General features: G+C 60.5%; 55 protein-coding genes and 2 tRNA genes (1 of these 57 running past the window's edge). 4 read left to right on the forward strand and 53 right to left on the reverse strand.

Features of this window, described 5'->3' with window-relative positions; all coding sequences use genetic code 11:
• Positions 1-226: 226 nt before the first annotated feature.
• The 25 genes from AAAX59_RS03080 to ileS form a co-directional block, all read right to left on the reverse strand.
• Positions 227-1,855, reverse strand: coding sequence for a DNA repair protein RecN (locus AAAX59_RS03080; protein ID WP_349070506.1), 1,629 nt, complete (start codon positions 1,853-1,855; stop codon positions 227-229).
• A complete protein-coding gene (locus tag AAAX59_RS03085) occupies positions 1,845-2,705 on the reverse strand; it encodes an NAD(+)/NADH kinase (protein WP_349070508.1) in 861 nt (286 codons plus the stop codon). Before AAAX59_RS03085 ends, AAAX59_RS03080 begins: the two co-directional genes overlap by 11 nt.
• Entirely contained in the window at positions 2,702-3,505 is an 804-nt protein-coding gene (locus tag AAAX59_RS03090) for a TlyA family RNA methyltransferase (protein WP_349070595.1), read from the reverse strand. Before AAAX59_RS03090 ends, AAAX59_RS03085 begins: the two co-directional genes overlap by 4 nt.
• Before the next feature lie 35 nt (positions 3,506-3,540).
• Positions 3,541-3,780: an exodeoxyribonuclease VII small subunit gene (locus AAAX59_RS03095; RefSeq protein WP_006233978.1), complete on the reverse strand. Its 240-nt coding sequence runs from the start codon at positions 3,778-3,780 to the stop codon at positions 3,541-3,543.
• 2 nt (positions 3,781-3,782) lie between these two features.
• The gene (gene nusB, locus AAAX59_RS03100; protein ID WP_349070510.1) at positions 3,783-4,367 is read right to left on the reverse strand and encodes a transcription antitermination factor NusB; all 585 of its coding nucleotides are present in this window, start codon (positions 4,365-4,367) and stop codon (positions 3,783-3,785) included.
• 3 nt (positions 4,368-4,370) lie between these two features.
• Positions 4,371-4,733 carry an Asp23/Gls24 family envelope stress response protein gene (locus tag AAAX59_RS03105; RefSeq protein ID WP_006233982.1) on the reverse strand — a complete coding sequence of 121 codons (363 nt, stop codon included), beginning with the start codon at positions 4,731-4,733 and terminating at the stop codon, positions 4,371-4,373.
• A 24-nt stretch (positions 4,734-4,757) separates the two neighbouring features.
• Positions 4,758-5,321 carry an elongation factor P gene (efp, locus tag AAAX59_RS03110; protein WP_006233983.1) on the reverse strand — a complete coding sequence of 188 codons (564 nt, stop codon included), beginning with the start codon at positions 5,319-5,321 and terminating at the stop codon, positions 4,758-4,760.
• A 160-nt stretch (positions 5,322-5,481) separates the two neighbouring features.
• Positions 5,482-6,612, reverse strand: a complete 1,131-nt coding sequence (locus AAAX59_RS03115; protein ID WP_055309495.1) for a Xaa-Pro peptidase family protein — start codon at positions 6,610-6,612, stop codon at positions 5,482-5,484.
• A gap of 132 nt (positions 6,613-6,744) precedes the next feature.
• Positions 6,745-7,854 (reverse strand): hypothetical protein, encoded by a 1,110-nt coding sequence (locus AAAX59_RS03120; protein ID WP_349070511.1) that lies wholly within the window; start codon positions 7,852-7,854, stop codon positions 6,745-6,747.
• Positions 7,851-8,384 (reverse strand): shikimate kinase, encoded by a 534-nt coding sequence (locus tag AAAX59_RS03125; RefSeq protein WP_349070513.1) that lies wholly within the window; start codon positions 8,382-8,384, stop codon positions 7,851-7,853. The genes AAAX59_RS03120 and AAAX59_RS03125 overlap by 4 nt, the downstream gene beginning before the upstream one ends.
• A gap of 8 nt (positions 8,385-8,392) precedes the next feature.
• Positions 8,393-8,890 (reverse strand): YqeG family HAD IIIA-type phosphatase, encoded by a 498-nt coding sequence (locus tag AAAX59_RS03130; protein WP_118098527.1) that lies wholly within the window; start codon positions 8,888-8,890, stop codon positions 8,393-8,395.
• A 1-nt stretch (position 8,891) separates the two neighbouring features.
• Positions 8,892-10,325: an endolytic transglycosylase MltG gene (gene mltG, locus AAAX59_RS03135; protein WP_349070514.1), complete on the reverse strand. Its 1,434-nt coding sequence runs from the start codon at positions 10,323-10,325 to the stop codon at positions 8,892-8,894.
• Positions 10,318-10,746: a Holliday junction resolvase RuvX gene (gene ruvX, locus AAAX59_RS03140; RefSeq protein WP_349070516.1), complete on the reverse strand. Its 429-nt coding sequence runs from the start codon at positions 10,744-10,746 to the stop codon at positions 10,318-10,320. The genes mltG and ruvX overlap by 8 nt, the downstream gene beginning before the upstream one ends.
• Positions 10,747-10,763: 17 nt before the next feature.
• The gene (gene alaS, locus AAAX59_RS03145; RefSeq protein ID WP_349070518.1) at positions 10,764-13,421 is read right to left on the reverse strand and encodes an alanine--tRNA ligase; all 2,658 of its coding nucleotides are present in this window, start codon (positions 13,419-13,421) and stop codon (positions 10,764-10,766) included.
• Positions 13,422-13,573: 152 nt separating this feature from the next.
• On the reverse strand, positions 13,574-14,983 hold the full coding sequence (locus tag AAAX59_RS03150; RefSeq protein ID WP_349070519.1) for an AI-2E family transporter: 1,410 nt from the start codon (positions 14,981-14,983) through the stop codon (positions 13,574-13,576).
• A complete protein-coding gene (locus AAAX59_RS03155; RefSeq protein ID WP_022094589.1) occupies positions 14,980-15,771 on the reverse strand; it encodes an RNA polymerase sigma factor SigF in 792 nt (263 codons plus the stop codon). Before AAAX59_RS03155 ends, AAAX59_RS03150 begins: the two co-directional genes overlap by 4 nt.
• 1 nt (position 15,772) lies before the next feature.
• On the reverse strand, positions 15,773-16,150 hold the full coding sequence (locus AAAX59_RS03160; protein WP_349070522.1) for an ATP-binding protein: 378 nt from the start codon (positions 16,148-16,150) through the stop codon (positions 15,773-15,775).
• Complete coding sequence (locus tag AAAX59_RS03165; RefSeq protein ID WP_349070525.1) at positions 16,143-16,730, reverse strand: hypothetical protein; 588 nt, start codon at positions 16,728-16,730, stop codon at positions 16,143-16,145. Before AAAX59_RS03165 ends, AAAX59_RS03160 begins: the two co-directional genes overlap by 8 nt.
• A 100-nt stretch (positions 16,731-16,830) precedes the next feature.
• On the reverse strand, positions 16,831-18,180 hold the full coding sequence (locus AAAX59_RS03170) for a replication-associated recombination protein A (RefSeq protein ID WP_349070528.1): 1,350 nt from the start codon (positions 18,178-18,180) through the stop codon (positions 16,831-16,833).
• 60 nt (positions 18,181-18,240) lie between these two features.
• The gene (locus AAAX59_RS03175; protein ID WP_349070530.1) at positions 18,241-19,488 is read right to left on the reverse strand and encodes an HD domain-containing protein; all 1,248 of its coding nucleotides are present in this window, start codon (positions 19,486-19,488) and stop codon (positions 18,241-18,243) included.
• A gap of 31 nt (positions 19,489-19,519) precedes the next feature.
• Entirely contained in the window at positions 19,520-19,942 is a 423-nt protein-coding gene (locus AAAX59_RS03180) for a prepilin peptidase (RefSeq protein WP_260698951.1), read from the reverse strand.
• An 81-nt stretch (positions 19,943-20,023) separates the two neighbouring features.
• A complete protein-coding gene (locus AAAX59_RS03185; protein ID WP_260698950.1) occupies positions 20,024-21,319 on the reverse strand; it encodes a glycosyltransferase family 2 protein in 1,296 nt (431 codons plus the stop codon).
• Between the two features lie 82 nt (positions 21,320-21,401).
• On the reverse strand, positions 21,402-22,415 hold the full coding sequence (locus tag AAAX59_RS03190; RefSeq protein ID WP_349070531.1) for an RluA family pseudouridine synthase: 1,014 nt from the start codon (positions 22,413-22,415) through the stop codon (positions 21,402-21,404).
• On the reverse strand, positions 22,415-22,954 hold the full coding sequence (gene lspA / locus AAAX59_RS03195) for a signal peptidase II (RefSeq protein WP_349070534.1): 540 nt from the start codon (positions 22,952-22,954) through the stop codon (positions 22,415-22,417). The genes AAAX59_RS03190 and lspA overlap by 1 nt, the downstream gene beginning before the upstream one ends.
• A gap of 281 nt (positions 22,955-23,235) precedes the next feature.
• Complete coding sequence (gene ileS, locus AAAX59_RS03200) at positions 23,236-26,037, reverse strand: isoleucine--tRNA ligase (RefSeq protein WP_349070535.1); 2,802 nt, start codon at positions 26,035-26,037, stop codon at positions 23,236-23,238.
• 486 nt (positions 26,038-26,523) lie between these two features.
• Between ileS and AAAX59_RS03205 the strand changes: the two genes are divergently transcribed.
• Entirely contained in the window at positions 26,524-27,606 is a 1,083-nt protein-coding gene (locus AAAX59_RS03205; RefSeq protein WP_349070536.1) for an iron-containing alcohol dehydrogenase family protein, read from the forward strand.
• Positions 27,607-27,654: 48 nt separating this feature from the next.
• On the opposite strand, the gene AAAX59_RS03210 is transcribed toward AAAX59_RS03205, so the two are convergent.
• A complete protein-coding gene (locus AAAX59_RS03210) occupies positions 27,655-28,110 on the reverse strand; it encodes a DUF523 domain-containing protein (protein ID WP_138112401.1) in 456 nt (151 codons plus the stop codon).
• 81 nt (positions 28,111-28,191) lie between these two features.
• Positions 28,192-30,084, reverse strand: coding sequence for an ATP-dependent zinc metalloprotease FtsH (gene ftsH / locus AAAX59_RS03215; RefSeq protein WP_171021520.1), 1,893 nt, complete (start codon positions 30,082-30,084; stop codon positions 28,192-28,194).
• Positions 30,085-30,206: 122 nt separating this feature from the next.
• Here ftsH and AAAX59_RS03220 point away from each other — a divergent pair, with 122 nt between their 5' ends.
• Positions 30,207-30,275 carry a cob(I)yrinic acid a,c-diamide adenosyltransferase gene (locus tag AAAX59_RS03220; RefSeq protein WP_148331513.1) on the forward strand — a complete coding sequence of 23 codons (69 nt, stop codon included), beginning with the start codon at positions 30,207-30,209 and terminating at the stop codon, positions 30,273-30,275.
• Between the two features lie 29 nt (positions 30,276-30,304).
• Positions 30,305-30,424, forward strand: a complete 120-nt coding sequence (locus tag AAAX59_RS03225) for a cob(I)yrinic acid a,c-diamide adenosyltransferase (RefSeq protein ID WP_271733428.1) — start codon at positions 30,305-30,307, stop codon at positions 30,422-30,424.
• Between the two features lie 129 nt (positions 30,425-30,553).
• Here AAAX59_RS03225 and AAAX59_RS03230 read toward each other — a convergent pair whose 3' ends face one another.
• From AAAX59_RS03230 to thyA, 4 genes are all read right to left on the reverse strand, one after another.
• Positions 30,554-31,903 carry an MATE family efflux transporter gene (locus AAAX59_RS03230; RefSeq protein WP_349070538.1) on the reverse strand — a complete coding sequence of 450 codons (1,350 nt, stop codon included), beginning with the start codon at positions 31,901-31,903 and terminating at the stop codon, positions 30,554-30,556.
• A 125-nt stretch (positions 31,904-32,028) separates the two neighbouring features.
• A complete protein-coding gene (locus AAAX59_RS03235) occupies positions 32,029-32,943 on the reverse strand; it encodes an RNA methyltransferase (protein ID WP_349070540.1) in 915 nt (304 codons plus the stop codon).
• Positions 32,944-33,051: 108 nt separating this feature from the next.
• On the reverse strand, positions 33,052-33,570 hold the full coding sequence (locus tag AAAX59_RS03240) for a dihydrofolate reductase (RefSeq protein ID WP_349070542.1): 519 nt from the start codon (positions 33,568-33,570) through the stop codon (positions 33,052-33,054).
• Positions 33,571-33,579: 9 nt separating this feature from the next.
• Positions 33,580-34,428, reverse strand: coding sequence for a thymidylate synthase (gene thyA / locus AAAX59_RS03245; RefSeq protein WP_349070545.1), 849 nt, complete (start codon positions 34,426-34,428; stop codon positions 33,580-33,582).
• A 218-nt stretch (positions 34,429-34,646) separates the two neighbouring features.
• On the opposite strand from thyA, the gene AAAX59_RS03250 reads away from it, so the two are divergent.
• Complete coding sequence (locus AAAX59_RS03250; protein WP_349070546.1) at positions 34,647-35,411, forward strand: NifB/NifX family molybdenum-iron cluster-binding protein; 765 nt, start codon at positions 34,647-34,649, stop codon at positions 35,409-35,411.
• A 117-nt stretch (positions 35,412-35,528) separates the two neighbouring features.
• Here the strand turns inward: AAAX59_RS03250 and ffh are convergent, their stop codons facing one another.
• The 22 genes from ffh to rbfA form a co-directional block, all read right to left on the reverse strand.
• Complete coding sequence (gene ffh / locus AAAX59_RS03255) at positions 35,529-37,004, reverse strand: signal recognition particle protein (RefSeq protein ID WP_117637757.1); 1,476 nt, start codon at positions 37,002-37,004, stop codon at positions 35,529-35,531.
• 10 nt (positions 37,005-37,014) lie between these two features.
• On the reverse strand, positions 37,015-37,932 hold the full coding sequence (gene ftsY, locus AAAX59_RS03260; protein WP_055286404.1) for a signal recognition particle-docking protein FtsY: 918 nt from the start codon (positions 37,930-37,932) through the stop codon (positions 37,015-37,017).
• A complete protein-coding gene (gene smc, locus AAAX59_RS03265) occupies positions 37,932-41,468 on the reverse strand; it encodes a chromosome segregation protein SMC (RefSeq protein WP_349070548.1) in 3,537 nt (1,178 codons plus the stop codon). Before smc ends, ftsY begins: the two co-directional genes overlap by 1 nt.
• 10 nt (positions 41,469-41,478) lie before the next feature.
• Positions 41,479-42,204 carry a ribonuclease III gene (gene rnc / locus AAAX59_RS03270; RefSeq protein ID WP_195363930.1) on the reverse strand — a complete coding sequence of 242 codons (726 nt, stop codon included), beginning with the start codon at positions 42,202-42,204 and terminating at the stop codon, positions 41,479-41,481.
• 3 nt (positions 42,205-42,207) lie between these two features.
• Positions 42,208-42,450, reverse strand: coding sequence for an acyl carrier protein (locus tag AAAX59_RS03275; RefSeq protein ID WP_006234023.1), 243 nt, complete (start codon positions 42,448-42,450; stop codon positions 42,208-42,210).
• A 124-nt stretch (positions 42,451-42,574) separates the two neighbouring features.
• A complete protein-coding gene (gene plsX / locus AAAX59_RS03280) occupies positions 42,575-43,594 on the reverse strand; it encodes a phosphate acyltransferase PlsX (protein ID WP_349070549.1) in 1,020 nt (339 codons plus the stop codon).
• An 87-nt stretch (positions 43,595-43,681) separates the two neighbouring features.
• Positions 43,682-43,861 (reverse strand): 50S ribosomal protein L32, encoded by a 180-nt coding sequence (gene rpmF / locus AAAX59_RS03285; protein ID WP_022094017.1) that lies wholly within the window; start codon positions 43,859-43,861, stop codon positions 43,682-43,684.
• 64 nt (positions 43,862-43,925) lie between these two features.
• A complete protein-coding gene (locus AAAX59_RS03290; RefSeq protein WP_128620683.1) occupies positions 43,926-44,480 on the reverse strand; it encodes a DUF177 domain-containing protein in 555 nt (184 codons plus the stop codon).
• Positions 44,480-44,977 (reverse strand): ATPase, encoded by a 498-nt coding sequence (locus tag AAAX59_RS03295; protein ID WP_040358176.1) that lies wholly within the window; start codon positions 44,975-44,977, stop codon positions 44,480-44,482. Before AAAX59_RS03295 ends, AAAX59_RS03290 begins: the two co-directional genes overlap by 1 nt.
• A gap of 68 nt (positions 44,978-45,045) precedes the next feature.
• Positions 45,046-45,543, reverse strand: coding sequence for a pantetheine-phosphate adenylyltransferase (gene coaD, locus AAAX59_RS03300; RefSeq protein WP_055286393.1), 498 nt, complete (start codon positions 45,541-45,543; stop codon positions 45,046-45,048).
• Positions 45,536-46,192, reverse strand: coding sequence for a 16S rRNA (guanine(966)-N(2))-methyltransferase RsmD (gene rsmD, locus AAAX59_RS03305; protein WP_349070551.1), 657 nt, complete (start codon positions 46,190-46,192; stop codon positions 45,536-45,538). Before rsmD ends, coaD begins: the two co-directional genes overlap by 8 nt.
• Positions 46,189-48,366: an ATP-dependent DNA helicase RecG gene (gene recG / locus AAAX59_RS03310; RefSeq protein ID WP_349070553.1), complete on the reverse strand. Its 2,178-nt coding sequence runs from the start codon at positions 48,364-48,366 to the stop codon at positions 46,189-46,191. The genes rsmD and recG overlap by 4 nt, the downstream gene beginning before the upstream one ends.
• Before the next feature lie 10 nt (positions 48,367-48,376).
• Entirely contained in the window at positions 48,377-50,038 is a 1,662-nt protein-coding gene (locus AAAX59_RS03315; RefSeq protein ID WP_349070555.1) for a DAK2 domain-containing protein, read from the reverse strand.
• Between the two features lie 27 nt (positions 50,039-50,065).
• Positions 50,066-50,422: an Asp23/Gls24 family envelope stress response protein gene (locus AAAX59_RS03320; protein WP_022093773.1), complete on the reverse strand. Its 357-nt coding sequence runs from the start codon at positions 50,420-50,422 to the stop codon at positions 50,066-50,068.
• Positions 50,423-50,617: 195 nt separating this feature from the next.
• Positions 50,618-50,692, reverse strand: a tRNA-Asn gene (locus AAAX59_RS03325).
• A gap of 34 nt (positions 50,693-50,726) precedes the next feature.
• Positions 50,727-50,801: transfer RNA gene (locus tag AAAX59_RS03330), tRNA-Asn, on the reverse strand.
• 188 nt (positions 50,802-50,989) lie between these two features.
• Positions 50,990-52,339 (reverse strand): RNA polymerase sigma factor RpoD, encoded by a 1,350-nt coding sequence (rpoD, locus tag AAAX59_RS03335; protein WP_195363137.1) that lies wholly within the window; start codon positions 52,337-52,339, stop codon positions 50,990-50,992.
• A gap of 116 nt (positions 52,340-52,455) precedes the next feature.
• Entirely contained in the window at positions 52,456-54,558 is a 2,103-nt protein-coding gene (gene dnaG / locus AAAX59_RS03340; RefSeq protein ID WP_349070557.1) for a DNA primase, read from the reverse strand.
• Complete coding sequence (gene ribF / locus AAAX59_RS03345) at positions 54,551-55,558, reverse strand: riboflavin biosynthesis protein RibF (protein WP_349070559.1); 1,008 nt, start codon at positions 55,556-55,558, stop codon at positions 54,551-54,553. The genes dnaG and ribF overlap by 8 nt, the downstream gene beginning before the upstream one ends.
• Positions 55,555-56,475: a tRNA pseudouridine(55) synthase TruB gene (gene truB / locus AAAX59_RS03350; RefSeq protein WP_349070562.1), complete on the reverse strand. Its 921-nt coding sequence runs from the start codon at positions 56,473-56,475 to the stop codon at positions 55,555-55,557. Before truB ends, ribF begins: the two co-directional genes overlap by 4 nt.
• Before the next feature lie 27 nt (positions 56,476-56,502).
• Entirely contained in the window at positions 56,503-57,546 is a 1,044-nt protein-coding gene (locus tag AAAX59_RS03355) for a DHH family phosphoesterase (RefSeq protein WP_195919396.1), read from the reverse strand.
• On the reverse strand, positions 57,539-57,671 hold the 3' end of the coding sequence (rbfA, locus tag AAAX59_RS03360) for a 30S ribosome-binding factor RbfA (protein ID WP_006234038.1). The gene runs 278 nt beyond the window's last position; 133 of the gene's 411 nt are visible here — the last part of the coding sequence; its start codon lies beyond the right edge, outside the window; it ends in the stop codon at positions 57,539-57,541. Before rbfA ends, AAAX59_RS03355 begins: the two co-directional genes overlap by 8 nt.

Consider the following 57,671-nt stretch of genomic DNA (forward strand, 5'->3'; position numbering starts at 1 on the left):
TCGGGCACTTGGAACGGGGGAAACGGCGGTCGACGAAACTGGAGAGGAGGTATTACGAGCTCCTGTGCGAATTGGAGAGAACGCTCCCGCAAACTGCCTCTTGACAACTTATAGGAGCGTCGGTTTTCTTTTTGCAATTCTTGGCGTGGTTGCCGATGCCCTACCAAACGTAGTAGATGGACCCGTTTCGTGGCGGCCGGGTTGGACATGCGTGTGGCGGCTCGGCCTAGGCACGCGCCTCCGCAAGCATCTGCTTGGCGTGCGCCAGGCTTGCCTCCGATTGATCGCCGCTCAGCATGCGGGCAATCTCGGCAGTGCGAGCATCCCCAGCCACCTCATCCAGATGCGTCTGGGGAACGTCGCCGGGCTCTTTACTGACCACGTAGTGCTTGTCGGCCATAACCGCAACCTGCGCCAGGTGTGTTACGACGATGACCTGATGCGTGGCGGCAAGATCGGCCAGCACACCAGCAAGAGCGCGGGCCGTGGAGCCGCCGACACCAGCATCGACCTCGTCAAACACCAGCGTATCGACACCGTCCGCGTTACCGAGGACAACCTTACTTGCCAACATGACGCGGCTGAGCTCGCCGCCCGACGCAATGCGGCGCAGGGGACGTGGAGTCAAACCGGCACCGCTGCGGTATAGCAGCTCGTAGCTCGAAGGACCAACGGGCGTCCACTCAGCACGGGGAAGATCACGCGACTCCCAGACGAGCTCGGCGCCGCCCATCTCCAGGCGAGCCATCTGGCGGCAAACCTCGTGGCAGAAGCGCGGGGCCGCCACATTGCGAGCGCGCTTAAGTGCCTTGGCAGCGGCAAACAACTCGTGCTCGGCGCTCCCGAGTGCCTCACGCGCCTTTCTGATCTGTTCATCGCCATCATCGACCAGGGACAGCAGCTCTTGCGAGCGATCGCGCATGGCAAAAACATCGTCCATGGTAGGACCCCACTGACGCAGCAGGCCCTTGAGGTCGGAATACCGCTCACGCATGCGAGCGAGCTCGCGCGGATCGAAGGCGACGCCATCGCGATAGGCACGAAGTTCGTTCGCGCAATCCTCAAGGGAGATACAGGCATCCGAAAGCAAATCGGCAATGTCGCCAAGTTTGCGATCGACGGAAGCCATACGGGAAAGTTCTGCCACGGCGCTGTTCACGGCATCGAGCGCTCCCCCTTCAGAGGCAAGCGATGCATGGGCATCATTAGCTGTGGCAACCAGCACCTCGGCATGTTCGGAGCGCGGCAGCAGTTCCTCGAGTTCCTCATACTCGCCCGGTTTGGGGTCGACCTCGCCGATGCGCTCGAGCGCAAAGCGCGCTTCCTCGACGCGGCTCCCCTGCGCACGCGAGGTCTCTTCGACACGTCGAACCTCCTTAGCGGCAGCTCGCGAAGCCTTAAAGCAGGCGCGATAGTGCTCGAGCGCCTCGAGTGCAGGGCGCCCTGCCCAGGCATCGACCATCGCAACATGATGCGCCGGATCGAGCAAGCGCTGGTGCTCGTGTTGGCCGCACAGATCCATCATCACGCCAACGCGCTCCGAAAGCTCGCGCACACTGGCGATGCGGCCGTCAATCTTCACGCGGCTGCGGCCCTCGGCAGAAAGACTGCGCTGCACGGTGAAGCCCTCCGTGTCGTGCGGGCCGTCAAACAGGCGCGCCTCGACGCTCGCCAGCGCCTCGCCCTCGCGCACCGTAGACGAATCCGCGCGCTCACCCAAAATAAGCTTGAGGGCCGAGAGCAGCGCGGTCTTGCCGGCACCGGTCTCGCCGGTCAGGACAGTCAGGCCGGCACTCGGCAGCAGCGTCGCCTCGCGAATGAGCGCAATGTTAGAAACCTGCAGCTCATCGATCATGACGGACTCCGTAGAATACGCGGCTCACCGAGTTATAGAAGCTCTCGGGGCCGTAATCCAGCAGCAACACATCTCCGGGCCCGCGGCGCACCGCCAAGCTCTCAACGGTGCCATCGCAGGTAATAAACTGTCCATCGATAGCAATCGCTGGAACGCTCGGACGATCATCAGACATAAAGATTTCGACGACATCACTCGGCGAAGTCAAGAAGGCACGGGCCTGAATGGTGTGCGGCGCAATGGGTACGCAGACCATGCCCGTATAGTCGGGGCTCACGATGGGGCCACCGGCACTGAGCGCGTAACCCGTAGAACCAGTCGCCGTGGACACGACCACGCCGTCGCCACGCAGGCGATCGATATGGTGGCCGGACACCGTGATGTCAAACTCGACCATATCGGACAGAGGGCCGCGCGTGAGCGCCATGTCATTGAGGGCGAACGTGCGCACGACATCCTTCGTGCCATCGTCACGCACGGACACGATATCCGCGGCGATGGTAGCGCGACGGCTCACATGCAGCTCGCCGGACAGGGCGTCGCTCACAACCTGCAAAATGTCGCGCTCCTCGGGACTCGCGGCCGTCAAAAAGCCCAGGTGACCATAGGAAAGACCGAGGATAGGAATCTCGCGATGGTTGAGGATGCGGGCAGCGCGCAGCAACGTACCGTCACCGCCGAGCGTAATGACCAGATCGGAGCCGTCAATATCAGGCGTGCTCTGAATCTTCGATCGCTGGTCGGCAGCCCATGCGACCTCATAGCCCTGGCGCGTCAGCCAAAGCTCGAGCATCAGGCCGCTCTCGACCGCCTCTTGCTTGTAGTAATTGGGAACCAGAAAGACCTTCATAGCGTTGCAGCTTTCTCGCTCAAAACCGATACCTGGGATTGCAGCACGTCTTGCGAGCGGTCGCCAGATTCAAATCTCGTGCCGTACAGGAAAAACTCAACGTTGCCCTTGGCACCATGAATGGGCGACACGCACACATCGACCGGGAACAGGCCCTTGGCAGCAAAGAGCTCAACCGCCGCCACGAGCGTATCGCGGCGCACGGCGGGATCGGTCACAATGCCGCCCTCGCCCACCAGCGCCGCCGGAGCTTCAAACTGCGGCTTTACGAGCGTGCAGAATGCACCCGTAGGCGCCAGGCACGCCAGTACCGCATCGATAATGTTCGCGATGCTGGTAAAAGAGACATCACACACAGCCAGGTCGATGGCGCCGGCATAGCCAAGCTCAGGCAGCTGCGTCACGTTTGTGCGCTCATGCAGCGTCACGCGATCGTCCTGACGCAACGACCAATCGAACTGGGCGCGACCCACGTCCACAGAGACAACAGTCGCAGCTCCGCGCTTGAGCAGACAATCGGTAAAGCCGCCGGTAGAGCAGCCCACATCCAGACAGGCAAGGCCCGTCGGATTGATGCCAAACGCATCAAGCGCGCCTTCGAGCTTAAGACCGCCGCGGCCAACATAGGGAATGCGCCCCTTCACATGCAGCGGCAGCCCCGGGATCACCTTAAGGCCCGGCGAACTCAAGCGCTCACCGCCACTCGAGACCAAGCCGGCCATAAGAGTGCGAAGGGCATCCGCGCGATCGGCGCAGATGCCCTGTGAAATCAGTTCGTCATCAAGACGCACGCGTTTCATGAATGCCATCAACCATTCGTATCCGGAGATGCGGCCTAGCTATCCTGGGATTCGTTTGCCGCATCCTCATCGTATTCCTGTTCGAGCTTGTCGGCCTCACGCGGCGTCAGCTCAAACTTGTCGACCATGTCGACCGCACGGGAGCCCAGCTCAATCGCCTCGTCAAACAGATCGAGCGAACGCTCCAAGGACGTATCCTTAGAGCGAACGGTAGCTATGATCTGGTCCAAGCGGTCCGAAATCTCGTCGAAGTTGCGGACGGAACCCTCTGGCATGGCTACTCCTCGACGGTACCGGTCTCGGCCTCGGCGACCTCAGCGTCCTCGTCGAGAACGCCGGCCTCGGCCTGAGCAACCGCAACCTTTGCGGCAGCCTCGGCAGCCTGTACCTCCTCGCGAGCGCGATCCTCGGCCAGCAGCTCCTGGTATAGGTCCTCGCCCGGCAGCTCCTCGCTGCGAGCGATCTTACCCAGCACGCCGTTGACGAACGACGCGGACTGGTCGGTGCCATAGGCCTTGGCAAGCTCAACGGCCTCGTTGATCACGATGGCGTCCGAGACCTCCTCGTCGGTGAGGAAACGCATCTCGTAAACGGCGATACGCAGCAGGTTGCGGTCGGCGCCGGGCATGCGCATAAGATCCCAGTTCTTGGCAACGGAGCGCAGAGCACAGTCGATGCGGTCGATATGCTCGTAGGCACCTCGGCACAGCTCCAGAGCATAGGGATCGAGGGGACCCTTCGAGATCAGGAAATCACCCTCGAGGACGCGCTCGAGCGGGCTGTCCGTGGCCTCGGCCTGGAACAGCAGCTGCAGCGCCTGACTGCGGGCAAGCGTACGCCCGCGATAAACCTTAAGGCTCAAAGGTTACTCCTTGGGGAAAACGAGGCCGTCGATGCAAACGTCAACGCGCTCGACCTCAACGCCAACCTGGGCATCGATGGCGGCGACCACGGCAGCGCGAACGGCCTCGGCGAGTTTCTTGAACGGATAGCCAAAGAACACCACGACGCGCACGGTGAGTGCGAGCTTGTCGCCGACGACCTCGGCCTCGACCGCCGGCTCAGAAGCCGGGGCCTTGGACGAGAGCATCATGGAGACAAGGTTGGTGGCAAGGTCCTTGACGCCAACGGAGGCGATGCCCTCGACATCGGACACGGCGCGCGAGACGATGGCGGTCAGAACATCGGGCGAAATCCCGATGCCGTCAATCTTGATTTCCTGGGGCATGAGTCCTCCTAGAAGAGTTGGTTGCTAGACGCGGGAGACGAACTTGCCGTCGCGGGTGTCAACCTTGATGACCTCGCCCTCGTTGAGGTACATGGGGACCTGGATGACAGCGCCGGTGTCGATCGTGGCCGGCTTGGTGGAACCCTGGACGGTGTCGCCCTTAAAGCCCGGGTCGGTCTGGACGATGGTGGTCTCGATGAACATCGGCGGGGTCACGCCCATGAGCTCATCGTCGGCGAAGAGCAGCTGGCAGATGTCGTTCTCGCGCAGCCACTTGGAGTTCTCGCCCACCATATCCTCGGGAACGGGAACCTGCTCATAGGACTCGTTGTCCATGAAGATGTAGTCGGTGCCATCGTTGTAGAGGTACTGGAACTCACGGGTGGTGAGCATGACGCTCTCGAACTTGGTGCCGGCGTTGCAGGTGTTCTCGACGACGCGGCCGCTCTTGATGTCGCGGGTCTTGTAGCGCACAAACGCGCCGCCCTTGCCCGGCTTGACATGCTGGAACTCGACGATGGTGTAGACCTTGTCCTTGATGCGGAGACCGAGGCCGTTCTTGAAGTCGGCGGTGGAAATGGTAGGCATAGCGACCTTTCTTGTTATGGGCAGAACGCACAAGCGTCCAAATTACATACGACAGAAATTATACACTTGCAGACGGCGCCTGCGGCGAGCGCATAAAAAGAGAACGCGGGGCGTCCGAATCAATCCGGACGCCCCGCCCCAAACTATCTACTGAAGTAAACTAGCAGTCGATAACGTGCAGGTCGTGCGGGGTCTTGGTGAAGGGCTCATAGCCGTTCTCGGTGACCACGCCGTAGTCCTCCAGGCGCACGCCGCCCACGCCGGGCAGGTAGACGCCGGGCTCCATGGTGATAACCGAGCCGACCTCGATGATATTCTTGCTGCGGTTAAAGTTGGGCAGCTCATGGATGTCGATGCCCACGCCGTGACCCAAGCCATGGTTATAGTAATCGCCATAGCCGGCATCGCCGATGATCTTCTTGGAGAGCTTGAAGATGTCGTTGCCCTCAACGCCCGGATGGATGGCGGCGACGCACTCCTCGTGCGTACGGCGCACGAGTGCGTACAGGTCGAGCTGCTCCTGGGTGGGCTCGCCCATCACGACAGTGCGCGTCATGTCGGAGCGGTAATCGCAATAGCCCGCGCCGTAATCCATAAGAACGAAATCGCCCTTCTCGATCACGCGGTCGCTCGGCACGGCATGCGGGTTGGCGGTGTTGGGGCCGCTCGCGACGATGGAACCGAAGGCCAGGCTGTCGGCACCGTTGGCGAACATAAAGTTCTCGAGCTCGTTGCGTACCTGCTTCTCGGTCATACCGGGCTTAATAAAGCCGAGCATGTGCTGGAAGGCGGCATCGGTGATCGACTGCGCATGGCGCATGAGCTCAATCTCCTCGGCGTCCTTGATGGCGCGCATCTTGCGGATATCGTCGTGCATCAGCGGCAGCATACAGGCGACGGAACGGTCCTCCAGGCCGCGCTGAATACCCTGGTAGAAATTAATCTGCATATCGTCCTCGACAGCGCAGACGCGGCATTTGTTGGCCGCGATCTTGCCGGCGACCCAACCGGGGATGGTGCCCTCATCCATGTCGTAGACCCAGGGGCTGCCGGCTGGCGTGTTCTCCTCAAAGCTGTTGAGGTAGCGCGAGTCGGTGTGGAACAGGCACTGGTCGGCCGTAATAAACGCAGCGTGCGGGAACTCGAAGGTGTAGTCGAAGACGCCCTTCACGCCCGTAAGCCAACGAAGGTTGGCCTCGTCGCGCACCACGATGGCGTCGTAGCCACGCTCGACCATCAGGGCACGGACACGCTCGATACGACCGGCAGGACCGGCAGCAAACTCAGACATGCAGATTCCTTTCTTGTTGTCTCAATATAGACGGGACGGGTCTCAACCGAACGACGGAATCGCATGCGATCCGCAACCGATTGAAAACCCGCCCCTCAACATGATACGAAAGACGATGGAAGTCAATAAATCTTAGAGAAGTTCTTTACGAGAAGCCAAGTAGGCGTGAGCATGGCGCTCAAGAACCTCGTCCTCGACGCTCGTTAGGCGAATGGCGCCGAGCGCCGCGGGCAGCGGCAGCATGCTGCGGTTCGAGCGGACAAACTGCTGTCTGCGGAACTCCTCGATATATGCGGCAGGCTCCAAGTCGAAGGCAAGCTCCTCGATGCCAAAGTCCTCCAGGCAGTCATCGAGATCAAACACATAGTCGATATCGAAGTCGCAGGCATCGTGTGCTAGGCGCGCCTCAAAGCGCATGCCCTCGGACAACAGCTGGTAGGCAGGGACCTGCGAAGCGGCATCGCCCAAGCAAGCGCGCAGGGTGCGCTCCCCCGTCTTGCCAAAATCGAGCGCATGGCGAGCGCTCGGGTTCGTGGCCGTCAGCACGTCCTTGCGGGCAGTCTGAGACCATTGAACGGCATTGACGAGTGCGACCTCCTCGCCCGCGAGAATCTCGGGGACGGTCTCAGTAAACTGATTCCAGCGGGACTTGCTGCTCGAAAGCATGGTGCCAACAAGTACCGCATAGCCGAACTTGAGGTCCTCGGGTTCCGCCTCGCGAACAAGGTCGAGATCACACACAACCAAGCCCGGTTCGGGACGGAACGCGATAGCGGGAAGCGCATTGGCCAACGAGGCGACGAGCGGCTTCATGGTCGTCGCGACCGTGAGCATGGCGTCGAAGGTCGTCGGCAGCAGCGCGCACTCGGTTCGGCCACACCACTGGTTGGCGCACCAGCCAACAACCGAACAGGTTGCGGCATCGCCAACAGCGACAACCAGATCGTCGCAGGTAATGCCGTTGGCAGACAAGGCGCCAAAGATAGCATCGGCATCGGCCAGCGTGGCACCAGCAGGCGAAACCTCGAGGACGAGCAGCGACACGGCAAAACCGGCGTCGACCAGCGCATGCTCGACGACCTCACCAAAACGCTCGGATGTGGCGTCGTTCCAAACCACCATCGCGCGCTTAGGCTTGCCCACGGCCGAGGCAAACATGCGCGGCAGCTCATCGAACGCGCCCAATCCGACGCGGACATCGACACTGCGGTTTTGGAAATTGATCAGTTGACGGCGAATCATAGCAGTCCACGCTCCAAAAGCATCTCGGCACAAAGGTAGGAAACGTCCTCGAAGGACTTGTTGCGAATATCAAGGGTAATATCGGCGGCCTGGCGATACAGCGGACGACGATGCTCAAACAGGCGCGCGGCATGCTCGGGCGAACGGAAATCGGGGCGCGTGTCGGACCGACGAATCTGGCGAATCGAATCCTCGAAGTCGCCCTCGAGGTACACGCACGTACCCATTTCGTGCATCAGCTCAATATTCACCGGCGTCTCGACGATACCGCCCCCGCACGAAACCAACAGGCTGCGCTCGCTTTGGAACGAACGGAGCGCCGAGGTCTCGAGCTCGCGAAAACGATCCTCGCCCTCGGTCTCAAAAATCTCGGTTACCGACTTGCCGCAACGGCGCACGACCAGGCGGTCGGTATCGATAAAACGCCGATTGAACATAGTGCCGACGTTGCGCGCAAGCGTCGATTTGCCCGCGCCCAAAAAGCCGATAAAGAAGATATGGTCGCAGCCGTGTTTGATGTGCTGAGACATGGCGAAACCTATTCCTCGCAGGGAAGGTCGCGCAGGGCCCGGCGCTCAAAGATACGGAAGATCTGCGTGTACCACAGGTCCTGGGTTGCCTGCGGCTTAACCAGGATAGTATCGACGCCGGCAAAATTGCCGCTCCACACGTCCGTGTAGAGCTGATCACCGATCAGCACCGCCTCGTCGGCCGTGGCGCCGAGGCGCTTAAGACCCGCCTTGAGGGCAAACGGCGCCGGCTTCATGGCGTGGCTGATGGCCTCGAGTCCCAGCTCGCGTGCAGAGCTCATGACCTGGTCGCGATGCCAGTTGTTGGACACCATGCACAGCTTAAAGCCTTTGGCGCGGGCGGCATCGAGCCAAGCGGAAACCGCGGCGGGAACCTGCTCGGTGTCGCGCGGCACCAGGGTGTTATCGCGATCGAGCAGAATGGCGCGTTTGCCGTCGGCCCACAGGGCATCAAGGTCGATGCGATCGACCGAGGCAACGTATCGTTTGGGGCTAAAAATCCTCATGCTAATTCCAAGACTGTTGATGCTCTTCGTAGGTTTGCGAGAAGTACTCCTCGTCCTGCGTAATGTAGAAATACAGGTCATCGGAGTCGGTCGGCTCAAGCGTGGCCTTGAGTGCCTCGAGCGACGGAGAGCAGATGGGCGTGGGCGGCAGGCCCTTATGCTTATAGGTGTTATACGGGCTATCGCTCTGCAGGTCGTCGGCGGTAACCTCGCCACCGGTGACATACATCATGGTCGCATCGCTGTTGAGATAGCGCAGGCCGTCGAGCTTGCCGGCAAGGCGGTTGTAGAAGACCGAGGCCACGTGCGCACGTTGATCGGCGTTGAGGCCCTCGCGCTCAACGATAGAGGCCAAGTTGACGATGTCGTAGTCGGACATCTCCACACCATAGCGCTCCTTGATCTTGGCTTCGCAGCTCGCAAAGTCAAGCGACTTGTACTCGGTCTTAAACTGATCGAGCATAGCGCGAATCACGTCATCGACCGTCGGCGAATCGCCCAACGAATAAGTCTTGGGGAACAAGAAACCCTCAAGCGAGTCGTTGGCGGCGCCCTTAAGGAAGCTATAGTCGTCCACGTAGTTGGAGGCCTTAGCCTGGTTGAGGAAGTCTTCCTTAGAGATGCCATCGTAGGCCTGGGCCACACGGTCGGCGACTTGATCGACCGTCAGGCCCTCAGGGATAGTTAGCGCATTGGAGCCCGCGTTGGGACCTTCCATGAGCTGCTGAACAACCTTGGTCGCGTCCATGAGTGTGGTGAACAAATAGGTACCAGGCTTGAGCGACATATCGGCGTTGAGCTTTTTCACCGCCGCATAGTAATCCTTGGGATTCTCGACGATATGGTTCTCGGAGAGAATCGAGGCGATCGTATCGCCCGAAGCACCGTCGGGAATGGTTACCGTAACCTGCTGACCAGCCGTGACCTTCGTATCCTCACCGGCAAAGAAGCCCTTGACGGCCGGCACGACAAAGAAAACGATCGCGACAAGCGCAAGCACCGCCACCACAACGCCGATGATCATGGGAACCGGAGAGCTCTTCTTTTGAGCACCGCGACGAGTATGCGTGTTGTAGCTCGAGCGCGTCGCCGGAGCAACGCCATGCGAACCGCGGGCGTGATGAGAATGCGATTGGGGGGCCTGCGTTCGCTGGGTAGGTGCCTGCTGCTTAAAGCGGGTACCGCCTGCAGGCTGGGCCGTACGAGCAGTGGGCTGCTGAGCCGCGTGAGAAGCCGGATGCTGAACCGAACGAGCAGAAGGCTGCTGACCCGTCCGTTGAACAGGTTGGGCCGAACGAGAGAAGGACTGCACCGGGCGCGCGGCAGGCTGAGCTGCGCGCTGCGTCGGCTGTGCCGGACGCTGGCCAGGCTGGGCAGGGCGCGACGCCGGCTGACGTGTACGATTCGGCTGGCGCGGATCGGAAGCACTAGGCATGCGAAACCTCCTCGTTTTTACGATCGAGCCACGTCTGCAAAAAAAGGCTGGCGGCAATCATGTCGATCTTGCCCCTCATCTGCTTTTCGTTGAGGCCCTGCTCGCGCAGGATACGCTTGGCCTCTTGCGAGGACAGACGCTCGTCCTCAAACTCCAGCGGAAGATCGAGCTCGTCGGCAATCTTTTGCGCCACGGCGGCAACGCGCTCGGCTTGGGGGCCGGGCTCACCGGCCATGGTCAGGGGACGTCCGCTTACCAGGATGTCGGGCTCATAGTCTTCGACCAGGTAGCGGAACGTCTTGGCCATACCGGTGACCTCGGCGGCCGGGAGCACCTTGACGGGCATCGCCATCTTGCCATCACGGCTCGAGACGGCGATGCCAATCCTGGTCTCCCCCATGTCCAGCGCAAGCGCGACCACAGTGACTTCTTAGATTCTTAGGCGCCGAGCGCGGTCTTGGCGGCCGCGAGGGCATCGGCGATGCCGGCAGCATTCTTGCCACCGGCCTGGGCCATGTTGGGACGGCCACCACCGCGACCGTCGACCAGACCCGCGATCTGCTTGATCACATTACCGGCGTGGAACCCGGCCTTCACGGCGTCATCGGAGCCGGCAGCGAGCAGGGCCGGAGTGCCCTTCTCAGTCACGCTGGCGACGACACAAGCGACAGGGCCGGCGACCTTCTGGTGCACGGTATCCCATACGTTGCGCAGGTCGGCAGCCTCAAGGCCCTGGAGCTCAGCAACGACGAGCTTGTAGCCACCGAGCTCGACAGCACCCTCGATGGCGCTGGAAATGGCGTCGGAGGAACCACCGGTCAGAGCCTTTTTGAGCTTGCTGGACGTCTCGCGCAGCTCGACCTGCAGGTTCTCCACACGGGCGGGAACCTCGTCGACGCGGCACTTGAGCGCAGCAGCGGCGGCGTCAACGAGTGCCAGGCGGTCGGCCATATAGTCGAGAGCACCCTTAGAGGTCACGGCCTCGATACGGCGGACGTTCGAGCCCGTAGAGGACTCGGAAATAATCTTGAACAGGCCGATCTCGGCGGTGTTGGCAGCGTGCGTGCCACCGCAGAGCTCGCGAGAGAACGGCTGGTCCTCGGCGCCCACGGAGACGACGCGGACGACATCGCCGTACTTCTCTCCAAACAGAGCAACAGCGCCGGCAGCCTTAGCCTCGTCGATGCCCATAACACGGGTCACGACCGGCTTGGAGGCGAAGATCTGCTGGTTGACCAAGTCCTCGACAGCCTTGAGCTGCTCGGAGGAAAGGGCCTCGAAGTGCGTAAAGTCAAAGCGCAGGTGCTCGGGCGTCACCAGCGAGCCGGCCTGGGAGACGTGCTCGCCCAGGACCTGCTTAAGGGCAGCGTCGAGCAGGTGCGTGGCGGTGTGGTTGCGGCGCAGGAAGCCACGGCGCTCGGCGTCGAGAGCGGCGGTCACAGCGGCACCGACAGTCAGCGTACCATCGGCAACGTGCGCGACGTGGGCATACAGGCCGTTGTGGTTCTTGGTGTCGGCAACGGTCAGAACAACGCCCTCGGCGGAAAGCTTGCCGGCATCGCCCTGCTGACCACCCATCTCGGCATAGAACGGGGTGCGGTCGAGCACGACCTCGACATCCTCGCCCGCGGCTGCGGACTCGACGGACTCGCCGTTGCGCACGATGGCGACAACCTTGGCGCCCTCGATCACATCGTTGTCATAGCCGTCGAACTCGGTCGCTGCGACCTTGTCGGAAAGCTCGACCCACACGTCGTTGAAGCTACCCCAGGCGTCGCCCTTGGCGTTAGCGCGGGCGCGGGCCTTCTGGTCCTCCATGCAGGCAGTGAAGCCGTCCATGTCGACGTCGTGGCCAGCGGTGCCGGCGATCTCGACGGTCAGATCGATGGGGAAACCAAAGGTGTCGTGCAGCTTAAAGGCGACATCGCCCGGAAGCACAGCGCCCTCGGCAAGCGCTGCCAGGGCCTCGTCCAGGTACACGCGGCCGTTGTCGAGCGTCGTGGAGAAGCGCTCCTCCTCGGAGGCAACGATACCCTTGACGAGCGCGACGTTCTTGAGCAACTCGGGATAGGCCTCGCCCATTTGAGCGTTGACCTCGTCGATGAACTTGGTCAGGAAGGCGCCCTCGATGCCCAGCAGGCGACCGTGGAACACGGCACGGCGGAGCAGACGGCGAAGGACGTACTCGCGACCCTCGTTGCCGGGAAGGATGCCGTCCGAGATCATAAAGTCGACAGCACGGGAGTGGTCGGCGATGATGCGCAGGGAGCGGCTGGCGCCGGAGTAATCGTCGGCGTCATAGGTCTTACCGCTGATCTCCTCACCGAGCTTGATGAGGTGCTGCATCAGATCGCCGTCGTAGTTAGCAGTCTTGTGCTGCATGATAGCGGCCATGCGCTCCAGGCCCATGCCCGTATCGAGGTTGCGGTGCGGCAGCTCCGGCATGGAGCCGTCCTCCTGGCGGTCGTACTGGGTAAACACGAGGTTCCAGAACTCAAGGAAGCGGTCGCAGTCGCAGCCAGGCTTGCAGTCGGGGCTGCCGCAGCCGACCTCCTCGCCCATGTCAAAGTAGATCTCGGAGCACGGACCGCAGGGACCGGTGGGGCCAGCGGCCCAGAAGTTGTCGTCCTCTCCCAGGCGGGAGATGTGGTCCTCGGCAACGCCCAGAGAACGCCACACGTCGTGGGTCTCGTCGTCCTCGGTAAAGACGGTAAAGTACAGGCGGTCGAGCGGCAGCTTAAACTCCTTGGTGATGAGCTCAAAGGCCCAAGCGCAAGCCTGCTCCTTGGAGACGCCGCCAAAAGAGAAATCGCCAAGCATCTCGAAGAACGACAGGTGACGGCCGTCCTCGCCGATGCAATCGATGTCATTGGTGCGGACGCACTTCTGGCAGGAGATCGCGCCGATCTCCTTCATGGTCTTCTTGCCCTGGTAGTACTCCTTAAACTGGTTCATGCCGGCGTTGGCAAGCAGCAGAGAAGGATCGTCGGGGACGAGGGACGAAGAAGGATAGAGCTTAAGACCGCGCTCCTCAAAGAAGTTGAGGAACTTAGAGCGAATCTCGGCCGTAGTCATTGACGGGTAGTCAGCACTCATAGAGGGAATCTCCTCGGTTTCACATCGAAACAGTTCAAACGTAACGATATTACCATCCAACCGCCCCCGTGCAAAAAAGAGGGCCGGCACAATGCCGGCCCTTCAGCGAAATTGCATGTTAGCGCGTATGAATGTTAACCCGAATTACCCCGCTAGTTGTCGTCATCGTCCAAGGAGCCGTCGATGCCGGTATTGGTATCGTCGTCCGAGTTGGAATCATCCTCTTTGGCAAAGGGGTTCTTGAAGAAGCCCGTGGCATCGGGCTGCAGACCAGAGAGCTTAATCCAGGGATTATCGAGCTCGGGCTTGGGCATGGCCTTGGCCTCGGGCGCAGTCTCGTTGCCGATGAGCTCGGACTCGTAGATGAAAGTGTCGTCGCCGAGCGCGTCGTAGGCGGCGACCGGATTGCCATCGGCATCGCGGTACGGTGTGCCCTTAAACACGGCGCCGTCATAGGCCACAAGCTGGCGGCCGGTCTCATTCTCAAAATAGTACACGAAGATACCCTTGAGGGCCGCACACAGCGGGATGGCAATAATCATGCCGATGGGACCCATGAGTGCCGAGCCAATAACGAGCGCCGTGAGGCTCATGATGGGATGCACCTGCACCGAGCTCTGCATGACCTTAGGCGAAATCACGTTATCGGTGACGTTTTGCGCCACCATCGTCACGATGAGCGTCCATAACGCCAACATGGGACTGAACATGAAGCCGAGAACCGTGGCGATTGCTGCACTCACCCAGGGACCGACGACCGGAACCAAATGCATGATGCCGGTAAAGATAGCCATGAGCGCCGCATACGGATGACCGATGATCATAAAACCGATAAAGGCGAGGAAACCACCGCAGATGGACGTCACGACCATACCGCGCATGTAGCCACCGACAGAGCGAGAAAGGATGGCGACCATAAAGCGGTACGAGGTCTCCTTCTCCTGACCGATGATGGTGCAGACCTCGTGGTGCATGCGAGGGTAGTCGCAGGCCATCCAGTACGCAAGCACCAGACCAAGGAAGATCACGAACAACTGCGAGGCCGTATTAGTGATGAGCGGGAACACACCGCGGCCAAGCTCGGCAGCGATCTGAGACACATACTTCGATGCCACGGCAACTAGCGACGAAAGGTTATCGTCCAAATACTCCTTGAGCGGCGTGTTGTTGAGCGTCTTGGCATGCGAGATCATCTCGTTGAGATCGCCACCTGCAACACGAAGCTGCTCGGGCAGGCGGCTCAGGACTTCCATGATCTGACCAAAGAGAATCGGCGACAAGATGCAAACGACACCGATGAGCACGGCAACAACAACAATAAGCGCGATAAGCGAACCGATGCCGCGATTCACGCCATGGTGCTCGAGCCAATTGGTGATCGGGGACATCACAAAAGCAATGATGGAGCCGACGGCAAGAAACTCAATAACCGGTGCCAGGATGCCCATAAGGTTAAAGATGACAGCAGCAATAACAATGCAGCCGACAACAGCCCAAATGCGCAGCGTCAGAATGCGGGTGTCGCGCAGCACGCGATCGGTTTGTTGGGGGTGCTCACTCATGAACGAATCATCACTCCGTCGGGGTCGATCTTGTCCTGAATCTTCTTAAGCGTGCGGCGCAGCAGACGCGAAACCTGCACCTGAGAAATACCCAGCTTCTTGGCGATCTCGATCTGGGTCATGCCCTTCACAAAGCGCAGCTCGATCACCTCGCGCTCGCGCGGCGAGAAATCGCGGATGGCTTCCTCGATCACCAGGCGGTCATCGGTAAAGTCGAGCTCGTTGTCATCGTCGGCGTAACGGTCGAGAATCGACGGCGCATCGTCGGAATCGGACGCACCAGGAGCCTCGATGGGCACCGAGGTATAGGCCGAAGACGATTCCATAGCCTCGAGGACCTCATCGACAGTCACATCTAGATACTCAGCGATCTCCTCAACCTTGGGCGAACGCTGCAGCTCGTTGGTAAGTTTGTCAGTAGCCTGGTTGACCTTGGCCGAGAGCTCCTGCAGACGACGCGGTACGCGCACGCTCCAGCCCTTGTCGCGGAAATGGCGTTTGATCTCGCCCAGGATAGTGGGTGTCGCAAACGTCGTGAACTCGAGTCCGCGCTCGGGATCAAAACGGTCGATAGCCTTGAGCAAACCCAGATAGCCGACCTGCATGAGGTCGTCGAGCGGCTCGCCGCGATTCTTAAATTTGTTGGCAAGAAACCTTACCAGGTTCATATGGGACATGACGAGCTGCTCGCGGGCGTCCGGATCACCGGTCTCTTTGTAGCGACGAAACAGCTCGCGGGTTTTCTCCTTGTCCCAAGCGGTCTTGCCGCTCCGGGAACGTTCGGTCATATTAGATATCCGCCCTGAGGTCGAGGGAAAGCGTCAGGGGCGCCGCAGTCTTTTCGTAGGAGTCGCACACGCTCGCGAGGATGAGCTCGGCATACACCGCAGCCTGGTCGTCTTCATCGACCGTAGCCTGGTCACCAAAGGTAATAGTCATGCCAACGTGGGTCTCATCGACATCGAATTTGATGGTGATGTCGTCGCAGTCGACCGCGGTGCAACCAAAAATGAAAGCCTCCTCGGCAGCCATGCGGATGTCCTCAATGCGATCGACAGACATAGAGCACAGGGCACCAACGTTGGCTGCCGTCATGCGCACAAGGCGAGCGAGACGCGGGTCACCGGCAACGGTCAGCGTGATAGGGCAGGTTGCTTCGCTACTCATCGCAGGACTCCTCAGAGGTCTCGGCGGGCGTGTAAGTGTAATACTGAGCCGGCTTGGCTACAGTCTTCTGGTCATCATCGTCGCCCGCGGCGGCCTCGTCCTCGCCAATTAGGACGCGATCGGTAGGCCGCTCTGCCTCCGCAGCAGCAGCGGCGAGCTTGCGCTCGGTGTCAGCTGCAGGAGCCTTCACCTTATTGAAGAGCTTCTGCACAGCACCGGCGGCAGAGTCGGTCACGCTCGACACAGCATTGCTGGCCTCGGCCATGCTGCCCGTAACCTCGGAAATGTCGCGAACCACGGCTTCGACCTCTACGAGATTTGAGGTAAGGGCATCAACTGCCGTCTTGCTCGACTTAAGCAGCGGCTCCATCTGGGCAAGCGCCGGCGTAAGCTCATCGACAGCGCCATCGAGCTTTGCCACCACAGGCTGAGCCTCGGCGATGGTGTTGTTGAGGTCGTTCACGGTCTTATCGAGCGAGTCGACAACGGTGCGGGTCTTGCGCAGGGTGAGCGCAAGCTCAACGATAGCCCACACGCCGGCAACGGCGAGCAGCAGCAAGGCGATTTGAATGGGACTCATACAAGCCTCCCAAAGGAATCGAAATACAGACGCTTTTCATGGTACCCCAAAGGGGACCGAACATGCCAAGAGCAGCAACGTGGGACAAAATTATCAGCAGCTACTTCGGCGCATTCCCGCTGCGGTCGCGTTCGCTTTGCTCTACGCGCCATTCTTCCCAACCGCGGCCGGCAGGCTGCCAAAATGCACCGCGTTCTAAGCCTTCGGGCAAATAGCGCTGGTCGACCCAGCCCTCGGGATAATCGTGCGGATACTTATACACACCGTATTCATCGCTGCCTGGGCGATGGCGATCGCGCAGATAGCTCGGCACCTCGCGAAGCCCACTAGAGCGGATATCGGCAAGCGCCGCATCGATCGAAGCCTCACACGCGTTGGATTTAGGCGCCAAGCACACATAGAGTGCAGCCTGAGCCAGGTTAATGCGGCACTCGGGATAGCCGATAACCTCGGCAGACTTAAACGCGGCATGTGCCACCAAAAGCGCCTGCGGGTCGGCGTTGCCAACGTCCTCAGAAGCATGAATCATAATACGGCGTGCAATAAACTTAGGATCCTCCCCTGCATCGATCATGCGCGCAAGCCAGTAGACCGTGGCATCGGGGTCGCTACCGCGCATGGACTTAATGAACGCACTGATGATGTCGTAGTGCATGTCGCCGTATTTGTCATACGTAAAACCGCGACGCGGGTTGGCGATCTTCACATCGTCGACGGTGATGGGATATCGCTCCCCCGCCGCCGGAGCCGGCGTCCCCTCGGTATCGGGACGCGTGACGGCAATCTCGCTCGCCAGCTCAAGTGTTGTCAGGGCCGAGCGTGCATCACCCGCAGCCAGCGTACAAATGGTCTTGACCGTATCCTCATCGGCCGAGAACTTACCGTTCAGACCATGCGGAGCCTCGAGCGCACGCTCAATAAGCGTGGCGATATCCTCATCCTTCAGATGTTCAAGCTCCACCACGCGCCCGCGCGACAACAGTGCCGAGTTGACCTCAAAGTACGGGTTCTCTGTCGTAGCGCCAATCATAATGACGGTACGGTTCTCAACTGCATGCAGCAGGGCATCCTGCTGCGACTTAGAGAAGCGGTGAATCTCATCGATGAATAGAATGGTGCGGCGGTCGTACGTATTCAGGCGCGTCTTGGCCTCATCAATCACACGACGCAGGTCCTTCACGGTACCCGTGACGGCGCTGACCTCGACAAACTCGCTCTTGGTATGGTTGGCGATAATGTGGGCCAGCGTCGTCTTGCCCGTACCGGCAGGCCCGTACAGAATCACGCTCGAAAGCACGTCGTGCTCGATCGCGGCACGCAGCCATGAACCCTTACCGACGGCCTTTTGCTGGCCCACGTACTCGTCGAGCGAATTGGGGCGCATGCGCACCGCAAGCGGCGCATTCTGAAAGGAACGCTCGCGCGTCGAAGCAGAAAAAAGGTCGTCCATAGCCATCCCGTGTATCAATCAAAAACGTTTTCCACTAACAGTATACCGAATTAATACGAACTACCGTTCGTTAATATAGGTACGGTGCGGAAACTCCAGACCAGGGAACAGCTTGCTCGTCAGCTCGCAGAAATAACCGTCCGTCATGCTCGCGATATAATCCACCACGGCTTGATCCTTGTCGTCCTGCCAGGCATAGGTGCGATCATAGTAGGAAAGCTGCTGCTCAATGTGCGAAATATGGTGCTTAAAGATGTAAGAGGACTCGTCGCCACTGTTTAGATCCCGCAGGCAACGGTCGTAGAGCTTTACGAACGCCTCGCGCAGTTCCGCCTCGGAATCGCCTTCGATACCGCCCTTGCTATAGATCTTCTCGTAGTTCTCGCGCTTGGCTCGGCGAATTTCCTCAAACAGGTCCTCGCTCATCTCGATGCGCGGCTTACCATAGCTGTGCTCAACGATATCGACGGAAGCGTGCGTAAGGATCCAACTGTTGTAGGCACCGCCCCGGCCATCATCAAAAACGTCGGGCGAAAGCAGGCCCGCCGCGATCGCATCCTGACGGTCACGACCGACGTAGGCAAGAATATCCGAGATGCGAACGACGCAGCCCTCGAGCGTCATGGGACGCAGATGCCCAATTGCGCTATAGCCCGTGGCAATGCAATCCTCAACCGTCTGGTCAAACTGGTCAAAGGAGCTCATGTCCGAGAGCTCAAACACACGCTGCTCGTACTCGCCGTTATGGCATAGCACGCCGTCGAGCGTCTGGAGCGACACGTTGCGGCCGTACAGTGTGTCGAGCACGCGGACCGACTGCACGTTATGGAAAAAATAACGCCCCGTACGCTCATGATAGATATCGTTGAGGAAACGCTCGCCGGCATGGCCGAAAGGCGTGTGTCCCAAGTCGTGACCCAGGCCAATCGCCTCGATCAGATCGCAATTGAGCCCCAGGGCGCGACCGATATCGCGCGCAATGCGGGAGACGAGCTGCACGTGCAAACCGCGGCGTGACAGATCGTCATTGCTACGGAAGCTAAAGACCTGCGTTTTGCCTGCATAACGGGTGTACGCCGGAAGATGAAGTATCTTTTCGGTATCGCGCATAAACGCCGGACGCATAAGCGTGCCTTTGTCGGCGGCGCGATCAATACGACGAATGACCTGATCGTCGTTGCAACGATACGGGTTGACATAGCCCGAAGCACGATCGGCGGCAATGCGCTCGACAAGTTCGGGCGACAACGCCGAGGGAATACGGTCCATGCGCGCCTTAATGACGGCCGTTTCTTGATTAGTTGCCATGGCATGCTCCTTAAGAAGGATGCGCAATCGGTTACAAAGTGCAGCCCACGACCTCGATTATGGCAAAAATCGGCACCAAAAACGGGAGCAATGGCAGGGAGCGTGATTTTGTGAAGAGGCAGGAGAGGGCCAGGGCCAGGAGTGCGACGGCAAATGCCACGATGCCACCCATAGGGTCGAGCGTGCAAAGCGCGAAGAGAGCCTTGGCATCCCCCATGCCGATGCCCGGGGCGTGGCGAAGGCGCCGCCAGAGCGACTCAGTGAGCACAAGGGCAAGGTAGACAATGACCGCAAGACCGGCGTGGTCAAGCGCTGTGTTCAAACCGAGGTCGAGCCAAACGCCCGCCAACGCCGCCACGGCACATGCGCCGGCAAGCCCATTGGGAAACCGTCGCTCTCGGGCATCAATTGCCACGCCGGCAAAGATGCAAATCCAAAACGGGATATAGGCCATCGGACTCCTCCTCGAGCTGCATCGCAAAAGCAAAAACCACCACAAAGGTGCCTGTCCCCTTTGCGGTGGTTTTGGTGGTGGTTATTTGGCGCCTTGCATGACCTCGTCAAGGGTAACGTTGACGGCGTGCTGCGTCGGCACCCAGTCGACCTTCAGGAACAGCGCGGCCACCGTGATGGGGATATAGCTGAACATAAAGATCGGGAAGGTAAACAGGTTAGTCACCAGGCGCCACTTTTGCGCGCAGTGAATATGCTTGTACTCAAAGATAGTCGTGAGCAGCGCCAGGATAAAGAACGTCTGATACATCATGGCGAAGGTCATAATGAGCGAAGCGGCGCACGCCTGCATCTCGACTTCGGTTGCCAAGAAACCATGCGAAAGGCCACCCACAATCAAGAACGTCGCATTAGCGAGCATCGAGATCAGCGATAGCAGCATACCCGGGGCGATCGTCATGAACATGTCGTAGGCGGCAAAGCGATGATAGCGGAACATCGACTTGACCAGATGCTTACCGTAGGTAAAGAACACCTGGTAAAAGCCCTTGGTCCAGCGCATACGCTGCTTCCAGGATGCCTTGAACGTCACGGGTTGCTCGTCAAAGAACTCCGCCGGCGCATAGCCAATGCGAATACCGTGAATAGCGCAGAACGTAGTGAACTGAATGTCCTCGGTCAGCGTGTGGAACTGCCAACCGTGCATGCCCTCGATAACGCTTGACGAGATAAGGTAACCCGAACCCGAAACAGCGCAGGACGTCTTACAGATATTGCGCGCGTTGTTGAGGAAGCGCGCCTCGCGTAGATACCACGTGGCATTAGCAGCCGAGATCCACGAGCTGCCGAAGTTCTTGGAATTGCGATAGCTCGTGACCACATGGAAGCCCTGGTCAAAGGCATCGTTCATCTTGGACACGTAATCGCGGGAGATAACGTTGTCGGCATCGAAGATAAAGTAGCCCTCAAACGTGTCGGGATACTCGTTGAGAATGCGATCGAAACCAAAGTCCATGACCCAGCTCTTGCCCTTTCGGGCCAGGTCATTGCGCTCGTAAACAATGGCACCGGCCTCGCGTGCGAGCTGCGCGGTGTTGTCGGTGCAGGCGTCGGCAACGACAAAGACCTCGATAAGCTCGGACGGATAGTCCTGGTCCTTGATGGAGCGTACGAGATTGGCGATCACGGCCTCCTCATTATGCGCCGCGATAAAAAAGGCATAGCGATGGAGTTTTTTGGCCTTGGGAGGCGCGACCTCGCCACGAAGAGCGCCAATGACAAAGAAGACCACCTGGTACAGAAAGCAGACCGTGAGCAGCGTGACGACAATCTGGTTGAAGATCACGATGGGTGTGTTGGTTTGTAAAAAGGCGAGCATGCAGGCTCCCAGCAACGTGTAACGTAAACAATCGTATATCTTACCGCAGGCTTACCGAGTTCAAGAAACCACCTAATACTGGCTAGGCTTCGAGAAGACCGAGCTGCGGAACGATTTCATCTCCAACGGCCGTGCGACCGAGCGAGCGCGGAGCCAGATCGTCGAGAACCGCAGCGAGATCCCACGGCAACTCGTCACGGCACTCAATGCGCTTCCCCGTTACGGGATGATCGAACGCAACGCGCCAAGAATGCAGGAACTGCCTGGTCAGGCCCTGATCGGCACGCGCATCGCACTTGCCGTAGAGCGGATCGCCCACGCAGGCGTGGTTGATATGGCGCATATGCACGCGAATCTGATGTGTGCGGCCCGTAAACAGGTGGCACTCAACGAGCGTATAGCCGTCGTCAAAACGCGTGGAATCAAAGCGCTCGAGGACCTTAAAGGTCGTAATGGCCTGACGGGCAAAGGGGTCATCCGAAACCGCCATCTTCACGCGGTCGCGCGTGGAACGGGCAATACCGGTGTTGATAGTGCCCTCGTCCATGGCAATGTGCCCGTGAACGAGCGTGATATAGCGACGGTCGAGCGTGCGCGTGCGGATGAGATTCTGAAGCGCGCGCTGGGTGTCGTCGTCTTTTGCCGCGAGCATAAGGCCCGAGGTATCGCGATCCAGGCGATGCACAATGCCGGGGCGGTCCTCACCCTGCACAGTACCAATATGATCGATGCCGCAGTGGTAGACCAGAGCGTTCGCAAGGGTGCCGCTCTCGTGGCCATGGGCGGGATGGCACACCAGGCCCCGCTGCTTGGAGAGCACAATAAGGTAGTCGTCCTCGTAGCGGATATCGAGGGGAATGGCCTCGGGAATCACGTCGGTCGGGTCGTGCGGCTCGGGCAAGTCGACCGAGATGCGATCGCCGGCGCGTACGGCGTACTTTTTAGAGAGACAAGTCTCACCGTTGACGGCAACGGCGCCTCCCTCGATCAGATGCGCGCAGGCAGAACGCGTGGGGCAGCCGTCATTGGCGCCCAGATAGGCGTCAAGACGCTGACCGGCGGCATCGTCGGCAACAAGAATATGGATGTCGGCCATTAGCGCTCATTCCTTTCGCGAATCTTTCGGGCACGCCCCCCACGCTGCTTGGCTTTGCGCTTGGCGCGGGCCTCGTCACGGGCGTTAAGCTCGGCGGTCGCATCGACCTCACGGGCCGCGGGGCTCAAGAACATATAGCCGAAGAGGGCGAGAACGACGCCCAAGGTAATGCCGATATCGGCCACATTGAAGACGGGGAAGTCGATGAAGGTGGTGGCAACAAAATCGGTCACGAAGCCAAAGGCCAAACGATCGATAGCGTTGCCGATAGCACCGCCCGCAACCATCGCCATACCCACAACCTCAAGATGGGCGAGCTGGGGTGCACGAACGAGGTACACGGCAATAGCGACAATGACCGCCAGCGCCAGCACGGCAAACGCGATGCCATGCCCCTCGCCCATGCTAAAGGCAGCGCCGATATTGCGGACAAACAGGAAGTCGATCACGCCGGGGATGACGGTCACATGCAGAGCATCGCCCACAGCACGAACCGCAAGCTTGGTCAGCTGGTCAACAAGCAGCACAACGAGTGCCACCCCACCAGCAACACCCAACCGCCAACGCAAAGGCGGCGTCATATCCGCACCACGACCCAAAGAAATCCCCTATCCTCAAAAGCTTGAATTACGTTAAATGCAAGTAATCATCTTATAGTGACAAACACAAAACGCACGGCATATTCGCCAACGAAAGCGAAATAACCAGCATAAAAAGAAAGCGGCATTCCGAAAAACAGAATGCCGCTATTATTCATCGGAGCAAATGGGCCGAAGGCGTCCAAATTCTCCCTATAACTAAAATGCCGAGTTACCGTGCCTTAAAGGGCATTCGCACACCTCTCGCAGATGTGAGCATGGCCGTTGTACTCGCCGACGGTGGTGCGGTAGTTCCAGCAACGGTCGCAGCACTCGCCCTCGGCAGCTTCAATGGCAACGGAGAGTTCCTCGCCCTGGGTCAGCTCAACATCGGAGACGATGTAGAACTCGGCCAGGTCGACGGCCTTGTCGCCGGTCAGCAGCGCGTACATCTCGGCGGGAACGACCGCCTTGACGCGGACCTGCTGACTCTTAGTGAAGGTGCCGGCGGAGCGGGCATCCTCAAGGGCCTTGGTCACAGCGCTACGGAGCTCGAGCGAAGCCTCGAGCACACCCTCGAACTCATTGGCCTCGTCGACCGTGATGGGCGACTTGTACCAATCGAGCAGCGCGGCGTACTTCTGGTGATCGACGCAGCCGGCGGGCGCATAGGCCATGGCCTCGTCGACCGTGTAGGACAGGATCGGCTGCAGGTCGCGCATGAGCATCGAGAAGAGCTCGGCAAGCACGGTCTGGGCGCTGCGGCGCTCGAGCGAGCCGGGCTTGTCGCAGTACAGGCGGTCCTTCAGGGCGTCGAGGTACACGTTGGAAAGCTCGGTAACCACGAAGTCGTAAAGCGCACGGTAGGCGCGCGGGAACTCGTAGCTGGCGTAGGCGTCGTCGACCTCGGCCTGGACCTGGGTCAGACGGGCAACCATGAGCTTGTCGAGCGGCAGCAGGTCGGCAAAGGCGACGCCGTCGGTCTCGGGCTCAAACTGGCCCTCGAGCTCGGAGAGCAGGAAGCGCAGCGTGTTGCGGAAACGACGGTAGGCATCGGACGTACGAGCGAGAATCTCATGGTCGATGGAGACGTCGGAGCTGGTGTCGACGGAGGCAACCCACAGACGGATGATGTCAGCGCCCATCTCGTCGCAGACCTTGTTGGGGTCGATGACGTTGCCGAGCGACTTGGACATCTTGCGGCCCTGGCCATCGAGCGTGAAGCCCTGCGAGACGACCGCCTTGTACGGAGCATGGCCGTTGGCACCCACCGAGGTGAGCAGCGAGCTCTGGAACCAACCGCGATGCTGGTCGGAGCCCTCGAGATACACGTCAGCCGGGTACTCAAGCTCGGGTCGATACTCGCAGACGGCCTTCCAGGACACGCCGGAGTCCCACCACACGTCGAGAATGTCCTTATCAGCCTTGAGGTGATGGCCGCCACACTTGGGGCAAACGCAAGCCTCGCCCAGGTAACTCTCGGGAGCGTCGGTGAACCAGGCGTCGGAGCCCTTCTCGTGGAAGAGCTTGATGACGGCGTCGAGTGTGGCGTCGTTCATGACCTTCTCGCCGCAGTCGGCGCAAGTGTAGCTGGGGATAGGCACGCCCCAGTTGCGCTGACGGCTGATGCACCAGTCGGGACGCTGCTCGACCATGGCGCCGATGCGGTTGGCGGCGTGAGCAGGATACCACTTGACGTTCTCGCGGACCTCTTTGCCAGCCTGCTCGCGCAGACCGGTCTTGTCCATCGAGACGAACCACTGGTCGGTAGCACGGAAGAGCACCGGGTGCTTGCAGCGCCAGCAGTGCGGATAGCTGTGCGTGATCTTCTTCTCGAGGACCAGGGTGCCGCGCTCGCGCAGGAACTCGATGATGTGCGGGTTGGCCTCGTCGGTATCCATGCCGCTGAAGGGGCCGCCGGTGCCAAACTCCTCGCCGGTGTAGAACTTGCCGTCGTCATCGACCGGCATGCAAATGTCGGTGATGCCCTCCTTGAGGCAGGCGAAGTAGTCGTCGACGCCGTGACCGGGCGAGTTGTGGACGATACCGGTACCGTCATCGACACCGACGTAATCGGCCAACAGCGCAACGCCCTCGACACCGTCAAAGATCGGCTGCTTATAGTGAATGTGATGGAAGGTCTCGGCGGGAACCACATAGGGCTTGCCGTCGACCACAACCGGGGTGTACTCCCAGCCAAACTCCTCGCAGCACTTGGGAGCCAGGTCCTCGAGCATGACCTCGGCACGGCCGTCGTGCTCAACAGCGACGTAGGCAGCACCGGGCTTGAGGGAAACTGCCTGGTCGGAGGGGATGGTCCACGGCGTGGTCGTCCAGATGATAAAGTCGACCGGGCCGTCGAAGTTCTCGAGGCCGGCGGGCTTGGAGGTCATCTCAAAGCGCACGAAGATGGACGGGCTCGTCTCGTCGGAGTACTCGATCTCGGCCTCGGCCAGCGCGGTGTGGCAGTGCTTGCACCAGTGAACCGGCTTGTGGCCGCGATAGATCATGCCCTTGTCGAACATGGCCTTGAAGACCTCGATGTCGGCGGCGTCATGCTGGTGATAGAGCGTCAGATAGGGGTTGTCCCAGTCGCCGAGCACGCCCAGGCGGCGGAAGCCCGCCTTCTGCAGCTCGATGTTCTCGACAGCGAACTCGTTGCAGAGCTCACGGATCTTAGCCGTGGAGGTCTGGTTGAACTTCTCGGTGCCGAGCTTCTCCTCGACCTTATGCTCGATCGGCTGGCCATGGCAATCCCAACCGGGGACATATGGAACCTCATAGCCCTGCATCATCCAGTAACGGTTGATCATGTCCTTGGAGATCTTGTTCATGGCGTGGCCGATGTGGATCGGGCCGTTGGCGTACGGAGGGCCATCGTGCAGCACGAACTTCTTGTGACCCTCGTTCTTCTTCAGAACCTGCTCGTAGACCTTGTTGTCCTGCCAGTCCTTGAGTCGCTTGGGCTCGGACTTGGAAAGACCGGCACGCATGGGAAAACCGGTCTTGGGCAGATTCATCGTCTGCTTGTACTCGTTTGCCACGGTACCCCTTTCTTGTCATGGGCGCGCACGCCCGCTGGGCACCAAAAAAGCGCCCGTCCCTACAAGCTGGGACGAAGCGCCACAAAACGGACTGTACGCCCGCAAAAGCTCTTCGTTTAACCACCCAGCTTAGATGCCCTCGCCCGCGTATTCGCGCGCTCGCATCCGTTACTCGGCTGGCCTGTATCGACGACCATCTCGGCGATATCTACTAGGACGAGCCTGTGCGACGCGTCCGTTGGGACCGCAGCTCCGGGGTGATTTTCATCGGTCGCATGCACGGGTTCTCAGCGCTCCCCGCTCTCTGTAACATGCGGACGGCCGACTACTCGTCCCCATCAACGCTTATGCGGAGTATGCTAGCACGTTCCGCGCCGGCGAAAAACCCTCAACACTGGTTTTATACGTTCGAAATTTCTCGCGGCTGTGGACCTTCTCTAGGAGCAAAATACCTGAAAGCACTTTATCGAAAGAAAGAAGGTTGCCATGCGCACGATTGGAATGAGTGATTATACCGTTGGCGAGGATTGCTTTACCGAGCTGCCCGCCGCACTGGCCGAGTACGGAGCGACCAAGGTCGCCATCATTGGCGGCAAGCGAGCCCTGGCTGCGGCGCTGCCGGGAATCGAGGCGGCACTTGAAGGTACCGATGTCGAGGTCCTGGAGACGCGCGTCTATGGCACCAACAGTACGCGTGCCAATATCGCCAAGGTCGTGAACTCCCCTGCCTGCCAGGAAGCCGACGTGCTCATCGCATGCGGCGGCGGCAAGGCGCTCGACACCGTGAAGACCGCAGCCATCGAGCTCAAGAAGATCGTCTTCACCGTCCCGACGATCTGTTCTAACTGCTCGGCCGCGACCGCCATTGCCGTCGTGTACAACGACGATGGCTCGCTCGAGGGCTATTCGTACCCCAACCGCCCCGCGCACATCTTCATCAATCCCAAGATCATCGCCGAGGCTCCGGCGGAGTACTTCTGGGCCGGCGTGGGCGATGCCCTGTCCAAGCAGCCCGAGGTCGAGTACGCAACGAGCGCCGGTAATTTGGAGCACACCGCCGGTCTTGGCCTGGCGCTTGCCCACACCTGCTCCGAGCCGCTGTTTACCTATGGCGTCCAGGGTCTTGAGGACGTGCGCCAGGACCTGTCGAGCGAGGCCGTCAAGCAAATCGCACTCGATATCGTGGTCAATACGGGCTATGTCTCGAACCTGACGAACCAGAACGATTACTACTACAACTCGAGCGTGGCGCACGCATTCTACAACGCCACATGCAGCATTCCGCGCGAGGGCACCTACCTGCACGGCGAAGTCGTGAGCGTGGGCGTGCTCGTGCTGTTCGCCTATACGGGCGATACCGAGAACCTTGAGCGCTACGCGGCCTTTAACAAGCAGATGGGCCTGCCCGTGACGCTTGAGCAGGTCGGGCTTTCCGAGTCCGATATCCCGGCCCTGTGCGAGTACGCGCACGCCACCAACGAGTGGAAGCAGGGCAACCCCGAGCCCTTCACCGACGAAAAGTTCGCCGCCGCCATCAAGGCCGCAAACGCCTACGGCCACACCCTCTAGTTCTAACCCAAAACCACCACAAGGGAGCAGCACCTTTGTGGTGGTTTTTTATTGCTCCAGCATGCTGGGGTCGAACTCGCTAGCCGGGATCACGCGATAACCGTGGCGGAGCAGTAAATCAACGAAGACGCCGTTGCCCGCCGTAAGGGTGCCGCTGAATGTTCCGTCGTAGATGCGACCCGCGCCGCACGAGGGACTACGGTCCTGCAGGATGCACGCGGCGATCTCTTCCGGCCCGCCCGCCTGCTCGCACATATCGAGCGCTCGTTGGGCACCCAGGCGAAATTCGCGATCGACCGATATGCCCTCGCAGGTACGAACCTCTCCGTTCACAATCTCGGACGGCTTGCGCGGCGTGGGCAGGCCCCCAAAGACCTCAGGGCACACCAAGAGGACCTCGGTCCCTGTACGCTCGCAGGCCTCGACCAACTCGCGATGGTAGTTGTCGAGCCCGTTATACTTGCAGCTCTCGCCCATCAAGCAGGCGCTCACCACGATCTTCATTTCCATCCCTCTCAAGCAAAACGCCCCATTTGAGAAAGCTGCTCAAATGGGGCGTCGGCGTTTACTGGCTCGGCCGCGGCTTTACTGCTGCTTGGGCATCAGCGGATTCTCGCGCGTGAGGAGGTTCATGAACTCCTCGCCCGTGATGGTCTCCTTCTTATACAGATAACGAGCCAGCTCGTGGAGCTTAAACTTGTTCTCCTTCAGAATCTGCAAAGCGCGGTCGTGCGCATCCTCGATCAGCTTGGCGACAATCGCGTCCACGCGCTCGGCCGTACCGGGGGCGCAGGTGAGCGACGTGTCCTGATTGAGATACGCGTTCTGCACGGTACCGAGCGCCATCATGCCAAACTCGTCGGACATACCAAAGCGCGTCACCATATTACGGGCGAGCTTGGTGGCCTGCTCGATGTCGTTGGCGGCGCCGGTCGTCATCTCTCCAAAGATGAGCTCCTCGGCTGCGCGGCCACCGCAATAGACAGCGAGCTTGTCCAAGACCTCCTGGCGCGTCGTCAGGAAGCGCTCGTCCTCCTCGACCTGCATGGTATAACCAAGAGCACCGCTCGTGCGCGGCACGATGGTGATCTTCGTGACCGGCGCAGAGCCCTTCTGGCGAGCGGCAACGATGGCATGGCCGATCTCGTGATAAGAAACGACCTGCTTCTCGTGGTCGGACAGCACCGTGGACTTACGCTGTTGGCCGGCAATGACGACCTCCACCGACTCCTCGAAGTCGTCCTGGGTTGCACGCTTGCGACCCTCGCGAACGGCGCGCAGGGCTCCCTCGTTGATGATATTGGCCAGGTCGGCGCCCGAGGCACCGGGCGTGGCGCGGGCAATCGCGGTCAGGTCGATCGGCGGTTCGGTCTTCACGCTCTTGGCATGCAGCTCGAGGATGTTCTTGCGGCCGGTCAGATCGGGCAGCTCGACGGGGATGCGGCGGTCAAAACGACCGGGGCGCAGTAGAGCGGGATCGAGACTGTCGGGGCGGTTGGTGGCAGCAAGGACAACGATACCCTTGTGGTTATCGAAGCCATCCATCTCGGTCAGCAACTGATTGAGCGTCTGCTCGCGCTCGTCGTTGCCGCTAAAGCCGCCGCCATCGCGCTTCTTACCGATGGTATCGATCTCATCGATAAAGACGATACACGGTGCCTTTTCCTTGGCCTGCTTAAACAGGTCACGAACCTTAGCAGCGCCGCGACCGACAAACATCTCAACGAACTCAGAGCCCGAAATGCTAAAGAACGGAACACCGGCCTCGCCGGCAACAGCCTTGGCAAGCAGGGTCTTACCGGTACCCGGAGGGCCAACAAGGAGAGCACCACGCGGCAGCTTGGCGCCGATCTCCTCGTAGCGCTGCGGCTTCTCCAGAAAGTCGACGACCTCCTTGAGAGACTCCTTGGCCTCTTCCTGACCGGCGACGTCCTTAAAGGTCACGCCCACGTCCTTGGAGGCGATCACGCGCGCGCCGGACTTACCCAGTCCGCCGCCGCCAAAACCGCCGCCGCCAAAGTTCATCGACGGGCCGTCATCGCCCATAGCCTTCTTCATGCGGCGGTTGAGCCACCAACCGATAAGGAAGAAAATCGCCATGGGAAGAATGAGTGTGAGCAGGTAGTAGGTCATCAAACCCGAGTTTTTATCGGGAACGACCGACTCCAGCGAAGCGCCAGACTCAAGCACGCGATCGGTAAAGCCCGCGTCATTCGGCACACCGGTCGTCTTGTAGGCGATGTTCTCGTCCTCGCCCTTCTTGGTGTAATAAATCGAGTAATCGTCCGTGTTGTACTCGACCTTGTCGACGCTCTTTTTATCGAGCGCTTTGACAAACGTCGAGTAATCGGTCTTCGTAATCTGCTGCGTGTGACCGATGTTGGGGAACAGAACGGTCGAGAGCACGAGGTAGACGACGAAGGCGATGAGCACGTAGAGGATCATATTCCGTCTACGCTTGTTGTCATCCATCTCCATCTGCTTGAACTCCATCTACTGGGGTTGATAATGGTTTCTAGAATACCCAACCCGAGCGACGATAAACCGACGCCGGGCACGAAAGGACAGAGATGGCATCACTGTAAGTCGGCAAGGTTCAAATCTATACAGGCGACGGCAAGGGCAAGACGACGGCTGCTTTGGGGCGCGAGAGGATGTCGAGGAACTGATTGCGATAAAGCCCGCCACCACGGAGCTCGTGCTCACCGGCCGCGGGCTGCTGCCGTTGGCCGACCTCGCGGACTTAGTCACCGAAATGCGTCCCATCAAACACTACTTCGACGAAGGCCTCCTAGCCCGCCAAGGCATCGAATACTAATTGATTCGTTTTCCGCCAACACCTACAGCTCATAAGGAAGTTGCGGTGGAATAGTACTTGTTTGACGGTCCGCAAGGGCTTTTCAGGAACTATTTCACCGCAACTTATCAGGGGTATCCGACGGATGAGCTAGGCGGTGGCGCGACCTAGCCAGTTGCCGCTGTGGTGGTAGATGGTGAACATGGTTGCGGTGATGAGCCAGGTTACGGGGTAGACCAGCAGTAGATGCTCGAGCGACGGATCGAAGGGCATGATCGCAAACACCCAAATCACTCTGAGTACGACGGTGCCAAAGATGGTGAGCATCATAGGCTGCAGACTCACGCCGGCGCCGCGGATGGAACCCGAGGCGTTCTCGATAATCGAGAAAATCGCATAGAACGGCGCAATGAAATGGAGGATGGTCGTGGTGTACGCCGAAATCGAAGCATCGTCGACAAACAAACGCGACAGCGGGCCCGAGAACACCAGCAGCACGGCAGACAGGCCACCAATGAGCATAAACGACAGCACGAGCGACGTATGGTAGCCCTTGCGCATGCGCTCGTAGTTGCGCGCGCCAAAGTTCTGCGCCGAGAACGTAGTGATCGATACGCCGAGCGCCTCGGTCACCATCCAGATAATGCCATCCAGGCGCCCAGATAGACCCCAAGCAGTCGTGACATCGGCGCCAAACGAATTAACCGACACCTGGATCAGCACGTTCGAGATCGAATAGGCAGCCGATTGAAAACCGAGTGGCAGACCACACGAGATCATACTCTTGCAAATACCGCGATCGATACCGAGCTTAGACAGCGAAAGACGCCATGCACCCGGAGCGCGAATCATGCGCAACACGATCATCGTTGCATTGGAGCAAATGGTCAGCGCCACTGCGATGCCGCAGCCCAGCGCCTCCATATGCAACACAGCGACAAAGATGATATCCAGCACCACGTTAACAAGGCAGCCAGAGGCAATGATCACGGCGGGCCCGCGCGTGTCGCCCACGGCACGCAGCAGTGCGGTTCCCATATTCAGCAGCAGTGCCGCAACCATCGCGGCAAAATAACAGCGAGCATAGGCCACACCCTCGGCCAATAGTTCATGCGGCGTGTTCATAAGCACCAGCATGGGCTCAACGAACACTATGCCGAGAATGGAGAAGACGATACCGCCCACCAGCGCGAGCGTCATGGCCGTATGAACCGAACGACTCAGTCGTTCATCATCGTGCTGGCCAAAATACTGACCGGTAATGACCGCGCAGCCGGCGCCGACGCCAACGCAAAAGCCAATGCAGAGCTCGGTGAGCACCATCGTGGCTTGAATGCCACCCAGCGCGAGCTTGCCGCCAAACTGACCGACGATATACGTACCGATAAGCGTGTAAGCCTGTTGAAAAAACGAACTAAAGAAGATGGGGACGCACAGCGACAGCAGCTGTTGCCAAATGACACCCTGCGTTACATCGATAGCCGTAGATTTCTTAGCCACACGCCCTCCCCGCCAACGTATGTTAAACAACAAAACGGCAATTTAAGACCAAAGCCAATATCAGCTTAGCACCGACTGGCGTCGACCGAAACACCCCGAATCAGAGCCAGGTGCGAAATATCTGCCTAGTGATACAAACCCGGCTGGTAGTGATACTCATTGCTCACGTGCGGGCACAGCTGCCAAAAGGCGACGGCGCTCGCCGCGGCCACGTTAAGCGAATCGACCCCGTGCGCCATCGGAATGCGCACCGCGTGGTCACAGCCGGCAATGGTCTTGGCGCCCAAGCCGGCACCCTCGGTACCCATAAAGATTGCCAAGCGATCAATCTCCTGCAGCACGGGATCGTCCAGCGATACGGAATCGTCCGTCAACGCCATAGCGGCACACGAAAAACCGGCATCGTGCAACGCGCTCAGACCATCATGCGGCCACACACGAGCCTCGCTGCCAATGCGCGTCCACGGCACCTGAAACACGGTGCCCATGCTCACGCGGGCCGAGCGACGGTACAGCGGGTCGCAGCACGTCGGGCTGACCAAAATACCGTCAACGTTCAATGCGGCAGCCGAGCGGAAAATCGCGCCAACATTGGTGTGATCAACAATACCCTCAAGCACGCACACGCGCACCGGACGACCCCCCGCCGCCTCGACGACGCCGCCCAAGAACTCATCAACCGGAATCTGACGCGGGCGACGGAACGCCGCCAGCGCGCCGCGCGTCACGTTAAAGCCCGTCAACTGCTCCATGAGCTCCATGGAGGCCACGAACACGGGAACCGGACCCGCTCCCTCGCGCACGACAAGCTGGTCAAACAGCGGCATCATCTGGTCGAGCCAGCGCTCGCCCAAAAGAAAACTCACCGGCTCGTATCCAGCACGCACCGCACGCTCGATAACCTTGGCGCTCTCCGCAATAAAGATGCCCTTCTGTGGCTCCAGCACGCAACGCAGCTCGCGCTCGGTCAGTCGCACGTAGGCATCGAGCCGCTCGTCCTCGAGCGAATCGATTCGCAGCACCTCAACGGCATCAGTCATAGAGCCAGCCCGCACCTTTCTTTACAGCACATCTATACCAAACGAGGCGACGCTAAGCGCCGCCCCATGCATTCAAATAACCCGATGATACCGTTCACGCCAGACGATTTACGCCTCAACGCGACGATACGTCACGAACTCATAATCGAGACCCTCGTCACCCTCGCCCGCGGCAATCGTGGCAACACCGCCACGCCGCGCAATCTCCCACGCGGGATCGGCATCCAAGTCGGGAAAGTACGTGTCCACGTCATGCACGCAATGGTCATGCGTAACCTCGGCCTCCACGCAATACGGCAAAAACTGTCGATATACCTCGCCGCCGCCAATCACCCACGCAACGGGTTCATCGGCTACCGCGGCGAGCGCTTCGTCGATGCTATGCACCACGTCGACGCCCTCGGCAGCAAAGCTCTCGTCGCGGGTGAGCACGATATTGCGGCGATTCTTGAGCGGTCGTCCGCCGGGAAAACTCAGCAGCGTCTTGCGTCCCATGATAACCGGGCAGCCCTTGGTGCAGGCCACAAAATGGCGCATATCGGCGCGATTGGACACCACCATGTCGCCCTCGCACCCAATGCCCCAATCGTCACACACGGCGACGATAGCAGATAGCTTACACGTCATGAGCACCACCTACACCGCAATGGGAATGTTCTTGACCTGCGGGCCGTGCTCATAGCCCTCGACGATCAGGTCATCGGTCGTAAACGCATAGAAGTCATGCACATCGGGGTTGAGCGTTACCTTGGGTGCCGCAAACTGCGGACGCTCGATAAGCTCGCGGACGATATCGACATGACGATCATAGATATGGGCGTCGGCGATCACGTGCAGCAGCTCACCGGGAATCATATCGACCGACTGCGCGACCATCATCAGCAAAATGGCGTACTGGCACACGTTCCAGTTGTTCGCGGCCAAAATGTCCTGGCTGCGCTGGTTGAGAATCATGTTGAGCGTCGGCTTGTCGTCCTGAGGACGCTGCGTCACGTTATAGGTCACGCTATAGGCGCACGGATAAAGGTGCATCTCGGACAGATCGCTAAACACGTACGTATTGGTAATAATGCGGCGACTATACGGCGTGTGCTTAAGGTCGTACAGCACACGGTCCATCTGGTCGAAGTCGCCCTCGACGTAATGGCTCTTCTGACCAATCTGATAGCCGTAGGCTTTACCGATGGAACCGGTCTCATCGGCCCACTCATCCCAGATATGGCTGTTGAGATCATGCACGTTATTGGACTTCTTTTGATAGATCCACAGAATCTCGTCCATGGCAGACTTAAGCGCCGTACGACGCAGGGTGAGCGCGGGGAACTCCTCGCGCAGATCATAGCGCGCCGTGACACCAAAGTTTTTAATGGTATAGGCAGGGGTGCCGTCCTCCCACACCGGACGGACCTTTTGGCCCTCGGTGGTGGTGCCATGGTCCAAGATATCGCGGCACATGGTTACAAACTGCTGATCAGCTTTGCTCATTGACCCTCCTGTCAGTCGCCTATAAGCGAGATTTATTGTAGCCCAGGCGCGCGAGTGTCGAATTGGACACTTAGTCCGGCACACGCAATGCACGGCAGCGCGGCTCCGCATGCGGCAACGAGGCATCTTAGCCTTTTTCTGACATATGACAGAAATGCCTTGCGCCCAACGACTAACGCGTTATCCTATTGTTGACATATGTCAGATAAGGAGTGTGCATGGCAGGAAGACGCGAAAAACTGCGCCGCGTCGGGATCATCCCCGAATACCGCGGCTTTACCCCCGATGGCCTGGCCAGCGGTGATGCCATCGACATGACCGTCGACGAGCTTGAGGTGCTGCGCCTGTGCGATCTGGAGGGCCTCAATCAGGAGGCCGTCGCCCTGCACATGGGCATCGCCCGCGCCACGGTGGCGGCAATCAGCAGTCGCGCGCATCGCAAGGTGGCAAACGCGCTGGTCAACGGACGAGCGCTCGTCATCGAGGGCGGCAATATCGCGTACTCCCCCATCGCCACGACGACGGCCGCATGGCCAGCAAAGGAGGTCGGCACCATGAGGGTGGCAACGACGTACGACAACGGCAACATCTTTATGCACTTTGGCCGCAGCGAGCAGTTCAAGATCTACGACATCCAGGATGGCAAGGTGCTCAACGAGCAGGTCGTAGGCACCGGCGGCACCGGCCACGGCGCCTTGGCGGGCCTGCTTGCCAACGGTGGCGTTGACACGCTCATTTGCGGCGGTATCGGCGGCGGCGCTATCAACGCGCTTGCCCAAGCCGGCATCACGGTCTATGCGGGCGCCCAGGGCAGCTGCGATGCCTGCGTCGAGGCCCTCATTGCCGGCACGCTCGCACAGAACGGCGAGGCCACCTGCGACTGCCATGGACATGATCACGAGCACATCCACGAGCATGGCGAGTCCTGCGGCTGCCACGGTCACCACGACCATGACGGGCACGAAGGCTGCGGATGCCACTAGCGGCAAGCACCTCGTCGAGAACGCGCTTCCACGCGTGCGACAACCAGCGAACAAACGGCGAAGGCCGCCTGGAATACCATCCAGGCGGCCTTCGCCATACACGACTCAATCAAGCCGTTACTTCTTATTGCGCATCTGCGCTTCCATCTGGCGCAGCAGCTCCATATCTGACTTGGGACCGCCCGTACCCAGGCCACCCATGCCGCCCAGACCCATAGCGTCCAGACCGGGGATATTGGGCATGCGCATCTTTTTGCCCTTCTTGCCCTTTTTGCCCTTCTTGCCGCCGGCCTGCGCCTGATTGGCCATCGTGCGCATGCGGCCCATCATCTTGTTCATCTCGCCCCACTGCTTCATAAGGCTATTGACCTCGGTGGGGGTCACGCCGGCGCCCTTGGCGATACGCGCGCGACGCTGTCCGTTGATAATAGAGGGACGCAGGCGCTCCTCCTTGGTCATCGACATGATGATGGCCTCGTTCTTGTCAAAGATGCCCTCGTCCAGGTTGCCGCCCATCTGGTTGAGCGCGCGCTGACCACCGGGAAGCATGCCCAGAATGCCCTTCATGCCGCCCATCTTCTTGACGGCCTTCATCTGGTCGAGCATGTCGTTCATGGTAAAACCCTCGCGCAGCATACGCTCGGCAGCCTCGAGCTGCTCGGCGTCGGCTGCCTCCTGGGCCTTCTCGATGATGCCGACAACATCGCCCATGCCCAGAATGCGCTTGGCCATACGATCGGGATAGAACGGCTCCAACGAATCGGGTTTCTCGCCCATGCTCACGAACTTGATGGGCTTACCGGTCACCTGGCGCACGGAAAGCGCGCCGCCGCCGCGGGCATCGCCGTCGAGCTTGGAGATGATCACGCCGTCAAAGTCGGTGCGCTCGGCGAAGGTCGAGACCACGTTGACAATATCCTGGCCGGTCATGGCATCGACGACCATCAGCACCTGATCGGGCTTGACGGCCTTCTTGATGTCCACGGCCTCCTGCATCATCTGCTCGTCGATCTGCAGGCGACCGGCGGTATCGACGATGACCACGTCGCGCAGGTGGTCAACGGCCTCCTGGATGGCGCCCTTGGCGATATCGACCGGGTGCGCGCCGTCACCGCGGAAGACCGGCACGCCGATCTCGCCGCCAAGCGTGGCCAGCTGGTCGGCAGCGGCGGGGCGGTAGACGTCGCACGCGGCGAGCAGCGGCGAGCGACCCTGCTTCTTGAGCAGATAAGCCAGCTTTACGGCTGCCGTAGTCTTACCGGAGCCCTGCAGGCCCACGAGCATGATGACATTGGGGATGCGGTTGCTAAAGACGAGCTTGCTCTCGGTGGAACCGAGCATCTCGGTAAGCTCGTCGAGCACGATCTTGACGACGTTTTGCGCCGGCGACAGCGACTCCATGACCTCGGCGGTCATGCAGCGCTCCTTGGTCTTGGCGACAAACTCCTTGACGACCTTAAAGTTGACGTCGGCCTCGAGCAACGCCATGCGAATGTCGCGCATGGCAGAGGTGATATCGGCCTCGGTCAGTTTACCCTTGCCGCGCAGGCGGTCAAATGTGTCGTTGAGGCGATCGCTCAGAGAATCAAACACTAGTCACTCCTTAGTTGGACTCGCCCACCAGGGCGCGGCAGAAATCTTTGGCATTAAACTCCTGCAGGTCATCGACCTGCTCGCCCACGCCGATGCGCAGGATGGGAAGCTTGAGCTTCTCGGCCACGGCCATGGCGATACCGCCCTTTGCCGTGCCGTCGAGCTTTGTCATGATAATACCGTCCAGGCCCAGCGCCTCGTTAAACTCGAGCGCCTGGTTCAGACCGTTTTGGCCCGTCGCGGCGTCGATCACAAGCACGACCGAAACCGGCATGGGACCGGCGGCCATATTGGCGGCGCGCTTACGGGTCACATTGACAACCTTGGCAAGCTCGCGCATGAGCTCAGGGCTCGTGTGCAGACGGCCGGCGGTATCGATGAGCACCAGGTCGCTGCCGCGCTTATCGGCCTCGTCGAGCACGTCGTAGCAAACACTTGCCGGGTCGGAGCCGCGATCGCGCTTGATGACGGGAACGCCGGCGCGCTGGCCCCACACATCAAGCTGCTCGATGGCGGCGGCGCGGAAGGTGTCGGCCGAACCGATCACCACGTTCTTGCCGCGGGCAGCCATGGCGCTCGCGATCTTACCGACCGTCGTGGTCTTGCCGGCACCGTTGATGCCCACAAACAGCACGCAGCTCGGCGTATCGGAGAACGGATCGCGCTCGATGGGCACAAAGTGCTGCTCAAGCTGCTCGGCCAGGGCGCGACGGAGTTGCGGGGCGGTCTTGAGGTTCTTCTTAGCCGCGGCATCACGCAGGTCATCGGAGACCTTTATGGCGACCTCGGCGCCCATGTCACCCATGACGAGGGTGTCCTCCAGGTCCTCCCAAAAATCCTCGTCGACCTCGCCGCCAAAGTAGAAGACCTCGTTGAGGGCCTCGCGGCTGCGCTCAAGTCCGCGCGAGAGAGCATCGAAGAATCCCATTATGCATTCACGACCTTTCCGGTTTCGCGATCGAGTTTTTGCGAGACGACGCGACTGACGCCGTCGGCTTGCATCGAGACGCCATAGAGGACGTCAGCGTCCTCCATAGTACGGCGCTGATGCGAGATAACCAAGAGCTGCGTATCGGAACGCAACACATCGAGCGCGCCGATGAGCTTGGACAGGTTGGCGTCATCGAGCGCCGCCTCGACCTCGTCCAGCACATAGAACGGCACCGTGCGCGTGCGATACACAGCAAAGAGCAGGGCGAGCGCCGTCAGACTCTTCTCGCCGCCCGACATGAGCATCATCTTGGTGATGCGCTTGCCGCGCGGCTGCGCCACGACCTCGATACCCGTCTCGGCAGGATGCTCGGGATCGGTCATCTCCAGATGAGCCTGGCCGCCCGGGAAGAGCATAGCGAAGATCTCGCGGAAGTTCGCGTCGACCTTCTCAAACGTCACCAGGAAGGCCTTCCGCATCTTGCGATCAATGGCCACCGTGATCTTGGTGAGCGCCTTGCGCGCGCTCTCCAGATCGGCCAGCTGCTCCTCGATGTAGTCGACGCGGCGCTTGAGCTGCTCGTACTCCTCCATGGCAACTTGGTTAACGGGACCAAGGTTGTTGATCTGGCGCACAAGCTGGTTGAGTTCGCGCTCGGCGGCATCGCGGTCTTTGGGCGCCGGAAGCATGAGCGCTTCCTCGAGCACCGTCGTGCCATCGGCGGTAATGGCCTTAATGGCGGCCTCTACCTGCACCTCGAGCTTGCCACGCGCGACCTTGAACTCGTTTTGCGTGGCGGAGGCGGTATCGACTCGCTCCTTAGCGCGGGCAACCTCTGCCTTGGCATCCTCGATGGTCTTCTTGAGCGAAGCAGAGTCCGCCTCCTCCAGAGAGGCCTGGTCACGCAGGCGCGCTGCCCAATCCGACGCGCGTTCCAACAGGGCAGAATAGCGTTCGTGCATGGGATCGACGCGCAGGCGCAGCAGCTCGAGCGAGCGCGAAGCCTGGCGTGTTCCGCGGATACGACGGTCGATGCCCTCAAGACGATGCTCCAGGTCGGGCACGCGGCCCTTCAGCGAACGCAGGCGTTCACTCGTCTGGGCTAGGCGAACCTTGGCGTCGGCGAGCTTGCCGGCAGCCTCGGAATCGTCACGGCGAACGCGGTCGAGTTCGTCGTTGGCCTCGGCAATCTGCAAGCCCAGATCGCTTGCCTGCGCACGGGCCTCGTCACGCGAACGGGTGAGCTCATCAACCCGCGGGCGCGCAGCGCGAACGGCTTCGGAGGCCTGCTCGCGGCGCTTGGAGATGCGCACGCGCTCGACCTCGGCATTGTTGACGCTTTGCTCCAAGCGGCCGATCTCGGAAAGCAGCGAGCGGCGCTCACCCTCAAGACGGGCGATCTCACCGGCGGCATCGCCCTCGGCGGCACGGGCCTCCTCGACGGCAGCGTTGGCCTCAACGACTTGGTCCGAAGCATGCTCAAAGATGGCAGCCAGATCGGGTTCCAGGCCCTCGAGCTCACGGATGCGGCGCTTGCACTCCAAGGCACCCGAAGCCTCGCCGGCATCAAGCCCCACGCGCACCAGGCCGCCGCAGGCGACGCGGGCGCCATCGGGGGTCACGTAAGTCACGCCTTCAACGACCGGCGCCGACAGCGCGGCAGCAAGATCGTCAACGACGTAATAGCCGCCGAGCAGCGCCTCGACGACGGGTCCGTAGCCTGCGCGCACGGACAGACGATCAACCAGGCGGGTACCGGCAGCGCCCTCAGCGGCGGTAGAGCCGCTCACGCCGCGCGCCACCAGCAGTGCTTCGCCCGAGGCCTTCTTTTGGTCCAGAGCCGCACGACCGGCACGCTCAAGCGTGGCGGCATCATCAAACAGCAGCGCATCGATATCGCCGGCGAGCAATTGCTCAACCAGGCCCTCAAGCTCGCGCGGGGCCTCCAGCACGTCGCCCAGACGACCCAAGACATCGTCGCCCAGCGCACCCACCAGACGGCTCACGAGCGGCGAGCTGTCGGCCATGCGGGCATCAAGCTTCTTTTGGCTGGCAAGCTCCGAGCGCACCTCGGACAGCTTGTTGCGCGCCTCACTCTCGCGGGCACGCAGGTCCTTCAGGGCCGCGCGTGCCGCCTCGGCGGCCTCACGCGCATCGACCTGAGCCTGGCGCGCTTCCTCAAGAGCGCCCTCAAGCTCCTCGGCGCGGTCGCGACGGCTCTCGAGCGAGGTCGTGACCTCCTCGAGCTGCTCGTCAATCTGCTCCAGGCGCGAGGCATACATGTTATCCTCGACCTCGGCATTGCTCAGCGAGTCCTTCACCTTGGCGAGCTCGAGCGCGGCGTTATCGGCTACACGCTGCACATCGCGCTGCTCGCGCGTGAGCTGCGAAATCTGATTATCGAGCGCCACGCGGCGCTCGTGGAGCTCGGCGGCGGCAGGACCGGCGGCGTCAACGTCCTCCTGGGCCTGCATATGCGCGCCGGTCACTTCCTCAAGCTGCGCACGTGCGTCCTCGAGCTCCTCGACCACGCGACGACGCTGATGCTCGGAGCTCGAGATCTGACCGCGCATGTCAGACAGGCGCGACACCATGTTGTGGCCTTTTTCCTCGAGCAGGCGCATGTCGGAGTTAATGCGGCCGACCACATCTTGCATATGGCGGCGCTGCTCGCCCAGATCGCCCACAAACAGGCCCTTTTCCTCGAGCATAACCTGGAGCTTCTCGAGCTCGCGCTCCTTTTCGCCCAAGCGGTACTGCGCAAGCTCAAGCTCGGCCGCGCCCTCTTTGGAGCGGCTCTCCAGGTCGTTCCACTGCGACTGCAGCGAACGCAGCTCGTCAACGGCCAGCATCTGCGTAAGCTCATTCGCGCGCGAGGACAGCTCTTTGTACTTGCGCGCGCGATCGACCTGACGCTCCAGCGGTCGCAGCTGACGGGCGATTTCCTTATTGATGTCGCGGGCACGCGTCAGGTGCTCGTCCATCGACTTAATCTTTTTGAGCGCACGCTCTTTGCGGCGCTTGTGCTTGGAGATGCCGGCGGCCTCCTCGATGAGGGCGCGGCGCTCCTCGGGGCGGCTCTGCAAAATGGCGTCGAGCTTGCCCTGGCTAATAATGGAATGCGTATCCTTACCCAGGCCCGAATCGTGCAGGATGTCCTGAATGTCCATCAGGCGGCACGGACTCGAGTTGATGAGGTACTCGCTTTCGTCCGAGCGATACATGCGACGAGTGATAGCGACCTCGTCAAAATCGACGGGCAACATATGGTCCGAGTTATCGAGCACCAGTGTGACCTCGGCGACACCCACCGGCTTGCGCGCTGACGAGCCCGAGAAGATGACATCCTCCATGGCCTGGCCGCGCAACTGCTTGGCGCTCTGCTCGCCCAGGACCCACAGGATGGAGTCGGAGATGTTCGATTTTCCCGAGCCGTTGGGACCGACGATGACGGTCAGGCCCGGCTCAAACGTCATATGGGCGCGGTCGGCAAACGACTTGAACCCTTTGAGCGTGAGGGACTTGAGATACACGGTTCCTCGCTTACACGTGCTTCTTATTCAGAATCACGCCGTTGGTGGTGTAACCCATGCGGTCGAGCGCTTCGAGCGCGGCGGCTCCCTCGGCTTCCTTCTTTGAGGAGCCGGAGCCGCGACCCTGACGAATACCATCGATCAACACCACGGCGGTAAAGGTGGGCGCATGCGCCGGGCCCTCGGAGCCAACGAGCTTATACGCCGGGGGCTCGTGACCGTCGGCTTGCACGCACTCCTGCAAAAACGACTTGGGGTTCGCGGGATGCTCGGCGCGCTCGGAAGCCAAATGCGGCTTAAGCGTACGATGGATAAACTCCGCCGCAACGTCCCAGCCGGCATCCAGGTACAGTGCGCCCACGAGCGACTCATAGACGTTCTCGAGCGCCGAATGCAGGCCGCGCGCACCGGTACCGGTCTCGGAGGCACCAAAGATGATGATGTCGTCGATGCCCAGCTCGTGAGAAACCTCGGATAGCGTAGCGCCCGAGACAAGCGACACCTTCAGGCGCGTGAGCTTGCCCTCGTCAAACTCCGGATAGGACTCAAACAGGGAGCGTGCGACCACAGCACCCAAAATGGAATCGCCCAAGAACTCAAGGCGCTCATAGCTGGCAGAAACCGGCTGGCCCTCGACTGCCGAGGGATGCGTAAGGGCCGCGCGCAGCAGCACCTTGTCATTGAACTCATGGCCCAGAATCTCCTGGGCGCGCGTAAGTCGTTCGGATAAAGCCAAGACTTAGGCCTCCTTGGCAGCTTCGATAGCGTCGACGGCGTCGGCGACAGAGTTGAGCGAGAGCAGAGTCTCGTCATCGATCTCGAGGTTGAACTCGTCCTCGATAGCCGTAACCAGCTGCAGGCGCTCGAGCGAGTTGGCATCGAGGTCGTCAAAGGTGGTCTCATCGCTAATTTCGGCAACATCGACGCCCAGAACGTCAGCAGCGACCTCGGCGATCTTGTCGAAGATTTCGGAGCGGTCCATAGCGCTTCCTCTCATAGTGCATGAATACCAAAAGAATGGTACCGCCCGGGCGGTACCAAGACACGGTTCTGATTCTACCCCACGACGTGCGCCGCGAAGCACATAACAGCGCCCTAACTCGCTCTTATAAAACGATACCGTCCATAGAGTTGGCGACATTCTCGACCAGCCCGGCGCGCACGGCTTCGGCCGCCGCGAGCGTACCGTTTTTGACAGCCTCGACTGAGGTGGCGCCATGGCCGATCAGGACCACGCCGCGCAGGCCCAGAAGAATCGCGCCGCCCTTGGCGTCGCCAGAGAGCTTGGCCTTAATCTCGCGCATCTGCTTTTTGATGAGCAGCGCGGCAATCTTGGTGCCGAGCGAAGACATAAAGACACCCTTGAGCTCCCGCAGCAAAAACTTGGCAGCGCCCTCGGTGGCCTTGAGCGCAATATTGCCCGACATGCCATCGGCAACGATGACATCGAAGTTACCCGAGGTGATGTCCGTTCCCTCGCAGTTACCAACAAAGCCGGGAACGGCGGCTTTCATGGCCGGGAAGCAGGCCTTGGTAAAGTTGGAGCCCTTCTCGTCCTCGGTGCCGTTGGCAAGCAGGCCCACGCGGGGATGCTCGATACCCAGGACGACGCGGGCATAGGCGCTACCCATCTGAGCAAAACGCACCATATCGTCAACCTCGACATCAGGGTTGGCACCCATGTCGCACAACACCGTCAGACCGCCGGCGCGATTGGGCAGCGCATTGGTCAGACAGGGGCGCACCGGCTGCTTCTTGCCTTCGGCCTGATACCTAAACGGCGTCACGTAGGCTGTGGCAGCGGCCGTCATGGCGCCGGTGGAGCCGGCAGAGAAGAACGCATCCGCGTTGCCCTTCTTAATGGCGCGGCAAGAAAGCACGATCGACGACTTACGCTTGGTCATCACGGCGCGAATGGGATCGTCATCCATGGCGATAACGTCGGGCGCCTCAAGGGCCTCAACACGTGCGTGGGAAGCTGCAAAGGGATTGACGATTTCGGCGGGGCCAGCTGCCAAGACCTCGATATCGGGATCGGCGGCAAGCGCAGCCTCGATACCATCGAGAACGACCTGAGGTTTCTCGTCTCCGCCCACAACGTCTACACAAACGCGAACGTTACTCATATACATGCTCCTTATACAAAAATGGCCGACTCATTGAGCCGGCCATTGTGGTTCCATTTGGAACGGCATCGCATCCAGAGTATACCGTTACTCGGTAACGATAACCTCGCGGTCCTTGTAGAAACCGCAGCTGGGGCACACGTGGTGCGGAAGCTTAACAGCGCCGCAACGGGGGCACGTGGACTGAGCCGCAGCCGAGATCTTCATGTTGGCGGAACGACGGGTGTGAGTGCGGATACGACCCTGCTTTTGTTTAGGTACGGGCATAGTGACCTTCCTTATGAACTATCCAGTGTGGCGATTACGCGCAAGTAGCAATACTACCACAGTTTTACTCATCGAGCTTGAGATTCTTCAACGCTGCAAATGGATTTTCCGTGGCTTCGGCCCATTCGGCCTCGGCTTGGGCAGCACAATCACATTGCTCCACGTTGAGATTGCAACCGCAAGTGGGGCACAGACCGCGACAATCGGGCTTGCAGAGCACCACAAACGGCGTGTCCATAACGACCGCGTCATTGATGGGCTCACCCAGATCGACGATGCGGTCCTCACCCAGGAGCTCGTAGCCGTCCTCGTAGGCCTCGGGATCCTCGGGCTCCTCAAAGAGGTAGAACTCCTCGATCTCGCCGGCGATATCAAACGAGGCGGGCTCCAGGCAACGGTCGCACTCGCCGGTGGCGTGCGCGCGGACCATGCCCGTGAGCAAGACACCGGTACCGGCATTGGTAAAGACAACGTCGTAGTCGATGCCGTCCTGAAGCTGGTACTCCTTCTCGCCCACCGTGTAGGTGGCGACATCGACCTTACCGGTCAGCGGATACGAATCTCCAGGAAACTCGAGTTGCTCGGAAAGATCGACGGTAACGCTCGGGAACTCAGCCATTACCACTGACCATTCTGTTGGGCGGCACCCTCGTTGAGCTGCTGACGGCAACGGGTAACGGTGCCGGTCAGGCTCTTGAGGTTCTCCTCCAGGTGCGTAAAGACCTGCTCTGCGTAGTCCTCGGCAGCATAACGCGTCTCGCGCTCGTACTGCTGGGCACGATCGCGGATGTCGTCGGCCTGCTGCTGCGCAAGGCGGACGATCTCCTGCTCACCGGCAATGGTGAGAGCCTGCTGCTGAGCGTCGGCGATGATGGAATCGGCCTGAGCGGCGGCGGAAGCCATAAGCTCCTCGCGCTCCTTAAGGATACGGCGGGACTTCTGCCACTCCTCGGGATAGCTCATACGGATCTCGTCGAGGATGTTGAAGAACACGTCGGCGTCGATGACCTTGAACTGAGCGTTCTTGCCGAAAGGCGGCTTGGCTTCCTCGATCAGCCCTTCGAGCTCATCGACCAAGCTGACGATCCTATCGCCAGGAAAATTCTCGCCCGGCATCCGGTCTCCTTTCATAGGTAACATATCATCGTGCTAGTTTACCACATGCCACCAGGCAATAAGAAACGTCACGAAAAGCGATGTTTGAGCGCTTCGACCACGTTGGACGGGACAAACGTCGATACATCGCTGCCGAGCGAGGCGATCTGGCGAACAACCGAGCTCGAGATATAGCCGTACTGCGGCGCACTCATGACAAAGATGGACTCCAGCTCGCTATCCAGACGATAGTTAAGGTCGGCCTGCTGCAGCTCATATTCAAAGTCGGTCATGGCGCGCAGACCCTTGACCACGGCCCCCGCCCCCTGCTCACGAGCGAAGTCGACCAAGAGGCCGGTAAAGGGCAGGACCTCGACGCCGTCGATATCACCGAGCGCCTCGCGGGCCAGCGCCACGCGCTCATCGAGCATAAACGTGGTGCCCACGCCGTTTTTACCCTGCGACTCGGCAACAGCGACGATCACGCTGGGAAAGATGCGGCGGGCGCGACGGATCACATCGATATGGCCAAACGTGATGGGATCGAAGGTGCCCGGGACGATCACGCGGTTTATGGTGTCATTCATGGGCGTCCTCCTGAAACGTCGTGGCATCGTTGTTCTCGGCATTTGCGCCGGCGCTGTCGCCTTCACCATCGTTATCGTCGACCCAACGAAGCAGGTCGACCGAGGTAATGCCGTAGCGCTTCTCACGTACAGTCTCAAAGCCTGCCGGATGCGCGCCCGCATCGGCGGCGGCATGCTCAAACAGGGCATAAGCGCCAGCTGCAAGCAGACCATGCTGAGCCAGGTTCTGCAGCAGTTCCTCGACCGGCTCGGCACCAAAAGCATAGGGCGGGTCGAGCAGGACCAGATCAAAGGGGCCGCCCGGTACACGACCGCGCAAGGCACTCGCCAGCATGTCGCCCGTGACCACGCGCCAACGCGCGCGGTCACGGCAGAGCGACTCGATATTCTTGGTAATGAGCCGCGCGGCGTTGCGATCGATCTCGAACGTGGTGAGTGAGCGGGCCCCACGAGAGAGCATCTCTAACCCTAAGGCACCGGAGCCGCCAAAGGCGTCCAGCACACGGACCTCGTCCAAATCGAAATCGAATGCCGACATGACCATAGATGCGCACGCCTCGCGTACGCGATCAGTCGTGGGGCGGGTGACATCGCGACCACGGGGCTCCTCGATCTTACGACCGCGCCATTCGCCGCCGATGATTCTCATCCTCCGCTGACCTCCTTAAAGATATGTCGATAACGCATGGCGACCGCGTCGCGCAAGGGACGCGTCGCCACAGAGTCAAGGTTGCAAGCATACCGCAAGAGCTCGAGCGCGTCCAAATGGGCCCACTCGATCAATTCCTCGTCGGCATCCAGGTCGACAAAACGCAGGGTCACGCCACCATGCTGGCGATAACCCAGGATCTCGCCTTCATGGCGCAGGCGCAGGTCCATCTGGGCGAGCGTAAAGCCGTCCGAAGTCTTTTCGAGCGACTGGAGACGGTCTTGCGCCGCCGATGCGCCGCCGTTGCCCTTGGAGTGCGTCATGACCAGGCACGTGCCCGACACGCTGCCACGGCCCACGCGACCGCGCAGCTGGTGCAGGGCAGCCAAACCAAAGCGCTCGCCGTTCTCGATGACCATGACGGTGGCGTTGGGCACGTCGACGCCCACCTCGACCACCGTAGTCGAGACGAGCACGTCAATCTCGCCACGCTTAAAGGCATCGATAACCTGGTCCTTCTCCCCCGCTGGCATACGGCCGTGAAGGCGCTCGATGGCAAGACCCGGCAACGCCAAACGCAGGCGATCGAGCTCGGTCGCCGTATCGTGCAGCGGCACGGGGACGGTTACGCGGCCCTCATCGTCGCGGGCAATACCGGGCACGTCTTCCAGCTCATCGGCCGAATCACTCGGCTCCACGAGCGGGCAAATCACGTAGGCCTGCTGACCCTTTTCATGCGCCTCGCGGATGGCTCCATAGGCGAGGTCACGGCTCGACTCGGTGAGTACGCTTGTCGTCACGCCAGCGCCAGGGACGGGCCGATGGCGGATGATGCTCGTGTCCAGATCGCCGTAGACCGAAAGTGCCAACGTGCGCGGGATGGGCGTCGCCGTCATAACGAGCAGATCGGCACCCGGGCCCTTCGCGCGCAGCGCGTTGCGTTGGCCGACGCCAAACCGGTGCTGTTCATCGATGACCACGAGCGACAGATGCTTGAACGCAACGTCATCCGAAAGCACCGCATGGGTACCAAAGAGGACGTCGAGCTCGCCCGATTTCAGCTGAGCATGGATGCGCTCGCGCTCTGAGGCCGGCGTGGCACCCGTCAGAAGCGCCCAGGACATGCCGGCCTGCGAGAGCAGAGGGCCGGTCTTATCGGCATATTGGCGCGCCAGCACGCCCGTGGGCGCCATAACGCAGGCCTGCGTGCCGCTATCGGCAGCCACAGCTAGCGCGCAGGCGGCAACGGCGGTCTTACCGGTACCGACATCGCCCAGCAGCAGGCGGTTCATCACGCGCCCACCATCGCACATATCGCGCAGGATATCCTGGAACGCGGCCTCCTGCTCGTCGCTCAGCGAAAACGGCAGGGCCTGCTTGAGCGCGGCCAGGTGCTCGCCCGCGGTGTGGGCATAGGGCACCACATCGACCAGGCCGCCGTCATTGCGCAGACGCAGCGCCAGCTGCAGGTAGAGGCACTCCTCGTATGCCAGGCGACGACGCGCGATGTCGCGCTCGGCCATACTCGATGGAAAATGGATTGAGCGCAGTGCGCGGGCATTGCTCATCAGGCGGCGCTTGACGCGCAAGCGTGCAGGAATAGGATCAAAGGGATTGCCGACGACCTCGAGCGCGCCGCTTACGATGCGGCGCATCCACGCCTGGCTCACGCCATCACTCACGTAATGGACCGGCAGGATGGTGCCTGCGGCACGCCCGTCCTCGAGCTTTTCAAAGTGCGGCGAGGCCATCTGCTTAAAGCCGTAGGCAAACTCGACCTTGCCCATCACGGCCAGGCGGTCGCCCTGCTTAAGCTGCTGGGCAATCCAGGGCTGGCGGAAAAAGGCGAGCTGCAGCACGCCCGTCTCGTCAACAAGCGAGACCTCGGTCACCTGCATACGCGGACGCGGCTGCTTTTGGACGATGCGGTCGACCGTGGCGATGATGGTGCACACAGTGCCGATGGGCGCCATCTCGATGGACCACGAACGGGTAAAGTCGAGGTATCGATGAGGAATATGGAGAAGGAGGTCCCCCACCGTCCGAATTCCCAGACGGCGAAGGGCCTCCTCACGTTTACCCGAAACATATTTGAGTCGCGCGATATCCTCGTCGAGCGCATTGCTCTGGGCAAAGCGCTCCGAGACGCGCGGCACGGAGCACAGCTCGGACATGGGCAGTTGCCTACTCGATCGAGAAGATCACGGGATAGAGCGGCTGCTCGCCACGATGGGCGTCAACCTCCAGGTCGGGCTGAGCCTCCTCGATGGCGTCGACGATCTCCTGGAAGGCCTCATCGGACAGCTCCTCGCCGGCGAGAATCGTCAGCGCGTCGCCCTCCTCTTCCTCCTGCATGCGGTTGATGCAATCGAGCGTGACCTGCTTCACGTCGGAGCCGACCACGTCGATGGAGCCGGCAATGATGCCCATGACATCACCGGAGTGAATCGGCGAGCCGTCGGAAGCGCTGGAGTCGCGCACGGCGCGGGTGACCTCGCCATCGCGGACCTCGCTGATGGCGTCGACCATAGCGGCAACGGCATCCTCGAGCTCGGAATCGGGCAGGACCGCGAACAGCGCGGAGAAGGCCTGCGGAACGGTCTTGGTGGGAACGACGGCAACCTTCTTGTCGGTGCAGGCAGAAGCGGCAGCCTCGGCAGCCATGCGGATGTTACCGTTGTTGGGCAGAATAATGACTGAGGTCGCGTTGACCTGGTCCACCGCGCCCAGCAGGTCTGCAGTCGAGGGGTTCATGGTCTGGCCACCCGACACGATCACGTCGACGCCGAGGGACTTGAGGATGTCGGCCTCGCCAGAACCGGCGGCAACGGCGACAAAGCCCAGCGCCTTGGCGGGCTCGGCGGCCTTCTCCTGGTCCTCGTGAATCTTAGCGGTACGGTCGTGGGCCTCCATCTCCATGTTGTGGATAAAGACCTCGTAAATCTGACCAAGCTGCAGCATATGCTCGAGCACCAGGTTGGGGGTGTTGGAGTGCACATGGATCTTGTAATCGGGGTAGGCGCCCACGAGCAGCTCACAGTCGCCCATGGAGCCCAGGAACTTAAGGCACTCGTCCTCGTCAAACGGGGCGTCGGCCTTAAAAAGGAACTCGTTGCAGTAACGGAACTCCGAGCCCTCCCAGTCGTCGTTAGCCTCGATCTCAACGCGGCCAAGAGCGGCGTCACGGGCAGAGCCGGCGGAATCAAACGTGGCGGAGAAATCCTCGACAACGGTGCTGCGGCCGAGCGCAGCGGCAACAAAGTTCTCCAGGAAGATGGCAAAGCCAAAGGCGCCGGAGTCGACCACGCCGTTCTCCTTCAGAACGGGCAACAGATCGGGTGTGCGGGCGACGGACTGGTACGCCTCGACGACGATGGCATCGAGCGCATCCTCGGCTGAGAACTTCTTCTTCTCGCACTCATCGGCCTTGGTCGAGACATCGCGCAGGACCGTGAGGATCGTGCCCTCAATGGGCTTGCGGACGGCCTGGAAGGCGACCTTAACGGCACGACGGAACGCATAGGCGATGTTGGCAGCCGTAATAGGCTCATCGGCAGAGACGAGGCCCTCGGCCACGCCGCGCAGAATCTGCGAGGTGATGACGCCGGAGTTACCGCGGGCGCCCATCAGGGAGCCGTGAGTGATGGCGCCGGCGATGGCCTCCATGTCGGCATCGGCAGGAAGGGCGGAGAGCTCCTTGGTCACCGAGGCGAGCGTGAGCGACATGTTGGTACCAGTGTCGCCGTCGGGTACGGGGAAGACGTTGAGCTTGTTGATCTCCTCGGCCTTGTCGGAAACGGCAGCCGCAGCGATCGGAAAACAGGTGCGAATGGTCTTTGCAATCATGGGTATTTGAATCTCCGTTTTCGGATGCTAGTTCAGACGGCTCTTGAGCGCGTCGATGTGGATGCCGATCTTAAGGCTGGCGGGATCGATCTGGGCGATCTCCTGCAGGGTGAAGGCAACGGAGCTCGAAAGATTGTGGCAGACGGACTTCATATTGACGCCGTTCTCGAGCACGACGTGAAGATCGACCGTAAGGCCGTTCTCGTCGGCGGAGACAAGCACGCCCTTGCGGAGGCGCTGACCGGCAAGCAGGCGCACGCTCTCGGCGCCCTGGAGCTGCTCAGCCATACCGACAACGCCATAGCACGTCATCGCGGCATAACCGGCAATATCGGCAATAACGTCGTTCGAGACGCTCAGGCTGCCGTTAATGGTCTCAGACACAAGAATCTCCTTTTCTTGGTGCTCGCGGCACCATGTCGTGGGAGCAATCATTGCAATATTCTACAACGACCGCGCCATGTTGAGGTGGCGGGCCTCGGGATTACATCCTCGACACGAAATGTTGATACGGTAACGTTCGCGAACGGCGATCGCGGCATGAAAAAACCCGCCGCATACGCGACGGGTTTTACAACCTGGCTCCCCGGGTAGGACTCGAACCTACAACAGCGCGGTTAACAGCCGCGTGCTCTACCATTGAGCTACCGAGGAATTTAAAAGCCCAACGGAAAGGGCTGAAAAATTCTGGCTCCCCGGGTAGGACTCGAACCTACAACAGCGCGGTTAACAGCCGCGTGCTCTACCATTGAGCTACCGAGGAATAGGTGCGTGCTCTCAAGCAACGAAGTTTATTATACGGACGAATCAGCTTAGGGCAAGAACTTTTTTAAGAAATTTTCCGACCTAATCGTTGGGGACGTTCTTAAACGACTAGTCATTCAAGAACGTCCCCAACGACTACATGAAAGCGCCCCCAAGCAGATGTGCTTGAGGGCGCCTCTTGCTTGACTAGCTTTCGATATAGTCTTTGAGCTTGCTGCTGCGGCTCGGGTGGCGGAGCTTGGCCAGGGTCTTAGACTCGATCTGGCGAATGCGCTCGCGCGTGACACCAAACTCGCGGCCGACTTCCTCGAGCGTACGGGGATGTCCGTCGACAAGGCCAAAGCGCAGCTCGATAACCTTGCGCTCACGATCGGCAAGCGAGTCGAGCACCTGGGTGAGCTGCTCCTGCAGCATGGAGAAGCTGGCCGCATCGGGCGGAACGATGGCCTGGGAGTCCTCGATGAAGTCGCCCAGCTGAGAATCCTCTTCCTCGCCGATGGGGGTCTCGAGCGACACGGGCTCCTGCGAGATCTTCTGGATCTCGCGGACGCGGTCGGCACTCATGTCCATCTCGGCACCGATCTCCTCGGGGGTCGGGTCGCGACCCAGGTCCTGAAGGAGCTGGCGCTGCACACGGACGAGCTTGTTGATGGTCTCGACCATGTGCACGGGAATACGGATGGTACGGGCCTGGTCGGCGATAGCGCGCGTGATGGCCTGACGGATCCACCACGTGGCATACGTGGAGAACTTAAAGCCCTTCTGGTAGTCGAACTTCTCGACGGCGCGAATCAGACCGAGGTTGCCCTCCTGGATCAGGTCCAGGAACAGCATGCCGCGACCGACATAGCGCTTGGCGATGGAGACGACCAGACGCAGGTTTGCGCTGATGAGTGCCTGCTTGGCTTCGAGGCCCACGTTCTCAATACGCGTAAGACGACGCATCTCGGCACGCGTGAGTTCGAGCTCACCAGCATCGGCAGCCTCGAGCTTCTCGGTGGCCTCAAGACCGGCCTCGATCTTCATGGCCAGATCGACCTCTTCGGAGGCGGTCAGCAGGTCGACCTTGCCGATCTCCTTGAGGTACATACGGACCGGGTCGCCGGTCAGCATCACTGTGGAGGCGTCGATGCCGCGCACGCGCGAACGCGAACGGGACGTGCGCACGGTGCGCTTCTTCTTGCTCTTGGAAGAACCCATCTCGGCGTCGGCCTGGCGGGCCATCTTGAGCTCATGATCGTCGAGCGAGCCGGAATCGTGCTCGTCGTCGTCATCGAAATCGTCGGTATCGGTATCGTTATCGTCATCGTCGACGTCCATGGGGGCGTCGTCGTTACCGCTCGCGGAGATAATCTGGATGCCGCTGTTGCGCAGCGCGGAATACACCGCGGTGAGCTGCTCATCAGTTACATCGATATCCTTCAGGGCGACCTGAATCTCGTCCTCGGTTACCGAAGTCCTGTTTGAGCCGTTGCCCATAAGCTTTGCAACGTAGGATTCCAGCCCAGTACCCGTGCTCTCAGTCTTTTTTGGCACAGATTCTCCCTTCATAGTCCACAGGATTCAATACTTTAGCACACACAGTGACGTCTATACCCAAAAAGAGGACTGGATATAGGCGAGAATACGCTGGTTGACCACAACATCTAGGCCTATTCGGTTCCTGCGGTCTCCAAACCAATCAAACGGAACGGGTCCGCCACGCCGCCGATCGACTTTTGCAGCTCGCGTTGACGCTGCGAATCCTGCGCGGCCTGCACGGTCAGCGCGCGACGGGCCTCATCATCGAGCGAACGGTCCTGTCGCAGCTTGGCCTGTGCGGCACGCATGCGGCGTTTGATGGTGTAGAGCTCGAGCGTATCGAGCATAAACACGATGTTCGTCTCGGTGGGGTGCTTGCTCGTCGCCGAGATGCGCCCGGCACTCACAAGCGTTGCCGCATCGGGACACACCGAACGTGCCGCATCCATGCAGGCTGCAGGATCGGTTCCCGGCGGCGTTGCCAGAACGGCCCATGCGATGGACTCGTGACGTGGGTCAACCCACTCGATGGAGCAGATGCGGTCGGCATACGTGCGGAACAGGTCGGGGTAGCTCGTAAGCATCGTCAACAGCTCGCGCTCCCCTGCCAAGGACTTGCGCTCAAGATCGGTAAGAACCATCGGCGCCGCCGCAGCCGGTGCGCCCGAACCGTCAGCCGCAGGCACAGCGCCCATACCATCAGGCACATCGATCGGCGGCGGGTCGTCGACGACCTCCACGGGCGCGGCACCGTAGGCATCGAGCGGGACGTAGTCGTACGGCTCTTCTTCGACCGGCGCGGAAACCGGCGGCGTCACGCCCGATGCCCAAGCGCCGCGACCGGCATCGCGAGAACCCGACGCCCGACTGCCCGTCCCGCCGGACCGCTCAGCCTGCGCCCGCTGGCGTTCATAGTTCTGCTCACGACGGCGTTCCGCATCTTCGCGCTTGGCGACATCGCGAAACACGCGGCCCGAGCTCGCGCGCACGGTCTCCAGATCCAAACCCAGCAGATCGGCAATCTGGATAAAGTACGTATCGATCATATAGCTGTCGCGCAGCGGATAGATAAGCGTCAGCGCATCTTCCAGCGCCTTTGCGCGACCGCCCGGCGTGGTAATATCGCTCGACTCCTGCAGCGAACGGTAAACAAAGTCCATAAGCGGCTCGGCAGCGTCGATGCGCGCCTGCAGCTCCTGTCCACCATGCGCCGTGATGAACTCCATGGGATCGTTGCCGTCGGGCAGCACCACGCAGCGCAGGTCCATCGAATCCTGCTCGATAAACTGAATCGCGCGGCGGGCGGCCTTCTGGCCCGCGGCATCGCCGTCAAACATATATATGATGCGCTTGGCAAAGCGGGTGAGCGTCTTGACGTGATGCTCCGTGAGCGCGGTGCCCAGCGTGGCGACGACGTTTTTAATCCCCGCCTCCCAACAGGCGATGCAGTCTGTATAGCCCTCTACCACGATGGCGGTATCCTGCGCGACGATAAACTCCTTGGCCCAATTAAAGCCGTAGAGGTTTCGCTTTTTATGAAACACGCTCGTCTCGGCGGTGTTGAGGTACTTGGGTTGGCCGTCACCCATGATGCGCCCGCCAAAGGCAATGTTGTGACCCTGCTCGTCAAAGATGGGAAACATCACGCGGTCGTAGAAGCGGTCGGCAAGCTGCCCGCGCCCGCGGCTCACGGCAACATTGGCGTCGATCATCTCCTGCGGGGTAAAACCCGCCTGGGACAGGTGCGACACCAGCGCATTGCGACCCGGCGCAAAGCCCAGGCAGTAGCGGCGGCAGACGTCGCCGCCCATGCCGCGGCTGGCAAAGTACTCGCGCGGACGGCCGTCCTTACCGCGCATAAGCATGGTGTGGTAGAACTGGGCGGTCTCGGCGCACAGATCGTAGATGCGGGCACGTTTGGTACCGCGCTCGCGGCGATCTCCGGTGTCGTGCAGCTCGATACCCGCGCGGTCGGCCAAATAACGGATTGACTCGGGAAAGCTCAGGTTCTCGCGCTTCATGATATAGGTGAAGACGTCTCCACCCTCGCCGCAGCCAAAGCAATGCCACACCTGCGTGGCGGGAATAATGTGGAAGGACGGAGTCTTTTCGCCATGAAAGGGGCAGCATCCCCAAAACTCATGGCCACGGGGCTTGAGCTCAACCGTTTCCTGCACGATGGCGACCAGGTCGGACGCAGCGCGTACCTGGTCTTTTTCCTCATCGCTAATCACGGATGCTCACCCCCTGCTCGCCCAAGTTGTGACGAATATCTTCGATATTACCCTCGACGGTCGCGATCAACTCATCCAGCGAATCGAACACGCGCGACGGGCGCAGCCAGCGCGTAAACGCCAGCGAAACGGAAGCGCCGTACAGGTCGCCCGTATAACCAATTAAATTAGCCTCGAGATGCGCCGAAGCGGCATCGTCGGCATACGTTGGCGGCAGGCCGACGTTCACGGCAGCGGGCCACACGGTGTCATCGACCAGCACCAGGCCCTCATACACGCCATCGGCAGGCACCTGAATGCCATCGGGAACCTGCAGGTTTGCCGTGGGAAAGCCCATGTCAGAACCCTCGTGACGGCCGCGAGTAACACCGCCGCGCACCATATACGGGCGGCCAAGCAACTCAGCAGCCAGCTCCACATGGCCCTGTCCGAGCTCATGACGGATACGGGTGGCGCAAATGGCCTCACCGCCCTCGCAAAGCAGGTCGTGACCGTACACGTCAACGCCGTGCTCGGAACCCCAGGCGCGCATCTCGGCAACACCAGAAGCACCGCCACGACCCAGCCTAAAGTCACTGCCGACGCGAATCGATCGAATGTCGACCAGACGCGACACCAGCGAGAGAAAATCAACATGGTCAAGCGCCGCAACCTCAGGCGTAAAGGGAACGGCCACCACCGCATCGACCCCGGTCTGAGCCAAGGCGTGCAGACGGTCGGCCGTCGTCATCAATTTTTGAGCGGGCGAAGGGCTCACCACAACATCCGGGTCGGGATCGAAGGTAACCACGACCGCCTTACAGCCATGGGCACGGGCATCACGGACAAGCGCCGCAATGAGCTCCTGGTGTCCAAGGTGAACGCCGTCGAACACGCCGATGGCAATCGATGCGGCACCCAAGTGCTCGCACTCATCAAACGCATCAGCAGCAACGATGCGGGCCTCTTCCGACTCGCCGGCGAAAAAGATACGCGCGAGCTCGCGAGCGGCCAGCATCATCGAACACCGCCGATGGCCTGCGGAAACACGTGCTCCATGACAAAGCGGCCACCCTCAATGTGGGCGAGCGCCTTGAGCCCCCCATCGAGCACCAACGCAAACGGCGCCTTCGAGGCATCGAAATCGGCAAGCGCACGCTCAACGGGAATGCGTCGGCCGCAGAGCAGGTCGTCGGCAAGATTGCCCGGCAAGTCAACACGCGTGGCGCCCAGGGCTGCAATGGGATCCAGGGCAAAGCCAGCGGCGGACTCGGGAGAAAGCTCCTCCACCGCATGACAGGCGCCAATGGAAACAACACCGGATGCGGTGCGACGAAGCGCGGAAATATGCGCGGCGCTATCACAAGCACGGCCCAGGTCGCGAGCGAGCGCACGGATATAGGTGCCCTTGCTCACCGAGAACGCCACCGTCCACACACATGTATCACCTTCGCCACCCACGGCGATCAGGTCAGCGGCATAGACCTCGACGGGGCGCGGAGGTAGGTCCACCGCATTACCCGCGCGAGCAGACTTGTAGGCGCGAACGCCATTGACCGAGATAGCCGAAAACGCCGGCGGCACCTGCATCTGCGGACCAAGCATGGCAGCCAAGCGCTCACGGGCATAGGCAGAATCGCGGAGCTCGTTGGCAACAGCTACCGTGCGGACCGCCTCGCCCTCCGCATCATCGGTATTAGTCTCGGCGCCAAACGAGATGTCGGCGACGTAGCTTTTGGTATCGAGGGTTAGCATGCCCAGCAGACGGGTGGCCTGGCCCACGCCCACCACCATGACGCCGGATGCCATGGGGTCGAGCGTACCGGCATGGCCGACGCGCCGCTCATGGAGGGCGCGTCGGCATTGCGAGACCACATCGTGGGACGTGCAGTCCACCGGCTTATCGACGGCGAGCAGCATATTCAATTGAGAAGGCATTCGACGAGCCATGTACCATCCAATTAGTTAGAGCTCGACGGTCACCGAAGCGGGATCCTCCCCCACCAGCTCGGCCAGCATGGGAAGTGCCACGGCGAGCGTCTCGCGAATTGTTCCGTTGTTGGAAAAGCCGGCGGCGGCATGATGCCCGCCACCGCCAAAGTTGGCAGCAATCTCGGACACATCGAGGTCGCCCTTGGAGCGCAGGTTGCCACGCACCTTGGTATCGCCCTCAATGCCCTTTAAGAACATGCAGACCTCGACGCCCATCACCGAACGCACCACGTCAACCAGGCCGTCGCACTCATCCGAGGTGACACCGCAAGCCTCAAGGTCACTCTGGTACGCATAGCTATACGCGACGCGCCCGTGGGCCACCGTCTTAATGCGACCCATAACGATGGACTTGAGGTGCAAAAACTCAACGCGCATGCTCTGGTAGACCTCGAGCGCAACGCGCGCCGGATCGGCACCGTGCGCCACCAGGCGCGAGGCTGCATGGAACGCGGCGGCATCGGCGTTTTGGTACTGAAAACGGCCGGTATCGGTAACCAAGCCACACAGCAGGCAGGTCGCAACGCCATCACGTGCGACAATGCCGCAATTGTCCAAGAAGCGGTCGATGATCATGGCGCAGGCCGCGGCATCGACGCGCCTCAGGCTCAGCTCGGCAAACTCCTCGCGCGCCGGATGATGATCGAAGCACACCACATGCTTGGAGCGACGAAGCACCTCGGCGGAATTATTGAGGCGCTCGACGACCGGCACGTCCACCGAGATGAACAGGTCCGGATTGCCGGTGTACGCAGATGCCGGCACCAGGCGATCGGAGCCTTCCATAAATCGGTAGATGCGCGGAACCGGGTCATCATCTGCCAGCAGCAGCGCAATGTCCTTGTTGGGGAAAAACTTCATGAGCGAAAGGCCCAGACCCAATACGGAGCCCAGGGCATCGCCATCGGGAGAAGTATGTCCCGAAATCGCAATGGAGGACGCACCCTCGATGAGCTCGAGGATGCGTCGCTGAATATCTGCAGACTCGCACGAGGCGAGGTCGGCGGAATTAGTCATCTAAAGCTGCCTCCTGGGCGGCATCCGCTATCGGATAGCCGTCCTCGTCCTTTTCGATCGCAAGCGTGGCGGGAACGTTTTCCAGCGCACGCGTGATGCGCTCGGCCTCATCGGTCGAGCGATCG

Source organism: Collinsella sp. CLA-ER-H2, assembly GCF_040092405.1.
GTDB lineage: Bacteria > Actinomycetota > Coriobacteriia > Coriobacteriales > Coriobacteriaceae > Collinsella.

Excerpts from the sequence above, each read along its gene's own strand:
- AAAX59_RS03080 (WP_349070506.1), bottom strand. The coding sequence starts at position 1,855 with ATGATCGATGAGCTGCAGGTTTCTAACATTGCGCTCATTCGCGAGGCG.
- AAAX59_RS03085 (WP_349070508.1), bottom strand. The coding sequence starts at position 2,705 with ATGAAGGTCTTTCTGGTTCCCAATTACTACAAGCAAGAGGCGGTCGAG.
- AAAX59_RS03090 (WP_349070595.1), bottom strand. The coding sequence starts at position 3,505 with ATGAAACGCGTGCGTCTTGATGACGAACTGATTTCACAGGGCATCTGC.
- AAAX59_RS03095 (WP_006233978.1), bottom strand. The coding sequence starts at position 3,780 with ATGCCAGAGGGTTCCGTCCGCAACTTCGACGAGATTTCGGACCGCTTG.
- AAAX59_RS03105 (WP_006233982.1), bottom strand. The coding sequence starts at position 4,733 with ATGCCCCAGGAAATCAAGATTGACGGCATCGGGATTTCGCCCGATGTT.
- efp (WP_006233983.1), bottom strand. The coding sequence starts at position 5,321 with ATGCCTACCATTTCCACCGCCGACTTCAAGAACGGCCTCGGTCTCCGC.
- AAAX59_RS03115 (WP_055309495.1), bottom strand. The coding sequence starts at position 6,612 with ATGTCTGAGTTTGCTGCCGGTCCTGCCGGTCGTATCGAGCGTGTCCGT.
- AAAX59_RS03120 (WP_349070511.1), bottom strand. The coding sequence starts at position 7,854 with ATGATTCGCCGTCAACTGATCAATTTCCAAAACCGCAGTGTCGATGTC.
- AAAX59_RS03125 (WP_349070513.1), bottom strand. The coding sequence starts at position 8,384 with ATGTCTCAGCACATCAAACACGGCTGCGACCATATCTTCTTTATCGGC.
- AAAX59_RS03130 (WP_118098527.1), bottom strand. The coding sequence starts at position 8,890 with ATGAGGATTTTTAGCCCCAAACGATACGTTGCCTCGGTCGATCGCATC.
- mltG (WP_349070514.1), bottom strand. The coding sequence starts at position 10,325 with ATGCCTAGTGCTTCCGATCCGCGCCAGCCGAATCGTACACGTCAGCCG.
- alaS (WP_349070518.1), bottom strand. The coding sequence starts at position 13,421 with ATGAGTGCTGACTACCCGTCAATGACTACGGCCGAGATTCGCTCTAAG.
- AAAX59_RS03150 (WP_349070519.1), bottom strand. The coding sequence starts at position 14,983 with ATGAGTGAGCACCCCCAACAAACCGATCGCGTGCTGCGCGACACCCGC.
- AAAX59_RS03155 (WP_022094589.1), bottom strand. The coding sequence starts at position 15,771 with ATGACCGAACGTTCCCGGAGCGGCAAGACCGCTTGGGACAAGGAGAAA.
- AAAX59_RS03160 (WP_349070522.1), bottom strand. The coding sequence starts at position 16,150 with ATGAGTAGCGAAGCAACCTGCCCTATCACGCTGACCGTTGCCGGTGAC.
- AAAX59_RS03165 (WP_349070525.1), bottom strand. The coding sequence starts at position 16,730 with ATGAGTCCCATTCAAATCGCCTTGCTGCTGCTCGCCGTTGCCGGCGTG.
- AAAX59_RS03170 (WP_349070528.1), bottom strand. The coding sequence starts at position 18,180 with ATGGACGACCTTTTTTCTGCTTCGACGCGCGAGCGTTCCTTTCAGAAT.
- AAAX59_RS03175 (WP_349070530.1), bottom strand. The coding sequence starts at position 19,488 with ATGGCAACTAATCAAGAAACGGCCGTCATTAAGGCGCGCATGGACCGT.
- AAAX59_RS03180 (WP_260698951.1), bottom strand. The coding sequence starts at position 19,942 with ATGGCCTATATCCCGTTTTGGATTTGCATCTTTGCCGGCGTGGCAATT.
- AAAX59_RS03185 (WP_260698950.1), bottom strand. The coding sequence starts at position 21,319 with ATGCTCGCCTTTTTACAAACCAACACACCCATCGTGATCTTCAACCAG.
- AAAX59_RS03190 (WP_349070531.1), bottom strand. The coding sequence starts at position 22,415 with ATGGCCGACATCCATATTCTTGTTGCCGACGATGCCGCCGGTCAGCGT.
- AAAX59_RS03205 (WP_349070536.1), top strand. The coding sequence starts at position 26,524 with ATGCGCACGATTGGAATGAGTGATTATACCGTTGGCGAGGATTGCTTT.
- AAAX59_RS03210 (WP_138112401.1), bottom strand. The coding sequence starts at position 28,110 with ATGAAGATCGTGGTGAGCGCCTGCTTGATGGGCGAGAGCTGCAAGTAT.
- ftsH (WP_171021520.1), bottom strand. The coding sequence starts at position 30,084 with ATGGAGATGGATGACAACAAGCGTAGACGGAATATGATCCTCTACGTG.
- AAAX59_RS03235 (WP_349070540.1), bottom strand. The coding sequence starts at position 32,943 with ATGACTGATGCCGTTGAGGTGCTGCGAATCGATTCGCTCGAGGACGAG.
- AAAX59_RS03240 (WP_349070542.1), bottom strand. The coding sequence starts at position 33,570 with ATGACGTGTAAGCTATCTGCTATCGTCGCCGTGTGTGACGATTGGGGC.
- thyA (WP_349070545.1), bottom strand. The coding sequence starts at position 34,428 with ATGAGCAAAGCTGATCAGCAGTTTGTAACCATGTGCCGCGATATCTTG.
- AAAX59_RS03250 (WP_349070546.1), top strand. The coding sequence starts at position 34,647 with ATGGCAGGAAGACGCGAAAAACTGCGCCGCGTCGGGATCATCCCCGAA.
- ftsY (WP_055286404.1), bottom strand. The coding sequence starts at position 37,932 with ATGGGATTCTTCGATGCTCTCTCGCGCGGACTTGAGCGCAGCCGCGAG.
- AAAX59_RS03275 (WP_006234023.1), bottom strand. The coding sequence starts at position 42,450 with ATGGACCGCTCCGAAATCTTCGACAAGATCGCCGAGGTCGCTGCTGAC.
- plsX (WP_349070549.1), bottom strand. The coding sequence starts at position 43,594 with ATGAGTAACGTTCGCGTTTGTGTAGACGTTGTGGGCGGAGACGAGAAA.
- rpmF (WP_022094017.1), bottom strand. The coding sequence starts at position 43,861 with ATGCCCGTACCTAAACAAAAGCAGGGTCGTATCCGCACTCACACCCGT.
- AAAX59_RS03290 (WP_128620683.1), bottom strand. The coding sequence starts at position 44,480 with ATGGCTGAGTTCCCGAGCGTTACCGTCGATCTTTCCGAGCAACTCGAG.
- AAAX59_RS03295 (WP_040358176.1), bottom strand. The coding sequence starts at position 44,977 with ATGCCGGGCGAGAATTTTCCTGGCGATAGGATCGTCAGCTTGGTCGAT.
- coaD (WP_055286393.1), bottom strand. The coding sequence starts at position 45,543 with ATGAATGACACCATAAACCGCGTGATCGTCCCGGGCACCTTCGATCCC.
- rsmD (WP_349070551.1), bottom strand. The coding sequence starts at position 46,192 with ATGAGAATCATCGGCGGCGAATGGCGCGGTCGTAAGATCGAGGAGCCC.
- recG (WP_349070553.1), bottom strand. The coding sequence starts at position 48,366 with ATGTCCGAGCTGTGCTCCGTGCCGCGCGTCTCGGAGCGCTTTGCCCAG.
- AAAX59_RS03315 (WP_349070555.1), bottom strand. The coding sequence starts at position 50,038 with ATGATTGCAAAGACCATTCGCACCTGTTTTCCGATCGCTGCGGCTGCC.
- ribF (WP_349070559.1), bottom strand. The coding sequence starts at position 55,558 with ATGATGCTGGCCGCTCGCGAGCTCGCGCGTATCTTTTTCGCCGGCGAG.
- truB (WP_349070562.1), bottom strand. The coding sequence starts at position 56,475 with ATGCCTTCTCAATTGAATATGCTGCTCGCCGTCGATAAGCCGGTGGAC.
- AAAX59_RS03355 (WP_195919396.1), bottom strand. The coding sequence starts at position 57,546 with ATGACTAATTCCGCCGACCTCGCCTCGTGCGAGTCTGCAGATATTCAG.